General features: G+C 64.9%; 51 protein-coding genes and 1 riboswitch (2 of these 52 cut by a window edge). Of the genes, 29 read left to right on the top strand and 22 right to left on the bottom strand.

The annotated features are described in order from the left end of the window. Positions 1–922: the 5' portion of a ribosome biogenesis GTPase Der gene (gene der / locus DLM85_RS19615; RefSeq protein ID WP_111479913.1), read on the bottom strand. 401 nt of this gene lie to the left of the window's left edge; 922 of the gene's 1,323 nt are visible here — the first part of the coding sequence; the start codon lies at positions 920–922; the stop codon falls past the left edge of the window. Between the two features lie 188 nt (positions 923–1,110). Further along, entirely contained in the window at positions 1,111–2,010 is a 900-nt protein-coding gene (gene era, locus DLM85_RS19610) for a GTPase Era (RefSeq protein WP_243636054.1), read from the bottom strand. 445 nt (positions 2,011–2,455) lie between these two features. Here era and DLM85_RS19605 point away from each other — a divergent pair, with 445 nt between their 5' ends. Beyond that, entirely contained in the window at positions 2,456–3,169 is a 714-nt protein-coding gene (locus tag DLM85_RS19605) for an HAD family hydrolase (protein WP_111479867.1), read from the top strand. A 143-nt stretch (positions 3,170–3,312) separates the two neighbouring features. After that, positions 3,313–4,359, top strand: a complete 1,047-nt coding sequence (gene hemH / locus DLM85_RS19600; protein ID WP_111479866.1) for a ferrochelatase — start codon at positions 3,313–3,315, stop codon at positions 4,357–4,359. A 79-nt stretch (positions 4,360–4,438) separates the two neighbouring features. On the opposite strand, the gene DLM85_RS19595 is transcribed toward hemH, so the two are convergent. Continuing rightward, positions 4,439–5,185: a hypothetical protein gene (locus DLM85_RS19595; protein ID WP_111479865.1), complete on the bottom strand. Its 747-nt coding sequence runs from the start codon at positions 5,183–5,185 to the stop codon at positions 4,439–4,441. 243 nt (positions 5,186–5,428) lie between these two features. Then, a riboswitch (SAM riboswitch) is annotated at positions 5,429–5,518 on the top strand. 327 nt (positions 5,519–5,845) lie between these two features. On the opposite strand from DLM85_RS19595, the gene DLM85_RS19590 reads away from it, so the two are divergent. The 9 genes from DLM85_RS19590 (at position 5,846) to DLM85_RS26305 (ending at position 18,979) form a co-directional block, all read left to right on the top strand. Continuing rightward, on the top strand, positions 5,846–6,607 hold the full coding sequence (locus DLM85_RS19590) for a phosphoadenylyl-sulfate reductase (protein WP_111479864.1): 762 nt from the start codon (positions 5,846–5,848) through the stop codon (positions 6,605–6,607). Between the two features lie 245 nt (positions 6,608–6,852). Then, the gene (gene cysD / locus DLM85_RS19585) at positions 6,853–7,767 is read left to right on the top strand and encodes a sulfate adenylyltransferase subunit CysD (protein WP_111479863.1); all 915 of its coding nucleotides are present in this window, start codon (positions 6,853–6,855) and stop codon (positions 7,765–7,767) included. Between the two features lie 120 nt (positions 7,768–7,887). After that, positions 7,888–9,159: a sulfate adenylyltransferase subunit 1 gene (locus tag DLM85_RS19580; RefSeq protein WP_111479862.1), complete on the top strand. Its 1,272-nt coding sequence runs from the start codon at positions 7,888–7,890 to the stop codon at positions 9,157–9,159. 14 nt (positions 9,160–9,173) lie between these two features. Next, positions 9,174–9,953, top strand: a complete 780-nt coding sequence (cobA, locus tag DLM85_RS19575) for a uroporphyrinogen-III C-methyltransferase (RefSeq protein ID WP_207891065.1) — start codon at positions 9,174–9,176, stop codon at positions 9,951–9,953. Between the two features lie 53 nt (positions 9,954–10,006). Beyond that, positions 10,007–11,797: an assimilatory sulfite reductase (NADPH) flavoprotein subunit gene (locus tag DLM85_RS19570; protein WP_111479861.1), complete on the top strand. Its 1,791-nt coding sequence runs from the start codon at positions 10,007–10,009 to the stop codon at positions 11,795–11,797. A gap of 47 nt (positions 11,798–11,844) precedes the next feature. After that, positions 11,845–14,754 (top strand): TonB-dependent receptor, encoded by a 2,910-nt coding sequence (locus tag DLM85_RS19565; protein WP_111479860.1) that lies wholly within the window; start codon positions 11,845–11,847, stop codon positions 14,752–14,754. 170 nt (positions 14,755–14,924) lie between these two features. Beyond that, positions 14,925–15,701, top strand: a complete 777-nt coding sequence (locus DLM85_RS19560) for a DUF2490 domain-containing protein (RefSeq protein ID WP_111479859.1) — start codon at positions 14,925–14,927, stop codon at positions 15,699–15,701. 63 nt (positions 15,702–15,764) lie between these two features. Then, a complete protein-coding gene (locus DLM85_RS19555) occupies positions 15,765–17,471 on the top strand; it encodes an NADPH-dependent assimilatory sulfite reductase hemoprotein subunit (RefSeq protein WP_111479858.1) in 1,707 nt (568 codons plus the stop codon). Further along, on the top strand, positions 17,468–18,979 hold the full coding sequence (locus DLM85_RS26305) for a TSUP family transporter (protein WP_111479857.1): 1,512 nt from the start codon (positions 17,468–17,470) through the stop codon (positions 18,977–18,979). The genes DLM85_RS19555 and DLM85_RS26305 overlap by 4 nt, the downstream gene beginning before the upstream one ends. Positions 18,980–19,076: 97 nt before the next feature. On the opposite strand, the gene DLM85_RS19545 is transcribed toward DLM85_RS26305, so the two are convergent. From DLM85_RS19545 to DLM85_RS19535, 3 genes are all read right to left on the bottom strand, one after another. Beyond that, entirely contained in the window at positions 19,077–19,622 is a 546-nt protein-coding gene (locus DLM85_RS19545) for a PRC-barrel domain-containing protein (protein ID WP_111479856.1), read from the bottom strand. 33 nt (positions 19,623–19,655) lie between these two features. Continuing rightward, on the bottom strand, positions 19,656–20,327 hold the full coding sequence (locus DLM85_RS19540) for a hypothetical protein (protein ID WP_111479855.1): 672 nt from the start codon (positions 20,325–20,327) through the stop codon (positions 19,656–19,658). Positions 20,328–20,534: 207 nt separating this feature from the next. After that, the gene (locus DLM85_RS19535; protein WP_111479854.1) at positions 20,535–21,962 is read right to left on the bottom strand and encodes a B12-binding domain-containing radical SAM protein; all 1,428 of its coding nucleotides are present in this window, start codon (positions 21,960–21,962) and stop codon (positions 20,535–20,537) included. A gap of 181 nt (positions 21,963–22,143) precedes the next feature. Here DLM85_RS19535 and DLM85_RS19530 point away from each other — a divergent pair, with 181 nt between their 5' ends. Beyond that, entirely contained in the window at positions 22,144–23,139 is a 996-nt protein-coding gene (locus DLM85_RS19530) for a DUF2157 domain-containing protein (protein ID WP_111479853.1), read from the top strand. Continuing rightward, positions 23,136–24,332 (top strand): hypothetical protein, encoded by a 1,197-nt coding sequence (locus tag DLM85_RS19525; protein WP_111479852.1) that lies wholly within the window; start codon positions 23,136–23,138, stop codon positions 24,330–24,332. Before DLM85_RS19530 ends, DLM85_RS19525 begins: the two co-directional genes overlap by 4 nt. Before the next feature lie 107 nt (positions 24,333–24,439). Here the strand turns inward: DLM85_RS19525 and DLM85_RS19520 are convergent, their stop codons facing one another. Together DLM85_RS19520 and glmM are read right to left on the bottom strand one after the other, a co-directional pair. Beyond that, on the bottom strand, positions 24,440–25,603 hold the full coding sequence (locus tag DLM85_RS19520) for a cysteine desulfurase family protein (RefSeq protein ID WP_111479851.1): 1,164 nt from the start codon (positions 25,601–25,603) through the stop codon (positions 24,440–24,442). 215 nt (positions 25,604–25,818) lie between these two features. Beyond that, a complete protein-coding gene (gene glmM / locus DLM85_RS19515; protein ID WP_111479850.1) occupies positions 25,819–27,213 on the bottom strand; it encodes a phosphoglucosamine mutase in 1,395 nt (464 codons plus the stop codon). 108 nt (positions 27,214–27,321) lie between these two features. Between glmM and mazG the strand changes: the two genes are divergently transcribed. The 9 genes from mazG (at position 27,322) to DLM85_RS19470 (ending at position 35,499) form a co-directional block, all read left to right on the top strand. Further along, positions 27,322–28,155 (top strand): nucleoside triphosphate pyrophosphohydrolase, encoded by an 834-nt coding sequence (gene mazG / locus DLM85_RS19510; protein ID WP_111479849.1) that lies wholly within the window; start codon positions 27,322–27,324, stop codon positions 28,153–28,155. Positions 28,156–28,425: 270 nt separating this feature from the next. Continuing rightward, positions 28,426–29,319 carry a MotA/TolQ/ExbB proton channel family protein gene (locus DLM85_RS19505; protein ID WP_111479848.1) on the top strand — a complete coding sequence of 298 codons (894 nt, stop codon included), beginning with the start codon at positions 28,426–28,428 and terminating at the stop codon, positions 29,317–29,319. 57 nt (positions 29,320–29,376) lie between these two features. Continuing rightward, positions 29,377–30,000, top strand: coding sequence for an ExbD/TolR family protein (locus DLM85_RS19500; RefSeq protein WP_111479847.1), 624 nt, complete (start codon positions 29,377–29,379; stop codon positions 29,998–30,000). Between the two features lie 6 nt (positions 30,001–30,006). Further along, positions 30,007–30,525 carry an ExbD/TolR family protein gene (locus DLM85_RS19495; protein WP_111479846.1) on the top strand — a complete coding sequence of 173 codons (519 nt, stop codon included), beginning with the start codon at positions 30,007–30,009 and terminating at the stop codon, positions 30,523–30,525. Beyond that, positions 30,522–31,349: an energy transducer TonB gene (locus DLM85_RS26235; protein ID WP_279387751.1), complete on the top strand. Its 828-nt coding sequence runs from the start codon at positions 30,522–30,524 to the stop codon at positions 31,347–31,349. Before DLM85_RS19495 ends, DLM85_RS26235 begins: the two co-directional genes overlap by 4 nt. A gap of 234 nt (positions 31,350–31,583) precedes the next feature. Continuing rightward, the gene (locus tag DLM85_RS19485; protein ID WP_165822218.1) at positions 31,584–32,423 is read left to right on the top strand and encodes an energy transducer TonB; all 840 of its coding nucleotides are present in this window, start codon (positions 31,584–31,586) and stop codon (positions 32,421–32,423) included. A gap of 180 nt (positions 32,424–32,603) precedes the next feature. Then, positions 32,604–32,855: a hypothetical protein gene (locus DLM85_RS19480; RefSeq protein WP_111479843.1), complete on the top strand. Its 252-nt coding sequence runs from the start codon at positions 32,604–32,606 to the stop codon at positions 32,853–32,855. After that, positions 32,842–33,822: a PstS family phosphate ABC transporter substrate-binding protein gene (locus tag DLM85_RS19475; protein ID WP_111479842.1), complete on the top strand. Its 981-nt coding sequence runs from the start codon at positions 32,842–32,844 to the stop codon at positions 33,820–33,822. Before DLM85_RS19480 ends, DLM85_RS19475 begins: the two co-directional genes overlap by 14 nt. A gap of 57 nt (positions 33,823–33,879) precedes the next feature. Beyond that, positions 33,880–35,499, top strand: coding sequence for a tetratricopeptide repeat protein (locus tag DLM85_RS19470; protein ID WP_111479841.1), 1,620 nt, complete (start codon positions 33,880–33,882; stop codon positions 35,497–35,499). 73 nt (positions 35,500–35,572) lie between these two features. Here the strand turns inward: DLM85_RS19470 and DLM85_RS19465 are convergent, their stop codons facing one another. From DLM85_RS19465 to DLM85_RS19400, 14 genes are all read right to left on the bottom strand, one after another. Next, positions 35,573–36,634 carry an RluA family pseudouridine synthase gene (locus DLM85_RS19465; protein WP_111479840.1) on the bottom strand — a complete coding sequence of 354 codons (1,062 nt, stop codon included), beginning with the start codon at positions 36,632–36,634 and terminating at the stop codon, positions 35,573–35,575. A gap of 80 nt (positions 36,635–36,714) precedes the next feature. After that, on the bottom strand, positions 36,715–37,389 hold the full coding sequence (locus tag DLM85_RS19460) for an OmpH/Skp family outer membrane protein (protein ID WP_111479839.1): 675 nt from the start codon (positions 37,387–37,389) through the stop codon (positions 36,715–36,717). Positions 37,390–37,428: 39 nt separating this feature from the next. Further along, positions 37,429–38,106, bottom strand: coding sequence for an OmpH/Skp family outer membrane protein (locus DLM85_RS19455; RefSeq protein WP_111479838.1), 678 nt, complete (start codon positions 38,104–38,106; stop codon positions 37,429–37,431). A 36-nt stretch (positions 38,107–38,142) separates the two neighbouring features. Then, complete coding sequence (bamA, locus tag DLM85_RS19450; RefSeq protein ID WP_207891064.1) at positions 38,143–40,749, bottom strand: outer membrane protein assembly factor BamA; 2,607 nt, start codon at positions 40,747–40,749, stop codon at positions 38,143–38,145. A 14-nt stretch (positions 40,750–40,763) separates the two neighbouring features. Next, positions 40,764–41,510 carry an isoprenyl transferase gene (locus DLM85_RS19445; protein ID WP_111479836.1) on the bottom strand — a complete coding sequence of 249 codons (747 nt, stop codon included), beginning with the start codon at positions 41,508–41,510 and terminating at the stop codon, positions 40,764–40,766. A 67-nt stretch (positions 41,511–41,577) separates the two neighbouring features. Beyond that, positions 41,578–42,321: a type IX secretion system protein PorG gene (gene porG / locus DLM85_RS19440; protein ID WP_111479835.1), complete on the bottom strand. Its 744-nt coding sequence runs from the start codon at positions 42,319–42,321 to the stop codon at positions 41,578–41,580. Between the two features lie 36 nt (positions 42,322–42,357). Next, positions 42,358–43,284, bottom strand: a complete 927-nt coding sequence (locus tag DLM85_RS19435) for a DUF6089 family protein (RefSeq protein WP_111479834.1) — start codon at positions 43,282–43,284, stop codon at positions 42,358–42,360. Between the two features lie 129 nt (positions 43,285–43,413). Beyond that, on the bottom strand, positions 43,414–44,307 hold the full coding sequence (locus DLM85_RS19430) for an NAD kinase (RefSeq protein ID WP_111479833.1): 894 nt from the start codon (positions 44,305–44,307) through the stop codon (positions 43,414–43,416). A gap of 20 nt (positions 44,308–44,327) precedes the next feature. Beyond that, on the bottom strand, positions 44,328–45,809 hold the full coding sequence (locus DLM85_RS19425; RefSeq protein WP_111479832.1) for a POTRA domain-containing protein: 1,482 nt from the start codon (positions 45,807–45,809) through the stop codon (positions 44,328–44,330). A 1-nt stretch (position 45,810) separates the two neighbouring features. Next, positions 45,811–46,491, bottom strand: a complete 681-nt coding sequence (locus DLM85_RS19420) for a CBS domain-containing protein (RefSeq protein ID WP_111479831.1) — start codon at positions 46,489–46,491, stop codon at positions 45,811–45,813. A gap of 150 nt (positions 46,492–46,641) precedes the next feature. Continuing rightward, positions 46,642–47,424 carry an alpha/beta fold hydrolase gene (locus DLM85_RS19415; RefSeq protein ID WP_111479830.1) on the bottom strand — a complete coding sequence of 261 codons (783 nt, stop codon included), beginning with the start codon at positions 47,422–47,424 and terminating at the stop codon, positions 46,642–46,644. Continuing rightward, positions 47,408–48,064 (bottom strand): anthranilate synthase component II, encoded by a 657-nt coding sequence (locus DLM85_RS19410; protein WP_111479829.1) that lies wholly within the window; start codon positions 48,062–48,064, stop codon positions 47,408–47,410. The genes DLM85_RS19415 and DLM85_RS19410 overlap by 17 nt, the downstream gene beginning before the upstream one ends. 89 nt (positions 48,065–48,153) lie before the next feature. Beyond that, complete coding sequence (locus DLM85_RS19405) at positions 48,154–48,687, bottom strand: CvpA family protein (protein ID WP_243636052.1); 534 nt, start codon at positions 48,685–48,687, stop codon at positions 48,154–48,156. Positions 48,688–48,764: 77 nt separating this feature from the next. Next, a complete protein-coding gene (locus tag DLM85_RS19400) occupies positions 48,765–49,226 on the bottom strand; it encodes a GatB/YqeY domain-containing protein (protein WP_111479827.1) in 462 nt (153 codons plus the stop codon). Positions 49,227–49,416: 190 nt separating this feature from the next. Between DLM85_RS19400 and DLM85_RS19395 the strand changes: the two genes are divergently transcribed. The 7 genes from DLM85_RS19395 to DLM85_RS19365 form a co-directional block, all read left to right on the top strand. After that, positions 49,417–50,130, top strand: a complete 714-nt coding sequence (locus DLM85_RS19395) for a pyridoxine 5'-phosphate synthase (RefSeq protein WP_111479826.1) — start codon at positions 49,417–49,419, stop codon at positions 50,128–50,130. Between the two features lie 90 nt (positions 50,131–50,220). Beyond that, positions 50,221–51,261 (top strand): tRNA 2-selenouridine(34) synthase MnmH, encoded by a 1,041-nt coding sequence (gene mnmH / locus DLM85_RS19390; RefSeq protein ID WP_111479825.1) that lies wholly within the window; start codon positions 50,221–50,223, stop codon positions 51,259–51,261. An 11-nt stretch (positions 51,262–51,272) separates the two neighbouring features. Then, positions 51,273–51,665, top strand: coding sequence for a VOC family protein (locus tag DLM85_RS19385; protein ID WP_111479824.1), 393 nt, complete (start codon positions 51,273–51,275; stop codon positions 51,663–51,665). A gap of 39 nt (positions 51,666–51,704) precedes the next feature. Continuing rightward, entirely contained in the window at positions 51,705–52,775 is a 1,071-nt protein-coding gene (gene selD, locus DLM85_RS19380) for a selenide, water dikinase SelD (RefSeq protein ID WP_111479823.1), read from the top strand. Further along, positions 52,776–53,360 carry a PH domain-containing protein gene (locus tag DLM85_RS25580; RefSeq protein WP_165822217.1) on the top strand — a complete coding sequence of 195 codons (585 nt, stop codon included), beginning with the start codon at positions 52,776–52,778 and terminating at the stop codon, positions 53,358–53,360. Positions 53,361–53,460: 100 nt separating this feature from the next. Then, entirely contained in the window at positions 53,461–55,398 is a 1,938-nt protein-coding gene (locus DLM85_RS19370; RefSeq protein WP_133257158.1) for a sensor histidine kinase, read from the top strand. Positions 55,399–55,446: 48 nt separating this feature from the next. Continuing rightward, positions 55,447–57,265, top strand: partial view of an NHL repeat-containing protein gene (locus DLM85_RS19365; RefSeq protein WP_111479821.1) — the 5' portion only. 1,181 nt of this gene lie beyond the right edge of the window; the window shows 1,819 of its 3,000 coding nt (coding positions 1–1,819); its start codon is at positions 55,447–55,449; its stop codon lies beyond the right edge, outside the window.

Raw genomic sequence — 57,265 nt, 5'->3', positions numbered from 1 at the left:
ATTCCTTGTTCTCGATCAAATCCCACTTGTTGACCAGGATGACGATGCCCTTGCGGTTGCGGTCGGCCAGGCCGATGATGTTCACGTCCTGCGACTCGATGCCGCGGGTGGCGTCCAGCATCACGATAACCACGTCGGACTCCTCCATGGCCCGCAGGGAGCGAAGGTTGGAGTAGAACTCGATGTCTTCGTCGACGCGGGCTTTGCGGCGCAGGCCGGCGGTGTCGATGAGGATGAACTCGTTGCCAAAGGCGTTGTAGCGGGTGTGAATAGCGTCGCGAGTGGTGCCGGCAATGTCCGTCACGATGCTGCGCTCCTCGCCCAGCAGCACGTTTACCAGCGAGGACTTACCCACGTTCGGGCGGCCCATTACCGAGATGCGCGGAATGCCCGCGTCGGGGTCTTCCACGCCTTCCTCCGCGAAGTGGCTGATGACCGCGTCGAGCAGTTCGCCGGTGCCGGAGCCCGACTGCGAGCTGATGGGAAAAATGTCGCCGGTGCCGATGCCGAGGGCGTAAAACTCGCCGGCCGCCTGGAAGCGCTGCGTCGAGTCGGCCTTGTTGGCCACCAAGTAGATGGGCTTCTTGTCCTGGTAGCGGCGCAGCACGTTGGCAAATTCCTCGTCGAGCGGGTGCAGGCCGGCGTCTACGTCGACCATGAACAGGACCACGTCGGCCTCGTCGATGGCCAGCTTCACCTGCTTGCGGATGCCTTCTTCGAACACGTCGTCGGAACCCACCACGTAGCCGCCGGTGTCGATGACGGTGAAGTATTTGCCGGTCCAGTCGCCGTAGCCGTAGTGCCGGTCACGCGTGACGCCGGACTGGTTGTCCATGATGGCTTTCCGTTCGCCGACCAGGCGGTTGAACAGGGTGGACTTGCCCACGTTGGGGCGGCCCACAATTGCAATGGTATTCTGCATGGTGCTGACCCCAGCCGCCGCTCCGACCATGTGCGGCAGTGCCCGGGGTAGTTAAGTTGATGGTGGGTCGGAATTGGTAAGAAGTGCGACTATGAGACGGTGAGACATGAGACGGATATCAGCAACGCTCCCATCGAAAGGAGCCGTCCGTCTTACTTCTCATGTCTTACCGTCTCATAGCTCAAAAGCTACTCCGGCCGGTAGCCGAAGCGGTTGAGCATTTTCGGGTCGGCGCGCCAGTTTTCGTTGACTTTGACGTGCAGCTCCAGGAACACTTTTTTCTGGAAGAACTTCTCCATCTCCTCCCGCGCCCAGGTGCCGACTTTCTTCAAAGCGGCGCCACCCTGGCCGATGATAATGCCCTTTTGGGAGGCGCGCTCGGTGTAGATGATGCCGCGGATGCGGATGATGGCGTCGTCTTCCTTGAACTCCTCAATGACCACTTCGGTGCTGTAGGGCACCTCCTTCTTGTAGAGCTTGAAGATTTTCTCGCGGATCATCTCCGAGGCGAAGAAACGCTCCGGCTTGTCGGTCAGTTCGTCCTTCGGGTAAAAAGCTTCGTGAACGGGCAGGCGGTCGAGGATGTGGTTGAACACCTGCTCGGTGTTGAAGGCGTTCAGGGCCGAAATCGGGATGATTTCGGCGGCGTTGGGCATCTGCTCGCGCCAGTAGGCCATTTTGGCCTCCACCTCTTCCTGCGTGGCCTGGTCGATTTTGTTGATGAGCAGCAAAATGGGCACTTCGGAGCGGCGCAGGCGTTCCACCACGGGCTCTTCGTCGTGCTTCTCGTAGATGTCCGTCACGAACAAAATCACGTCGGCGTCTTCCAGCGAGGAGTACACGAACGACATCATGGCCGACTGCAGCTCGTACTTCGGCTGAATGATGCCGGGCGTATCGGAGTAGACGAGCTGGAAATCGGGGCCATTCAGAATGCCCAGGATGCGGTGGCGCGTGGTCTGGGCCTTGCTGGTGATGATGCTGAGCCGCTCACCGACCAGCACGTTCATCAGCGTGGACTTGCCCACGTTGGGCTTGCCGATGATGCTCACGAAGCCGGCGCGGTGCGGTTTGGGGTCGGTAGTCACGGGAGGTAATGCGTTAAGGGGCACAAAGGTACGGCTTTCGGGCCGCATCGGCAGCATGGGCTGAATAATAGGGGCTTACGCAGCTACCCAGGCGGTGGCTACGGATTGCCGCCATAGCCCGGGCCGTTAGCCCGAGTACCTTCGCCGGGTACCCGAGTGGGGGCCGACCCCACTCGGGTACCCGGCGAAGGTACTCGGGCTAACGCTGTGGCCACTCGGGTAGCTGGCTTGGCGGCTCAGGTAGCGGCGGCGGCTACCCGGGTCGTTTTGGTGGGCACTCCGACTGCCAACGAAGCCACCGCAGTGGCGGCGTTAGCTTTCTTGGTAGCCGCCGCCGCTACCCGAGTGGCTACGGTAGCCACCCGGGTAGCGGCGGCGGCTACCGGCGCCGCGCGGGCGCCGGCTGGGGTTCGGGCCAGAGCCCTCAGCTTACTTTTGCGGCGCTATGCCCCTGACCACCGTCCTCTTCGACCTCGACGACACGCTGTTCGACCATGCCGCCACGGCCCGGGCGGCCCTCACGGCCAGCACCGCGCCGTTTGCCTGGGCGGAATCAATCGAAATAAACGAGCTGTACCAGCGCTACAGCGCCATTCTGGAGGAAATGCACCCGCGGGTGCTGGCCGGGGAGTTCGGCTACGAGGAAGCCCGGCGCCTACGGTTTCAGCGGCTGCTGGCTCCCTATCAGGCCTTTGCCGACGACGCCGCGGCCGAGGCCTTTGCCGCGTTTCACTACGGGCACTACCGCCGCCTGCGCCAGCCGGTGGCCGGCGCCCAGGCCCTGCTGGAGGCGCTGAAACCGCAGTACCGCATCGGCATCGTGACCAACAACCGCACGGCGGAGCAGCAGGACAAGCTGCAGTTTCTGGGCCTGGCGCATCTGGTGGACGCGCTCATCACCTCCGAGGCCGTGGGCGTGACCAAGCCCGACCCGCGCATCTTCCAGGTGGCGCTGGCGCAGCTCGGCGCCCGGCCCGAGGAAGCAGTGCTCGTCGGGGACAACTGGACGGCCGACGTGCTGGGCGCCCGGGCCGCGGGCATCCGGCCGGTGTGGCTGAACCGGTTCGGCGCCGAGTGCCCGGATGCCCGCGTGACGACCATTACCAGCTTCGAGCCGCTGGCCGCGGTGCTCCGGCAGATTATCGGGGCCGGGGAGTAGCCGGCCGCGCAAAGCCTGACGAAAATCAGCTGGTGTCGCCAGCAAATGGGTGCCAGGCTCAAACTTTAGCGGGCCTACCTTTGTATCTGCAATCCAACGCGCCGGCCCGACTTCGTCCTATTCGACGCGCTGCTTTCCCGCTTATGCCCGCTTCTCCCACTTCCTCCAAAGGCCGCACCGGCGTGCTGCTCGTCAACCTCGGCACGCCCGATTCGCCGAGCACCTCCGACGTGCGCCGCTACCTCAACGAGTTTCTGACCGACGCCCGCGTCATCGACATGCCCGCGGCGCTGCGCTACCCGCTGTTTCAGGGCTTGGTGGTGCCGCTGCGCGCCCCCAAGTCGGCCAAGATCTACCAGCAGCTCTGGGATGAGCGCGGCTCCCCGCTGCTCTACCACGGCCTCGATCTGCAGAAGCTGGTGCAGGAAACGCTGGGCAAGGACTACCTCGTGGCCTTCGGGATGCGCTACCAGAACCCGAGCATCGAGGCGGCGCTGCAGCAGCTGCGCGACGCGGCCGTGGACCGCATCATCGTGCTGCCTTTGTTTCCGCAGTACGCGGCGGCCAGCACCGGCTCGGTGCAGGAAAAGGTGATGGATATCGTGAAGGACTGGTGGGTGGTGCCGAGCATCAGCTTTATCAGCACGTTCGTGGACGACCCGGGCTTTATCGGCACCTTCGCCACGCTGGGCAAGGCCGAAATGGCCAAGCGCGACTACGACCACGTGGTGTTCAGCTACCACGGCATTCCGGAGCGCCACGTGCTGAAGGGCAGCCACAAGGGCTACTGCAAGCTGGGCTCGTGCTGCAACAGCTACAACAAAAACAACCGCTACTGCTACCGGGCGCAGTGCTTCGAGACGTCGCGGCAGCTGGCCACGGCCCTGGGCCTCGGCCCCGAGCAGTACACCACCACCTTCCAGAGCCGCCTGCAAAGCCGCCTGCGCGACCCGTGGCTGCAGCCCTACACCGACGAGGTGCTCAAGACCCTGCCGGGCAAGGGCATCAAGAACGTGCTGGCCTTCAGCCCCGCCTTTGTGGCCGATTGCCTGGAAACCACCATCGAAGTGGGCGAGGAGTTCAAGGAAATGTTTGAGCAGGCCGGCGGCGCCCATTGGCAACTGGTGCCCTCGCTGAACTCGCACCCGCAGTGGGTGCAGGCCGTGGCCGACATGATCCGGCGCAACTAGCCGCACAGCCCTGCGTTGCCAGCAGTCTTTGCCGCTCCCCGGGCCTGCCGAGGCCCGGGGAGCGGCAATTCTTTTTCAGCTATTCGGCGGCTCCGCCGCCGAAATGGTACTGCAGGCCCACGCCGGTGGCGAAAATCAGCACCGAGGGAAAAGGCTTCTGCATAGGAATCAGGAAGCTCTGGCTGAGCTGCAGCCGCAGCCGGGGCGTGAGGCGCGTCAGGATGTTGTAGCCCGGCTGCAGCGTCAGCCCCCCGTAGCCGGGCCGGTCCAGCGTCGTGGGCTGTAGTATGCCGCCCGGCGGGTTGCCCGGGTCAGGCAGCGGTTCGTGGCGGGTGGTGCGCCAGCGCAGGAAGTCGTAGCCGGCCATTTTGACGCCCGCGCTGAGCGCAATGCTCTCGTCGGGCATCCAGAGGTAGGTGGGCTGCAGGTAGCCGTAGCCGTAGCGCACCCGGTACGACACGGGCAGGTCGCAGAGGTCGGGGCAGAAAGTCTCGTAGGCGTAGCCCGCCCCGTAGCCCAGGCCGCCGTACACCGTCCAGCGCTGCTTGTGCGGGCGGGCAAGGGTGTAGCCCGCGCCGGCTTCGCCGCTGTAGGCCCAGTGGCCGTGCCGGCCCCGGATGCGCTGGTGGCCGCTGCCGGTCAGGGTGAGGCGGTCGGAAAGGGCGTGGGCCACCTGCACGTCGGAGCCGTGCAGGCCGAGGTTGGCGCCCAGCTCCGTTTCGCCGCGGTGCTGCACCAGGGGCGTTTGCAGGGTATGGGGCACCACGGCGGCGCAGCTGCTGAGCAACGCGGCGCCGCTGGCGGCGGCAATAAGTTTCACGAGCACGGTGGGGAAGTTGATCGGTCTTTCAGAACAGAGCCCGGAAAAGTAAGAATAGTTGTCAGCGCGGGGGCCGCAGTCAGTAGGCGTGCGGCGCGGTTTCGGCCACGAATTTGGGCAAATCAGCGGGCTTATTTTCAGGCCAATTAAAAACCCCGGCCGGGTAATGGCGGTTCAGGCCCCGTAAAAGATTTGCAATTCCGAAAATTGTGTCATTACCTTTGCCGCAGCAATTCTGCTGAAGGATTGTTTTTATACAGAGGCGTGGAGAGACAGGCTCTACGAAGCGCCGGCAACCATCGGAGTCCCGAACGGTGCCAATTCCTGATCATATAAAAACACCGCTCGTCGTGAACTTCGATTTCACCCCCCGCGCAATGATGGCTGGTTCCGCTGCTTCGCAGCCGGGCCGCAATGGCTTCTACGGCATGCGTTGCTGTTGTATGCCCATGCGCCGCGCGTGTTGTTGAGGCTTTTTGCACGACCTCTTTTCCCTTGCTGGAAACGCCCGACAACTAAGCGCCAGGCTTTTGCGCGCCGCTTAGCCGTGTCCGGCCGCGCCGCCTGAGCCCGCCTTGCGGCCCCGGGCCGTCTGGCCCCCTCCCCTCTTTACCTTCCGACCGCCGTCGGCGCTGCCTGCGCCGACGGGTCTCAGAAATACTGCGCATGTCGACCCTTATCGATGCACAGGTGGCGCAGCTCCGGCAACAGCTTGCCGGCGCCGATCCGCTGGATATTCTTCGTGCCGTGGCCGCCGAATTTGCCGGCAAAGCGGCGTTTTCCACCTCTTTCGGGCTCGAAGATCAGGTAATTACCCACTTGATTTTTGCCCATAATCTGCCCATCGAAGTATTTACGCTCGACACCGGGCGGAATTTCCAGGAAACGTATTCGACCTGGAGCAAAACCGTGCTGAAATACGGCAAAACCATTCGCGCTTATTTCCCCGATCAGGACGAAATAGCCGCCCTGGTGGAGCGGCAGGGCCCGAACGGGTTTTACGAAAGCGTGGACGCGCGCAAAGCCTGCTGCAACGTGCGCAAGGTGGAGCCGCTGCACCGCGCCCTGGCCGGCAGGGCCGCCTGGATAACGGGCGTCCGCAGCGAGCAGTCGGCAAACCGCACCGGCATGCACGCGGTGGACTGGGACGCGGGCTACCAGCTGTTCAAGGTGAATCCGCTGCTGGACTGGAGCTGGGAGCAGACCTGGGCCTTCGTCCGCGAATACGGCATTCCGCACAACCCGCTGCATTTGCAGGGCTTCGTGAGCATCGGCTGCGCGCCGTGTACCCGGGCCGTAAAGCCCGGCGAAGACTTCCGCGCCGGCCGCTGGTGGTGGGAAGACCAATCGGCCAAGGAGTGCGGCCTGCACGCCACCGCCGACACCCCGGTCGAAGCGGCTTCGCCCGCCACTGTTGCCACTCCCTAGAACGTCCTGTCGAGCGCAGCCGAGACATCTGGCGGGCTGACTTCAGATAGTAAATGCTGTTCCACGAGCAGAATACTATCCAGCAAGATTGGCTACGCCCTCCTTCGGGTCCTCGGCTGCGCTCGGAATGACGTGCTGATTTAGCCGTTCTGACGGCCCACTCCGCCCCGCCTCCTACCGCATTCCCCGCTTTTCCTGACTTCCACAACCGGCCTAAAAAAGCCGGACAGGCACCCTATTGCCGTATGCCTACGCTCCCCCGCTTAGATTACCTCGACCGGCTCGAAGCCGAAGCCGTCCACATCCTGCGGGAAGTGGCCGGGCAGTTTCAGCGCCCCGCCCTGCTGTTTTCGGGCGGCAAAGACTCCATTGCGCTGGTGCGCCTGGCCCAGAAAGCCTTCCGCCCCGGCAAGTTTCCCTTTCCGCTGGTCCACATCGACACCGGCCACAACTTCCCGGAAGTGCTGGCGTTCCGCGACCGGCTGGCGGCCGAGCTGGGCGAGCAGCTGATTGTGCGCCGGGTGGAAGACACCATCCGGCAGCGCGGCCTGCGGGAGCCGGGCGGCAAGTTTCCCAGCCGCAACGCCCTGCAGACCTACACCTTGCTCGACACCGTGGAGGAGTTTGGCTTCGACGCCTGCATCGGCGGGGCGCGGCGCGACGAGGAAAAGGCCCGGGCCAAGGAGCGCATCTTCTCGGTGCGCGACGAGTTTGGGCAATGGGACCCGCGCCGGCAGCGGCCCGAGCTGTGGAACATCTACAACGGGCAGATTCAGCCGGGCGAGAACGTGCGGGTGTTCCCGATATCGAACTGGACGGAGCTGGACGTGTGGAACTACATCCAGCGCGAGAACATCCCGCTGCCCAGCATCTACTTCGCCCACGAGCGGCGCTGCGTGGTGCTGCCCTCGGGCCAGCTGCTGGCCGTGACCGAGCACCTCACCCTCGACGCCACCGACGAGCTGACCACCCGGCAGGTGCGCTTCCGCACCGTGGGCGACGCGACCTGCACCGCCGCCGTGGAAAGCGACGCCAGCACCCTCGCCGCCATCATCGACGACATCCTGCAGGCCAAAGTCAGCGAGCGGGGCGCCACCCGCCTCGACGACCGGATTTCGGAAACCGGCATGGAAGACCGGAAGCGCAACGGCTACTTCTAAGTGGTGAGATGGTGAAATCGTGAGTGTCGGCCACCAAGGCGCAAAGCCTGCCGACGCCAGCGCATTCATCACCTCTCAGAACATCAAACTCACCACTTCACCATCTCACCATCTCACCAAATGGACCTTCTCCGATTTATCACCTGCGGCAGCGTCGACGACGGCAAGAGCACGCTGATTGGGCGGTTGCTGTATGATTCCGATGCCGTGTCTTTGGACGTGCTGGCCGCGCTGGAAGAGCAGAACCGCACCTCGGCGGCCGGCACCGTGGATTTGGCTTTGCTCACAGACGGGCTGCGGGCCGAGCGCGAACAGGGCATCACCATCGACGTGGCGCACAAGTACTTCACCACGCCACGCCGCAAGTTTATCATCACCGACACGCCCGGCCACGTGCAGTACACCCGCAACATGGTGACGGGCGCCAGCAACGCCGACCTGGCCATCGTGCTGGTGGATGCGCGGCAGGGCGTGGTGGAGCAGACGCGGCGGCACACCATCGTGGCGGCGCTGCTGGGCATCCGGCGCTTCGTGCTGGCCGTCAACAAGATTGACCTGGTGGGCTACTCCGAGCAGGTGTTCCGCGACATCGTGGCCGACTACGCCGCCGTGGCCGCCCAGCTGGGCCTGCGGCAGGTGGTGAGCATCCCCCTCAGCGCCCTGAACGGCGACAACGTGGTGAAGCCCTCGGCCAATCTGCCCTGGTACCAGGGCCCCAATCTGCTGGAGCACCTCGAAACGGTGACGGTAGCCACCGAAGCCACCACCGACGCGGCCCGCTTCCAGGTGCAGTACGTCATCCGCCCGCAGACGGCGGAGCTGCCCGACTACCGCGGCTACGCCGGCCGCATCCAGAGCGGGGTGTACCGCCCCGGCGACCGGGTGCTGGTGCTGCCCGCCGGCATCGAAACCACGCTGGCGGCCATCGAAATCGACCAGCAGGCAGTGCCGGCAGCCGTGGCGCCGCAGGGCGTGGTGCTGCGCCTGGCCGACGACGTGGACGTGAGCCGCGGCGACACCATCGTGCCCTTGGCGCAGGCGCCGGTGCCCACCCGGGAGCTGGAAGCCACGCTGTGCTGGATGGCGGAGCAGCCCCTGCGCCCGGGCCGCAAGCTGCTGGTGCAGCACCACACGGCCAAAACCCGCGCCGTGGTGCAGGCCATCGTGGCCCGCACCAACATTCAGACGCTGGAGCAGCAGCCGGCCGCCGAGGCCCGCCTGAACGATATCGTGCGGGTGCGGCTGAAAACGGCCCGGCCGCTGGCCGCCGACACTTACCAGCAGAACCGCACCACCGGCGCCTTCATCCTGCTCGACGAGCAAACCGGTGCCACGCTGGCAGCCGGGCTCATCGAGCAGACGGCGCCGGCAGAACCCGAAGTTGAGCTTTAACCCCCGCTCTTGCCATGTCCACTTTCATTACGCCCCGCCTCACCGTGGTGGGCGCTGGCCCCGGCGACCCGGAGCTGATAACCGTGAAGGGCGCCCGCGTGCTGGCTGAGGCCGACGTGGTGCTCTACGACGCGCTGAGCAACGCGGCCCTGCTCGACTACGCCCGCCCCGGGGTGAAGAAAGTGTACGTGGGCAAGCGCAAAGGCATGCGGGCCCACCTGCAGCAGGAAATCAACGACCTGATTGTGCTCTACGCCCGCGTCCACGGCCACGTGGTGCGGCTGAAGGGCGGCGACCCGTTCGTGTTCGGGCGAGGGCGCGAGGAAATGCTTTTTGCCCAGCGCCACGGCCTGCAGACGGCCTACGTGCCGGGCATCAGCAGCGCCGTGGCCGTGCCCGGTAGCCTGGGCATCCCCGTCACGCACCGCGGCCTGAGCGAAGGGTTCCGGGTGATTACCGCCACCACCGCCAATGGCGAGCTGTCGGAGGAAGTCATCAAGGCGGCCCAGGCGCCCCGGGCCACGGCCGTCATCCTGATGGGGCTGAGCCAGGTTGAGGCCATTGCCGACGCCTACGTGCACTTCGGCCACGGGGCGCGGCCGGCGGCCGTGATTCAGGACGGCACCCTGCCCACCGCCCGGCTGCTGCAAACCACCGTGGCCGAGCTGCCCCGGCGCGTGGCCGAATCGGACCTGACGGCGCCGGCCATCATCGTCATCGGCGAAGTAGTCAACCTGGCCGCGGCCCCGGCCGACCTCGGCGCGCAGCTGGCGCCCCTGGCGGCCGTGGCCTGACGCCCGCCCGCCGCCCCTTTTTCACCGACCACCACCGATTTCCTCTTCCAGCCATGTCCTCGCTCCCCACCGACCAGCGCCTGCCCATCGGCTTCGACGACAACACCCTGCGCCAGCTCGTCGGCGACTTCAGCGAGCAGCAGCTGCTCTGGCTGAGCGGCTACTTCTACGGCCGCTACGCCGCCGGCCCGGGCCCGGCGGCGGCCCCGGAACCGGCCGCGCCGCCGGTTGCCACCGCCGCCCGGCCGCGCATTACGGTGCTGTACGGCTCCCAGACCGGCAACAGCAAAAAGGTGGCCCTGCAAGCCGTGGAAGCGGCCCGGCAGCGCGGCCTCGACGCCACGGCCCGCGACATGAACGACTACCAGGGCCGGGAGCTGGGCAAGGAGCAGGTGTTGCTGCTGGTTGTCAGCACCCAGGGCGAGGGCGAGCCGCCGGTGGCCGCCGAGGAGCTGCACCGCTTTCTGGGCAGCGCCCGGGCGCCCCAGCTGCCCGCGCTGCGCTACAGCGTGCTGGCCCTGGGCGACCGAAGCTACCTGCACTTCTGCCAGACCGGCCGCGACTTCGACGAGCGGTTGAGCAAGTTGGGCGCCACGGCCCTGGCCCCGCGCGTGGACTGCGACCTGGACTTTCAGGCTGATGCCCAGCAGTGGATGGCGGCGGCGCTGGATGCGCTAGGCCAGGCCACTCCGGCCGCGGCAAGCGTGAAAAGCCCGCCGGTGGAAGTGAAAGAATACGCGCGCCACCACCCGCTGACGGTGGAGGTACTGGAAAAGATTCAGCTGAACGGCCGCGGCTCGACCAAGGAAACCTACCACCTGGAGCTGTCCCTGGCCGGCGCGGGCCTGCAGTACGAGCCCGGCGACGCGCTGGCGGTAGTGCCGACCAACTCGGCGGCGCTGGTGGAGGAAGTGCTGCGCGCCACCCAGCTCGGGGCCGACGCACCGGTGCAGCTGCAGGGCGAAACCCTGCCGCTGGCCACGGTTCTGGCGGAACGGCTGGAGCTGAGCACCCTCTCGCGCGATGTGCTGGAACGCTACGCCCGGCACCACCCCGCGCCCCGGCTGCGGGAGCTGGCCGGGGCCACCGAGCAGCTCCAGCGCTACCTCTACGGCCGCGACGCCGCCGATTTGCTGGTGGATTACCCGGCCGAACTATCGGCACAGCAGCTGGTGGATACCCTGCGGCCGCTGCCGGCCCGGGCCTACTCCCTGGCCAGCAGCCTGCTGGCCCACCCGGACGAGGCGCACCTGACGGTGGGCGCCGTGCGCTACGACGCCCACGGCCGCCGGAAGCAGGGCGCGTGTTCGTGCTACCTGGCCGACCGCGTGCAGGTCGGCGACCAGCTGCGGGTGTTCGTGGAGCGCAACGAGTACTTCAAGCTGCCTCAGAACCCGGACGCCAACATCATCATGGTGGGCGCGGGCACCGGCGTGGCCCCGTTTCGCGGCTTCGTGGAGGAGCGCGCCGAGCGCGGGGCCGGCGGGCTGAACTGGCTGCTGTTCGGCAACCCGCACTTCACCACCGACTTTCTGTACCAGGCGGAGTGGCAGCAGCACTTCAAGCGCGGTACGCTGGCCAAGCTTCACGTCGCGTTTTCGCGCGACCAAGCGGCGAAAATCTACGTGCACAACCGCCTCCTGGAACACGCCCGCGAGGTGTACGACTGGCTGGAAAACGGCGCCTACTTCTACGTCTGCGGCGACCGGCAGCGCCTGGCCGCGACGGTGCACCGGGCCCTGGTGAGCGTGGTGCAGCAGGCGCAGGGCGTCTCGCCGGAAGCAGCCGAAGCCTACGTGCGCGGGCTGAAAAAGCAGCGCCGCTACCTGGAGGACGTGTACTAAGCCCACCCGCGCCGCCGCCCCTTCTTTCCTTATCCAACCCATTGATTATGAAGAAGCCCTACGCTTCATCCTGGCTGGCCATTGCCGCCATATTGGCCGCTGCCCCCGCCGCCGTAGCGCAGCAGCAGCTTATTGCCATCAAAGGCACCGTGCGCGAAGTCGGCACGCAGCAGCCGCTGCCGGGCGTGAGCGTGAGCATCAAGGGCGGCACGACGGGCTCCGTCAGCGACGCCAGCGGGCAGTTTCAACTGCGCGACCGGCTGCCGTTCCCCTTCGTGCTGGTATTCAACCTGATCGGCTACGAGCCCAAGGAAATAACTATTCTGGACGCGAAGACCCCGATTTCGGTGGGGCTGGAGTCGAAGGCGGTGCTGACCAACGAAGTTGTCGTGTCGGCGTCGCGGGTGGAGGAAAGCCGGCTGAAGTCGCCGGTGGCCATCGAAAAGCTCGACATCCGCGCCATCAAGGAAACGCCCGCGCCGAGCTTCTACGACGCGCTGGAAAACGTGAAGGGCGTGCAGATGACCACCTCCTCGCTGACCTTCAAAGTGCCCAACACCCGCGGCTTTAACATCCCGAACAATTTCCGCTTCATGCAGCTGGTCGACGGGGTGGACATGCAAGCCGCCACGCTGGGCGTGCCCCTGGGCAACGCCATCGGCCCGACGGAGCTGGACGTAGCCTCGGTGGAAATTACGCCCGGCGCGGCGTCGGCCCTGTACGGGATGAACGCCATCAACGGCATGGCCAACCTGACCACCCGCAGCCCCTTCACCTACCAGGGCCTGAGCGTGTACCAGAAAGTGGGCGTCAACCACGTCGACGGCCAGGACCGCGACCCGAGCGTGCTGACCGAAACGGCCGTGCGCTGGGCGCAGGCGGTGGGCGCTTCGCCGCGCTTTGCCTACAAGGTGAACCTGAGCTACCTGCGCGGCACCGACTGGCTGGCCAACACCCAGACCGACCAGAATCCGCAGAACCTCTCGTCGGCCAACCCGCGCTTTGCGGAGCTGAGCGGCCCGGCCAACCCCGCGGCCGACCTGTGGAACCGCTACGGCGACGACAACGCGGGCAACGTGAGCATCACCATCCCTTACAACGGCCGCAACGAAACCTTCAACGTGCGCCGCACCGGCTACTACGAGCGGGACCTGACGAACCCCATCGTGCGCAACATCAAGGCCGACGCCAGCCTGCACTACAAGCTGACGGACAAGCTGGAGCTGAGCTACGGCTACCGATTCGGGCTGATGGACGGGGTGTTTCAGCGCGGCAACAAGATTCAGCTCGACGGGGTGACGGTGCAGAACCACAAAGTGGAGCTGCGCGGCCAGGACTTCACCCTGCGCGGCTACGTGCTGGTCGAAAACACCGGCGACTCCTACAACCTGAACCCGCTGGCCCTGAACCTGGATCTGCAGAACGGCTCCAACGCGGTGTGGGGCGGCAAGTTCCGCACCGAGCTCCAGAATCAGCTGGCCGGCGGCGTGGGGCTGGCCGACGCCATGCGCCAGGCCCGCACCGTGGCCGACGCCGGCCGCGCCCAGCCCGGTACGCCGGAGTTTGAGGCGCTGAAAAAGCAGATTACCGGCACCAACAACTGGGACAGCGGCGTGAACGTGCCTGGCGCGCCCATTCCCGGTGGGGCGGCCCTCACCCAGCGCAGCCACACCTACCACGCCGACGCGCTCTGGAACCTGGGCAGCCGCGTGAAGTTCGTGGACGTGGTGCTCGGCGCCGATGCCCGCCTCTACTCGGTGCAGCCCGACGGCAACAACTTCGTGGACTTCGGCCGCCCGTTGGCCGAGCGTATCCAGCCCGGCGGCGCCAACCAGTACTACAAGAAAGTCGGCGGCTTTGCGCAGGCCACCAAGCTGCTGCTGCACGACCGGCTCAAGCTCACCGGCTCTTTGCGCCTCGACTACAACCCCGAGTTCAACCCCAAGCTGAACCCGCGGGTGGCGGCCGTGTACTCGGCGGGCGCCAACCAGAACCACAACTTCCGCGCCTCCTACCAGAACGGCTGGCGCTTCCCCTCGCTGTTTGAGGCCCTCTCGTTCGTCAACAACGGCAACGTGCGCCGGGTGGGCGGCCTGGCCCGCGTGAACGAAGGGCTGAACTACCTCGACAACTCCTACACGCTGGCCTCGATTACGCAATTCAACGCGGCCGTGAATGCCTACGTGGCGGCCAACGCCGGCACCACCGCCAGCCAGGCCGCCCTGCGCCCCGAAATCCGCCAGCTGCTGCAGGTCGGGAACCTGCCCACCGAGCAGCCCGAGCAGATCAACGCCTACGAGGTGGGCTACCGCAGCGTACTGCTGGATAACCGCCTGTCCGTCGACGTGGACGCGTACTACAACGTGTACTCCGGCTTCCTGGGCCAGGTGGAGGTGAGCGTGCCCAAAAATGCCACGGGCCAGCAGGTGCCGGTGGGCTCCGACGACGCCGTGCTGGCCGCGCTGAACGCCAACCGCGCCGCCCGGCAGGACCGCTACCGCGTCTACACCAACGCCCGCAACGACTACCGCAGCTACGGCTCGACCCTGGGCCTGACCTACAACTTCGTGCAGAAGTTTACCCTGGGCGGCAATCTGAGCTACAACGCGCTGTCGGACAACGAGCAGGCCGACATCTTCGTGACCGGCTTCAACACCCCGAAATGGGTGACCAACGTGACCTTCGGCAACCGCGAAGTCGTCCGCAACGTGGGCTTCAACGTGGTGTGGCGGCGCCAAAGCTCCTTCTACTGGGAAAGCCCGCTGGCCAATGGCCAGGTGCCCAGCTACCAGACCGTCGACGCGCAGGTGAACGTGCGGATTCCGAATCTGAAGTCGACCCTCAAAGTCGGCGGGGCGAACCTGCTCAACAACCGCTTCATCCAGTACGCCGCCGGCCCGACCATCGGCGGGCTCTACTACGTGGCCGTGACCTTCGACGGGACGGTGCTGCGGTAGCTTTTAGCCCTGGGGCATCCTGAGCGCCGCGCAAGACCTTAGCCCGCTTGAACGCCTGGCATCGGGTGGTTACCACCTGACCCGACAAGGTGCTTGACTGCGTCGCCCTCCGGTTCGCGCTGCCCAGAATAACAGACAATTATTCACCGCCCTTCCCTGATCAAGACGCCATGAAACGTTGCCCACTCTCCGTCGTCTTTCTGCTGCTCGCGGCCCCGGCCGTGCGGGCCCAGAAGCAGTTTGTGCGCGAGCAGCAAACCTGGCTGGGCGTGTTCAACCAGACGCGCTTCAGCCAGCATTGGGGCAGCTGGACCGACCTGCACCTGCGCCTGCACGACCGGTTCGTGCGGGAGAAATTTCAGGCGGTGACGCGCCTGGGCCTGACCTACTACTTCTCCGACGACGTGCGCCTGACCGGCGGCTACGCCTACGTGCACCACTTCCCCGACGGCGCCCGCCCCATCGGGCAGGCCGAGCACCGGCCCTGGCAGCAGGTGCAGTGGTTCACCAGGTTTCCGCAGGCCCGCCTGATGCAGTGGGTGCGGCTGGAAGAGCGGTTTCGGCGCCGCATCGTGCGCAACGAAGCCACCGACGAGTTCGACTTCAACTGGCGCGCCCGCTACAACCTGGCGCTGCTGCTGCCGCTGACCAGGCGCCGATTCGAGCCCGGCGGCTGGCAGCTGCTCCTGAACGACGAGCTGATGGTCAACTTCGGCAAGGAGGTGCGCTACAACTACTTCGACCAGAACCGAGCGTTTGCGGGCGTGGTGTACCAGCTCAATAAGCACGCCCAGTTGCAGGCCGGCTACATGCACCTGTTTCAGCAGCTGCCCGCCGGCAGCACCTACCGCAACCAGCACACCATCCGCGTCTTCTACTTCCACAACCTGGATTTGCGGCCGCCAGCAGCGCCCCCCGCCGTGCCGCCCGGCGCCCCGGGCTCCTAGCGCTGTCTTTTCCCTACCATCCACCGCCCGCGCGGAACGCTGCCGTCCGCCGCCCCCCCCGATATGACCAACCAGTCCCAGCTTTCCGAAGTCGAGCACGTCAAAGAGGCCAGCAACTACCTGCGCGGCACCCTGCGCGAGAGCGTGCAGAACCCGCTTACGGGCGCCCTCTACCCCGACGACACCCACCTGATCAAGTTCCACGGCTCCTACCAGCAAACCGACCGCGACCTGGACAGCGAGCGGAAACGCCAGAAGCTGGAGCCGCTCTACTCCTTCATGATTCGGGTGCGGGTGCCCGGCGGCGTGGCCACGCCGGCGCAATGGCTGCGCATGGACGACCTCGCCGATGAATACGCCAACGGCACGCTCAAGCTCACGACCCGCCAGACCTTTCAGCTGCACGGCGTGCTCAAGCGCGACCTGCAGCAAACCATCCAGGGCTTCAACGCGGCCCTGCTGGACAGCATTGCCGGCTGCGGCGACGTGAACCGCAACGTGATGTGCGGCGCCAACCCGCACGAGTCGGAGCTGCACGCCGCGGTGTACGAGGTGTCGAAGCAGATCAGCGCGCACCTCACGCCGCAGACCACGGCCTACTGGGAGCTGTGGCTCAACGGCGAGCCGCACCTGAGCACCGAGCCCGCCGAGGACACCGAGCCGATTTATGGCAAGACCTACCTGCCGCGCAAGTTCAAGATTGCCCTGGCCGTGCCGCCCTACAACGACACCGACATCTTCGCCAACGACATCGGCCTGATTGCGGTGGAGGAAAACGGTGCGCTGGCGGGCTTCAACGTGGCCATCGGCGGCGGCATGGGCATGACCTTCGGCATGCCCGATACCTACCCGCGCCTGGCCGACCTCATCGGCTTCGTGCCCACGGCGCAGGTGGTGGACGTGTGCGAAAAGGTCGTGACCATTCAGCGCGACTGGGGCAACCGCCAGAACCGCAAGTTCTCCCGCCTGAAGTACACCATCGACCGCGTGGGCCTCGACGGGTTCGTGGCCGAGCTGCAGCAGCGCCTGGGCTACGAAATCCAGCCCGCCCGGCCCTACCGTTTCGCTATGTCGAGCGACGCCTTCGGCTGGGCCCAAAGTGCTGACGGCCGGCTTCACCTGACCTTGTTCGTGGAGGGCGGCCGGGTGCAGGATACCGCGGCGGTGCAGCTCAAAACCGCCCTGCGTGAGGTGGCTGGCTTCCACACCGGTGAGTTCCGGCTGACCGGCAACCAGAACCTGGTCGTGGCCAACATCAGCCCGCAGCACCGCACCAGAATCGAGCAGGTGCTGGCCCGGCACGGCGTGCTGAACGCGACAACGGCGCGCACCGCCCTGCGCCTCGGGGCGCTGGCCTGCGTGGCCCTGAATACCTGCACGCTGGCATTTGCCGAGGCAGAACGTTATCTTCCCCAGCTCCTTGACCGCCTCGATGCCGTTATCCGGGCCCATGACCTGGCCAACGAAGGCATCCTGATTCGCATGACCGGCTGCCCCAACGGCTGCGCCCGGCCCTACCTGGGCGAAATCGGGCTGGTGGGCAAGGCCGTCGGGCGCTACAACCTCTACCTCGGCGCCAGCCACCGCGGCGAGCGGCTGAACAAGCTCTACCGGGAAATGTTGGACGAGGACGGCATCATCCGGGAGCTGACGCCCCTGCTGGCCGCCTACAGCCAGCACCGCCTGCCCGCCGAGCGTTTCGGCGACTTTGTCATTCGCCAGGGCTACGTCCGGGCTACCACCCACGGCCAAAACTTCCACGCTGCATGAGTTCGACTGCTTTGCCGCTTCACCTGGCTACCGGCCCACCGGCCGAGCGTCCTGCGCCCCAGGCCGGCAACACGCTGTTTCCGGTATTTCTGAAGCTGGAGCACCTGCGCGTGCTGCTGGTGGGCGGCGGCGCCGTGGGCCTCGAAAAGCTCACGGCCCTGCTGCGCAACAGCCCCGCCGCCGCCGTTACCGTCGTCAGCGAGGTTATTTCCCCCGAAATCCGCACGCTGGCGGCCCAGCACCCGGCCGTGCAGCTGCACGAGCGGCCCTACCAGCTCACCGACCTGCTCGGCCACGACCTGGTGCTCATCGCCACCAACGACCGGGCCCTGAACAGCCGCATCAAGCAGGAAGCCGCCGGCCACGGGCTGCTGGCCAACGTGGCCGACACGCCCGCGGAGTGCGACTTCTACCTCGGCTCCATTGTGCAGAAGGGCGACCTGAAAGTGGCCATCAGCACCAACGGCAAGTCGCCGACGGTGGCCAAGCGCCTGCGCGACGTGCTGGCCGACGTGCTGCCCGACGAGCTGAACTCGGTGTTGCAGCACATGGGCGTCATCCGCAGCCGCCTGGCCGGCGACTTCACCCAGAAAGTCCGGTCGCTGAACGAGGTGACGGCGGAGCTGGCCGAGTCGCCCGCCACGACGATGTGGCGGCGCATTGCTACGTTTTCGCTGTTCGCCTTTGCCCTGCTGCTGGGCATCAACGTGCTGTCGATTTATTACACCCTGCCGCAGGTGTGGGACGTGGTCAGCCACGCCCGTACCTTCTACATCTTCGTGGCCGTGGGCTTCGCCGCCCAGCTCGTCGACGGGCTGCTGGGCATGGGCTACGGCGTGGTTACGGCCATCAGCCTGATGTCCTTGGGACTGAACCCGGCGGCCGTCAGCGCCAGCATCCACACGGCCGAAATGTTTGCGGCCGGCGCCTCGGGCTACAACCACTACCGCTTCGGCAACGTGAACCGCCGCCTGTTCCGGGCCCTGCTGATTCCGGGCATCCTGGGCGCGGTGAGCGGGGCCTACCTGCTCTCCCGACTCGGCGAGGAGTACGCGGGCTACGTGAAGCCCGTACTGGCCGCGTACCTGCTGCTGCTGGGCGTGCGCATCATCAGCAAGGCCTTTCGCAAGACCGACCTGCGCAAGCGCAAGGTGAAGCACGTGGGCTGGCTGGCCGGCGCCGGCGGCTTTCTCGACTCGTTCGGCGGTGGCGGCTGGGGGCCCTTGGTCACCAGCACGCTCATCTCGCAGGGCCGCACCCCGCAGTACGTCATCGGCTCGGTGAGCCTGACGGAGTTCTTCGTCACCTTTGCCAGCGCCCTCACGTTTTTCGCCACCATCGGCATTTCGCACTGGCAGGTGGTGCTGGGCCTGATCGTGGGCGGCGTGGCCGCCGCGCCCTTCGCCGCCCGCCTGGCCGGCCGCATCTCCACCCGCTTCATGTTCCTGGGCGTGGGCCTGATGGTCATCATCTGGAGCCTCTGGGCCCTGCGGAAGCTGTTTTTCTGATTCAACCACAGAAGCCAAACAAGAACGTCATTCCTCGGCTGCGCTCGGAATGACGTTCTTGTTTTACAGCGCCATTTTGCTGCCGCGCTGCCGCGCGTTAGTTCAGCTCGCCGCGCGGCGGCACATCCCCGTCGGGGCGGCGGCGGAAGCTGCTGGGCAGCTCGGCGGGGCGGCGGTTGTGGTAGAAGTGCTGCTCGTCGTAGCCGGGCTGCTCGTAGAAGGGTGAGTGACTGTCGCGGCTGGGCACGGGCAAACTTAGGGCGCGCAGCATGGCTTCCTCGTAGTCCCGGCTGATACTGATTTCCTGGTAGGGCGGGTAGTTCAGCACCGAGTCGGCGGTGAGGGCCGGCACGAACACGTTGTCGCCGTCGTCGTCGAGGGCGGCGGCACCGATGGGCACCAGGATGTGCCGCTCGTGCTGGTTGATGTTGAGTGCGGCGTCCAGCTCCACGTCGAGGTAGCGGACTTTCAGCGCGTCGCACTCCACGATCAGCTCGTACACGTCGCCGAACCGCTTGCCGTCGGCGCCGCGCACGGCCCAGCCGCGCACGTCGGGGCTGCCATCGGCTACTTCAAAATCGTGCAGGTCGCGCAGGCGGGTCAGGTGCATGCCCTCGGCGCTGGGGACGGGAGTAGTTTCCATACGGGGTGCGGGGTCAGAGGTGGCGGCGAGCAGTTAGGCGGCAGGCTTTTCCAGCACGCGCAGCACGTTGGCGGCCTGCTGAAAAAACGCCTGCGTGGCCTGCTGTTCGGCCGCGGTGGCGGTCCGGCCGCTAAGCTGGGCCGCCTGATCGGTGAGGGTTTTCACGTCGCGCTCCAGGCTGGCGTAGCCGCGGCGCTGCATTTCCTGCATCAGCTCGGCCGCCGCCACGAAGCCGGGGCGCAGCGAGCCGCCATCGGCCACGCGGCTGGTGGCGCTGGTCAGGTCGTTGCGCTTTTCTTCCACGGCCGGGTTGCGCAGGTCGGTGCGGTCGGCCAGGTTCACCAGCACGTTGCTGAGCAGGCTCAGGCCGCGCCGGGCGTAGGTGGTGCTGCTCGGGTCGTCGGCCACGAAGGCGTAGAAGTCGGCCGGCACGGCGTTGTCAGCCTCAACTTCGCCCGCCATAGCCCCCACCGACGGGTCGCCGGTGGGGGCGGCCGGGTCGGGAGCGGCGGCGGCGTCGCCGCTGGGCACGCTCACCGTATCGGCCGGCGTGGCGGCGGGCGCGGCGGGGGCCGCGGCCGGCGGGGCATCCTGGTCGCGGCTCACCAGGTACCACCCGCCCAGCGCCAGCACCACCAATACCGCAATCAGCAGCGGCCACGGACTCAGCCTCTTTTTCTTTCGTTGAATGTTGATTTCAGCCATAGAATCAGGTTGCGAAAAGGCGTCGGGGTACTCCATACGCGGCACCGCGAAAATAGGTGACGCCCGGGCTTTGCGCTGGTTGCTTGGCTGACGCGTCATGTAGAGACGCGTAGTTGCGTCTCGTCGTTGAACAACCCAGCCCGGCAACGCGGCTAATGGGCCTGACGATTAGCCGCGTCGGCAACGACAAGACCCAGGTATGCGGCTCTACGACACCACCGGCAGCGGAATGAAATCGGCCGGGGCCAGCGGCGCGGACTGGCGCGGCGCCCCCGATACCTTCGCCAGAATGGCCTCCAGCAGCGGGCGCATGCCGTGGAGCTGCCGGGTCTTGATGACGAAGTTCCACAGCGGCTCGAAGCGTTTCCAGCCGCCGGCGTAGGCCAGGTGCTTGAGCTGGTGCTTGAGCGTGGCGTGGGCCCGGCTGCCGGCCCAGATGTTTGGCCAGGAGTAGAATTCCCGGTAGGCCCAGTCGTAGCCGGCCTGCAGCTGCGCGGCCGAGAGGCGCGGGCCGGTTTTGTAGACCACCGTGCGCGTGTCGTACTCGTTCCAGCGGCGGTGCAGCAGCCGGCCTTCGGCCGCCATACGCTGGTAGAGCGCGGTGCCCGGGTAGGGCGTGAGAATGTGAAAAGTGGCCGTGGTGATGCCGTGCTGCACGGCCCAGTCGACGGTGCGGCGAAACACGTCGGGGTCGTCGTCGTCGAGGCCGAACACGAAGCTGCCGTTGATCATAATGTCCAGCTCGTCGAGGCGCCGGATGGCCTGGGCGTAGTCGCGGCCCAGGTTCTGGCGCTTGTTGCTGGCGCGCAGGTTGGCGGGGCTCAGCGTTTCGAAGCCCACGAACAGGCTGCGCAGCCCGGCCGCGGCGGCTTTTTCCAGCAGCCCGGTGTCGCGCAGGATGCTGTCGACGGTGGCCGCGCCCTGAAACAGCCGTCCCATGCCGCGCATTCCGTCGAATAAGCTGGTGGCGAAGCGCTGGTGCCCGAGCAGGTGGTCGTCGAGAAAGTACAGGTGCCGCCCCGGCAGCCGCTCGATTTCGGCCAGCGCATCGTCGACGGGCTGGGTGTAAAACGACTTGCCGCCCTCGAAAAACGCGTCCTTGTAGCAGAAGTCGCAGTGGTGCGGGCAGCCGCGCGTGACCACGATGGAGTTGGGCACCAGGTACAGCTCGCGCCGGATCAGGTCGCGGCGAATGGGCGGCGCCCCCACCAGCGTACGCACCTGCGAGGCGTAGCGCGGCTGGGCCCGGCCCCGCTGCCAGTCCTGCAGAAACTGCGGGAAGATGTCTTCGCCCGGCCCCAGGAAGATGCTGTGCGCGTGGGCCGCCGCTTCGTCGGGCAGGCTGGTGACGTGCAGCCCGCCCAGGCACACGTAGCAGCCGCGGGCGCGGTACATATCGGCCAGGGCGTAGGCGCGGAAGGCGTTGGTGATGTAAACCTGAATGATGACCAGATCGGGCACGTCGTCGAGGCGCAGCTCCTCCACGTGCTCGTCCTGCAGCTCGGCTTCCCAGTCGGCGGGCAGGTAGGCGGCCAGCGTAGCCAGGCCCAGCGGCGGAAACAGGGAGTACTTAATGGGCCGCCAGTAGGGGTTCTTGGCTTCGGTGAGAGCGGGCAGAATGAACTTGACGTGCATGACGATAGAGGCTTAAGGTTGGGCCCGCCAAGGAAACGCTTTTACTTTGAATTGCAAAGTTCTTTTAAAAACGAGGTGCATCAAACCCGCAATCCGCCGCGTCGGCCGGGGCCGTTCGGCGTGTGCACCGCCGGATTGTGGCGCCGAACGCCTTACTTACCGCCTCAACCTGCGCCGCACTATGTCGCCCGAATCCGTTTTACAGGAACTACTGGCCCGCGACCTGCTGCCGCCCGCGCAGGCCGCGCTCATCCGCGCCGACGAGGCCCGCCGCCCCTTTTCTCTGCACCGCGAGCTGCGCCTGCTGCTGTACCTGGGCATCGTGCTGCTCAGCGGCGGCCTGGGCGTGCTCATTTACCAGCACATCGACGACATCGGCCACGGTGTGGTGGTGGCCGCCATTGCCGGGCTGCTGCTGGCCTGCCTGGGCTACGCGGCCCGGCACCGGCAGCCCTTCACCTGGGCCGAGGCCGCCAAGGCCGGCTTTCTGCCCGACTACGCCCTGCTGCTCGGCTGCCTGCTCTTCGTCACCCTCGAAACCTACCTGCAGGTGCAGTACGGCCTGTTTGGCACCCGCTACGGGCTGGCCACGCTGCTGCCGGCGCTGGTGTTTCTGCCGCTGGCCTACCGGTTCGACCACCGCGGGGTGCTGGCCATGGGCATCACGGCGCTGGCGGCCTGGGTGGGCGTCACTATTCAGCCCCTGTCGGCCTTCACCACCAACGACTTCTGGCACTCCCGCCTGAGCACGGCCGCCATGCTGCTGGGCCTGGGGCTGATGGCGGCGGGTTTGCTGTCGGAGCGCTACGGCCGCAAGGCGCACTTCGCCTTCACCTACCTTTCGCTGGGCAGCAACCTGCTGCTGATTGCCGCCACCGCCACCCTGCTGGACTTCACGCCCGGCGCCGGCAGCCTCCCGCCCGTGGTACTCGTGCCGCTGATCCTGCTGGTATGCGCCGCGCTGGTGTGGTACGCCCGCCGCACGCACTCCTACCTGCTGCTGCTGCTGGGCGTGGGCTACGCCTACGTGGCCGTGACCTACGTCCTGGCACGGCTGATTTTCGCCGGCTACGACGATGGCGGGGCCGTCACCCTGCTGCTGTTCTACGTGCCGCTGTCGGCCGCCGGCGTGGTGTGGCTGCTGCTGAACATCAAGAAAATTCTGCGCCTGAAATGAGCCTGCACGCCTACCACCCCGACTGGGCCCGCCACGAAGCCATCCACGCGCAGGCCACGCGCTGGCATAAGCGCCGCCTGCTGACGGCCGAGCAGCTGACGGCCGTGCAAACGGCTTTTCCGCTCGACTTCTACCGCCCGCAGTTGTTTCTGCGCATTGGCCTGTTTCTGTTCACCGTGCTCGGCGCCCTGGCCGGAGCGGGCCTGCTGGGTATGGTAGTGCAGTTCAACTTTTTAGGCACGCTTATTACCACGCTGATCATCGGCGCTGTGGTGCTGGAAAGGGCCATCCGCGGCAAGCGGCTCTACCACTCCGGTGCCGACAACGCCCTGCTGTACCTGGAGCTGCTGGGCCTCGGTGCGCTGATTTTCTACTTCGTCTACGAAACGCTGAGCGGCTCCAACTCCCCCGACCCCACGCCCGGCACCGCCCGCCTGAGCGTAGCCCTGCTGCTGACCCTGGCGGTGCTGCTGCTGGCCACCCTGCGCTACGCCGACCGCCTCGTGGCCACCGCCGCTTACCTGAATGCCCTGCTGCTGCTCGGGAACCTGCTGCTGCTGCTCCCCCGCGGCACGCTGCTGCTGCCCTTCGTGCTGGGCGCCGCCGCGGCCGCGGCCTACGTCTGGTTTACCCGACAGCTCCGGCGGCCCGAGCGACTGTACTACCACCGCTGCCTGGGCCTGCTGCGCGGCGTGGCGCTGGGCACGGCCTACCTGGCCGTCAACTACTGGGCCGTGCGCGAGGGCAATGCGGCGCTGCTGTCCGGCTACCAACCCGCGTCGCCGCAGATTCCGCTGGCGCTGCTGTTCGGCGCCCTCACGGCGGCCGTTCCGCTCTTCTACCTCGCCCAGGGCCTGCGCCGCCCCGATCGTACCTGGCTGTGGCTCGGCCTGCTCACGGCCGCTTTTTCCGTGTTCACCCTGCGCTACTACCGCAGCCTGCTGCCCGCCGAAACCGCCGCCACCCTGGCCGGCGCCTTCCTCGCGGCCCTGGCCGTGTGGGCCACGCGCTACCTGCAGCCGGCCCGCCACGGCCTGACATCGGCCCCCGACGACGCCGACGACCCGCAGCTCAACCTGGAGTCGTTGGTAGTGGCCCAAACCGCCCACAGCGCCCCGAGCGCCGACGCGGCGGCCGGCGTGCAGTTCGGCGGCGGCCACTCCGGCGGCGGCGGGGCCACGGGCGCCTATTGAGGTGTTATTCCATTGCCACCTTCCCAGAAAAAGCAACGGCCCGCCGCGCAATTGCGCGGCGGGCCGTTATGCGTCCGGCAGCCTTGGTCTGCCTACTATCTACCACTCTACGCCGGCACCTTGCGGTACATCTTGGCCAGTTGCTCCACGGCGTAGTCCACTTCGTCGGCCGTGTTGTACTTGCTCATCGAGAAGCGGATGGCGCCGCGCTGCGGGTCGCAGCCCAGGGCCGTGAGCACGTGCGAGCCGATGTTGGAGCCGCTGGTGCAGGCCGAGCCGCCCGAGGCCGACACGTGGTTGATGTCGAGGTTGAAGAGCAGCATTTCATTCAGCTCCGAGGGCGGCAAGCTCACGTTGAGTACCGTGTACAGGCTTTGGTCGGCGTCGGCCGAGAGGCCATTGAACTGCACGTCGTCGATTTCGGCCCGCAGCTTTTCGATAAACCGGTCCTTCAGCCCCTGGATGTGGCGGTGGTGCTGGTCCATGTCGCGGTAGGCAATTTCCAGCGCCTTGGCCAAGCCCACGATGCCGTACACGTTTTCGGTGCCGGCGCGCACGTTGCGCTCCTGCGCCCCGCCGTGAATCAGCGGCTGCACCTGCAGGCCCGACTGCGTGTAGAGGAAGCCCGAGCCCTTCGGCCCGTGAAACTTGTGCGCCGAGCCCACCAGGAAGTGGTTCTGCAGCTGCTGCACGTTGTGGCGGTAGTGGCCCATCGTCTGCACCGTGTCGGTGTGGAAGATGGCCCCGTGCGCCCGACAAAGCCGCCCGATGGCCTCGATGTCGTTCAGGTTCCCGATTTCGTTGTTGGCGTGCATCAGGCTCACGAAGGAGCGCGTGTGCGTGCCCAGCAACTCGTCGAGGTGCTCCAGATCCAGCTTGCCCTGCTCGTCGAAACGCACGAAGCTCAGCTCAATCTCGCCCGCCTTCTGCAGCGCTTCCAGGGTGTGCAGCACCGCGTGGTGCTCCAGCTTGGAAGTAACGGCGTGCTTCAGCCCCAGCGTCCGGATCGAGCCGAAGGCGGCGTAGTTGTCGGCTTCGGTGCCGCCCGAGGTAAAGCTGATTTCGGCCGGCGCGGCGCCAATCAGGTGGGCAATGGTCTTGCGGGCGTTTTCGATGGCGGCGCGCACCTTCCGGCCGTGGCCGTGGATGCTGCTGGGGTTGCCGAAATGCTCCGTCAGAAACGGCATCATGGCGTCCAGCACCTCCGGGTCGAGGGGCGTGGTGGCGGCGTTGTCGAAGTAAACCGAAGGCGTAGCGTGGGTGGACGTCATGCGCAGGCACGTTCAGGGGTGGATTGCAAAAATAACGGATTGCATATTGTCCCGCGTACTCCCCGCCGAGCGGCCGCTCCGGCAGCACCGGCGCCGGCCTTCATGAAACGATAATATTGGCTAAAAACAAGCAGCGCCTCGGCCAAATGACCGAGGCGCTGCGCAACAATTAGGGCTATCAACTACGAAACCGACCAATCAGCGGAACCGATGATTTAGCCCTTGGCCGAAATGATTTCCTTGATGTCCCCGATGATTTTCTGGGCCAGGTGGTCGGCCGTGGCGTTGGAATCCGACTCGGCGTAGATGCGGATAATCGGCTCGGTGTTCGACTTGCGCAGGTGCACCCACTCCTTGTCGAACTCGATTTTCACTCCGTCGATGGTATTCACCGGCTGCTTGGCGTAGCGCTTTTCCATCTGCGCCAGCACCAGGTCGGTATCGATGTCCGGCGTCAACTCGATCTTGTTTTTCGAGATGAAATAGCTCGGGTACGAGGCCCGCAGGCGCGTCATCGTCTTGCCCGATTTGGCCAGGTGCGTCAGAAACAGCGCAATACCGACCAAGGCGTCGCGGCCGTAGTGCAGCTCGGGGTAGATGATGCCGCCGTTGCCCTCGCCACCGATAACGGTGTTGGTTTCCTTCATCTTGGTCACCACGTTCACCTCGCCCACCGCGGCCGCGGCGTACGAGCCGCCGTGCTTCTCGGTCACGTCGCGCAGGGCGCGGGTGCTGCTCAGGTTGCTCACGGTGTTGCCGCCGCCCAGCTGCCCGAGCACGTAGTCGGCCACCGCCACCAGGGTGTATTCCTCGCCGAACATGGTGCCGTCCTCGTTGATAAGGGCCAGGCGGTCCACGTCCGGGTCGACCACAATACCGAGGTCAAACGAGCCTTTTTCCAGCACCTTGGCAATGTCGCGCAGGTTTTCGGGCAGCGGCTCGGGGTTGTGGGCAAAGTCGCCGGTCGGCTCGCAGTACAGCTTCTCGATGGTCGTCACGCCCAGGGCCTCCAGCAGCTGCGGCACGGCAAAGCCGCCCGACGAGTTGACGGCGTCAACTACCACCCGGAAATTCTTGGCCTTGATGGCTTCCACGTCCACCAGCGGCAGCGCCAGAATGGCCTTGATGTGCTTTTTCAGCGCCGCGTTATCGGTCGTTACCTGCCCCAGCTTGGTTACCTGCGCGAAATCGAAGGCTTCCTGCTCGGCCAGCTCCAGCACGTGCTTGCCGTCGGCGTCGGAAATGAATTCACCCTTCTCATTGAGCAGCTTCAGCGCGTTCCACTGCTTGGGGTTGTGCGAGGCCGTCAGGATGATACCGCCCGCCGCTTTGCGCGCCGGCACGGCCATTTCCACGGTCGGCGTGGTCGACAGGCCCAGGTCGATAACATCGATGCCCAGCCCCTGCAGCGTGCCGATAACCAGCTTGTTAACCATGTCACCGGACAGGCGCGCGTCGCGGCCGACTACGATGGTGCGGTGTTGGGAATGGGCCAGCGCCCAGGTGCCGAAGGCAGCCGTGAACTTGACCACGTCGATGGGGGTGAGAGCGTCGCCCGCCCGGCCGCCGATGGTGCCCCGGATGCCCGAGATGGATTTGATCAGTGCCACAAGAAATGTCGGTTTTTCAGGCGGCAAAAGTAGCGAATCCCCCCCGCCCCGCCTACTACGTGACTACTCACTCCATTCGTTTTTAGCTTGCGCCGTATATTTGAGACAATGGAGTACAACACCCCCGACCGCCGCCCCGCCCAACTCGCGGCCTTCGGCCGTCTGCTCGACGTACTGGACCGCCTGCGGGCCGAGTGTCCCTGGGACCGGAAGCAGACCATACAGAGCCTGCGCCACCTCACCATCGAGGAAACCTACGAGCTGGCCGACGCCATCCTGCGCGAGGACCTTGCCGACGTGCAAAAGGAGCTCGGCGACGTGATGCTGCACCTCACGTTCTACGCCAAAATTGCCAGCGAGCAGGGCCGCTTCGACGTTGCCGACGTGCTCAACGCCCAGTGCGACAAGCTCATTCACCGCCACCCGCACATTTACGGCGACGTGCAGGTGGCCGACGAAGAAGACGTGAAGCGCAACTGGGAGCAGTTGAAACTCAAAGAGAAGGGCAACGATTCCGTGCTGGGCGGCGTACCAGTTTCGCTGCCGGCTCTGGTGAAAGCCATGCGTATTCAGGAAAAAGCGCGCGGGGCCGGCTTCGATTGGGAGGAAAAGGCGCAAGTGTGGGCGAAAGTGCAGGAGGAGCTGGCCGAATTCGGGGCCGAGTTCCGCGACGGCGACGTGGTAGACCCCGCCCGGGCCGCCGCCGAGTTTGGCGACCTGCTGTTTTCGCTCGTCAATTTTGCCCGCTTCGCCGGCATCAACCCCGAAGAAGCCTTGGAGCAAACTAACCGGAAGTTTATCCACCGCTTCCGCTATCTGGAAACCGAAGTAACCCGCTCCGGCCGGCGCCTTGCCGACCTGACGCTGGCCGAGATGGATCAATACTGGAACGCCGCCAAACACTTGCCCGTAACTGGTCCTGAATCAAACTCCACGAAATAGCCTTTTTTCGGGGCTAATGCCGTTTTAAACGCTTTAGGCCTCCTTTTAATTTGGCGGCGCCAAGCCTTTTGTTTAGGTTTGCCAAGGATAGACCTACTACGGACGAAGGCCCCGCACACGAGCAGACCCACAGATTTGGCTTCTTTTCCCTGGCCAATTTGTGAGGGTGAGCGGGGCTCCGCCGTCTTAGGCCTTTCGGTTTTTATAAACCACTTTCCAACCACAAGTCAACCTTTTTCACCAACCAACCCTTTCTTAATCTCCGGAACAATGGAACAAAAGAATGTCCCGAACAAGCCGGCTACGGCTCCCCGGCCTGCCGCTCCCGCAGCGCCGAAGACTGGCGAAGCCAAAGGCGGTTCGGCACTGGCCGCTATCGTGATTCCGCTGGCTCTCGTCGTTAGCTACGTGGTGTGGAAATTCGTCATGGGTGACGGTAGCCACTTCCAAGGCGGCAACAACCACAACAACCCCATGCCCGGTGATTACCTCGGCATCGTGTACAAGGGCGGTGTTATCGTGCCGATCCTGATGTCGATGTTCCTGATTGTGATTACGTTCTCGATTGAGCGCTACCTCACCATCAGCCGCGCCAAAGGTTCGAAGAGCATCGAGAGCTTCGTACGTACCGTGCGCCAGAAGCTGAACGTGAACGACATCACCGGCGCCATTGCCACCTGCGACCAGCAGAAGGGCTCGGTAGCCAACGTGGTGAAGTCGGGCCTGCTGAAGTACCAGGAAATGGCCCGCGAGCGGGGCATGGACAAAGACCAGAAGATCCTGGCTATCCAGAAGGAAATCGAGGAATCGACCGCCCTGGAACTGCCGATGCTGGAAAAGAACCTGGTTATCATCTCGACCCTGGCTTCGGTTGCTACGCTGGTTGGTCTGCTCGGTACCGTATTCGGTATGATCAACGCCTTCGCCGCTCTGGCTAACGCCGGTGCTCCGGACGCTGTGGGTCTGGCCAACGGTATCTCGGAAGCTCTGATCAACACGGCTCTGGGTATCTTGACCTCGGCCATTGCCATCATCGCCTACAACTTCTTCACCAGCAAAATCGACGAGCTGACCTACAGCATCGACGAGGCCGGGTTCTCCATCATTCAGACCTTCGCCGCTCAGCACGGCGACAACGGCGTACAAAACGGTGCGGTAGCGTAAACTAAACGCTGCACCTCGTACGTTACTGAATCAAAGAACCTTCTGAACTAGCCAGAAATGCCGAAAGTAAAACCTCACCGAGTGTCACCATCGTTGGACATGACTCCGATGGTAGACTTGGCCTTCTTGCTGGTGACCTTCTTCATGCTCACCGCTACGCCCACGGAAGACACGGCCGTGGTGGTGGACACTCCGTCCTCGATTTCGGAAAAGTCGCTGCCCGATAAGGGCGTACTGACCATTACCATCGACAAGGACAAGCGCGTATTCTTCAGCTCGGACTCGCAGCCGGTAAAGCTGAAGGCGCTTGAAACCGTCGGGGCTAAATATGGCCAGAGCTTCTCCGACAAAGAGAAGAAGCAGTTTTCGCTGCTGCCCGATTTTGGTCTTGAAGCCCAGCAGATCAAGGGTTTCGTGAACCTGCCGGCCGAGCAGCGCAAAGCCTTCAAACAGCCGGGCATCCCGACCGACTCGCTGAATAATCAGCTGGCTGAGTGGGTAATGGCGGCGCGGAGTGCCAACATTAGCGTCCTGAACACCGCCCCCTACATTGCCATCAAAGGCGACGGGCTGGCTGATGTTCCGACGGTGAAGAAAGTCATCAAGATTCTGCAGGAGAAGAACCTCAACCGTTTCTATCTCGTCACCGACCTGGAGACCAAGCCGGTTGCCAGCAACTAAGTAGCCATGGCCGAAATACAACAGAAAGACTCCGGCGGAGGCAAAGGTGGTAAGAAGCGGGCCAAGAAAATGTCGACCAAAATCGACATGACCCCGATGGTGGACTTGGCCTTCCTCCTGCTCACCTTCTTCATGCTGACCACGACGTTTGCAAAGCCCAAGGTGATGCAGATTTCGATGCCGGTGAAGCCGAAGCCGGAAGACGAACAACAGGAACTGAAAGCCTCCGACGCTTTCACGGTGCTGCTGGGCGAAAACAACAAGCTCTACTACTACGAGGGCTTGGTTAGTGAAAAGCCGCAGCTGCAGCTGAGCACTTACTCAGCCGATGGTATCCGCCAGGTTCTGGTGAACCGCCGCGCCCGGCGCCCCTCTACGGTGGTGCTGATCAAGGCCGACGACAAAGCCAACTACAAGAACATGGTGGATATTCTGGACGAGATGACCATTACCGGGCAGCAGAAATACGCCCTGGTGGACATCACGAAGGATGATGAGAACCTTATAACCACCTCTGGCCTATGATGGACAATGCTCAATTGGCCCGGGCTTCCTTCAACGACATCATCTTTGAAGGCCGCAACAAAGCCTACGGTGCCTATGTACTGCGCAAGCTGTACGGCAAGCACATCACGCGCGCTTTTCTGGTTGCCATCATCTTCTTCACGCTGCTGATCTTCGGGCCGGTTATCGCCAGTATGCTCACGCCGAAGAAGGACGCGACCAAAGACAAGATCGAGGTTGATGTGACCCTGGAGGCGCCGCCCCTGGAAAACCAGCCGCCGCCCCCGCCGCCGCCCCCCACGGCCCCGCCGCCCCCTCCTCCCAAGCTTTCGACGGTGCGCTTTACCCCGCCCGTGGTGAAGAAGGACGAAGAGGTTCGCAAAGTCGAGGAGATTCCCGATCAGAAGGAACTCGAAGACAAAGTAGTGGCTACCAAAACGGTTGAAGGCAACACCAACAACCTGGCAGCTGTTGACCTGAGCGGCCTCGACGAAGGCAAAGGCGAAGCCGTAGCGGAGGTAGTAGAACAGAAGGTCTACACCTACGTGGAGCAGATGCCGACCCCTCCCGGTGGCATGGAAGGCCTGATGCAGTACTTGGGTAAAAACATCAAGTACCCGGCTCTGGCCCTGCGCAACCAAGTGGAAGGCAAGGTGTTCGTAAACTTCGTGGTAGGCCCGGATGGGCAAATCTCGAACGTGACGGTAACCAAAGGCATCGGTGCCGGCTGCGACGAAGAAGCAGTTCGCGTTATCAGCAAGATGCCGGCCTGGGCGCCGGGTAAGCAGAACGGCCGTGCCGTGAGCGTATCGTACACCGTTCCGGTGACGTTCACCATCAAGTAAGCCGCTTACCTGACGACCGCGTCAGGCCCCTTTAAAACCCCGAATCAGGCTCCGGCCTGGTTCGGGGTTTTGCTTTGTCCGGCTAGCTGTAATTTTTCCGATTAGCGGATATACCAACCGCGCCGTGCACGCCGTTTTCTGGCTGAAGGTCAGACTGGAGGAGTAGCTAGAGCGGTGTTGAGGTCAGACCAAATGCCTGGTAGTTCTATCATTCACTTCACCTCATTCACCGCCATGACTCCCTTACAGCTTCGCCCCAGCACGCTGGACGAAATCGTCTTCGAAGGCCGCAACAAGGCCTACGGCGCCTTTGACCTGCGCCAGTCTTATCCCACGCACGTACGCCGGGCCGTTGGGCTGGCCTTGCTGCTGTTTGCGCTGCTGGCTGCCGTGCCCGGCATTACCCGTTTGTTTAGCAAGCCCGCGGTGCAGATGCCACCCGTGGTATCCGAAGTCGAGCTGACCGACCCGGGCACTATTTTCAAGCCCATAGAGGAGGCAAAGCCGATTGCCCCGCCGGCCCCGGCGCCGGCCGCGAAAGTGCCAATGGAAGCCCTGGCCACGCGCGTGGTGCCGGACGAGCAAGCCAAGCCGCAGGTGCACACGACTACGCCGCCGGCCGATGCCCTGCTGGGCCCGGTTACCACCACGGGCACGGGCGACATTTCCCCCGACGGCTTGGCTGATCCGAACGCGGGCTCCGGCAACGGCCCGGGCACGCTGGACCTGAGTACTCCGGCTGCCCCGGCTTCTTCCGACGTGTTTCTGACGGCCCAGTTTATGCCCAAGTTTGCGGGCGGGGACGCGGCCATGCTGGACTTTCTGCGGCGCAACATGCGCTATCCGGCGCAGGCGCTGCGGGAGCAGATTGAGGGAAAGGTGTTTGTGTCCTTCACCGTCAGCGCCACGGGCGAAATCGTGGACGTGCAGGTGCTGAAAGGGCTGGGCTTCGGCACTGATGAAGAGGCGCTGCGCGTGGTGCGGAAGATGCCGGCCTGGGAGCCGGGCATTCAGAATGGTCATCCGGTGGCCGTGCGCTACACGCTGCCCATCACCTTCCGGATTGGCAATTAGGCAGATCGGCTTTAGTTGCACTCTGCACACTAGAAAGCCCGTTTGAGCGTTGCGCTCAAACGGGCTTTTAGCTTTTTTCCTTACCCGAAAACATTGTCGCTCCGTAATACAGCGAACAAACCTTCTACTTTTACGCGTTAGGAAATAGCAGCCCGTGTTGCTGCCTTAACACTGACAGCCATGCTCAATACCAACGCTGACGAGCGTATCAACAACCGCCGCGGCCAACAGTCCACTTCGCGTTACTTCACCATGCTGATGGCCGTGGTGTACGTGGGGCTGGGCACCTTTCTGATTGCGGCGCCGCCCGGCGTGTTTCACCTCACGCCGACCACGCGGCGCATTGTAGGTGGCCTCTTCATCCTGTACGGATTAATTAGATTTGTCCGCGCGTTCCGCCAGCATTTCCGCAAAAGACATGACGCTTTCTAAAGTCACTCCGCGCGCCCTGGGGGCCGCCCTGGCCCTGAGCATAGCCCTGTTGGCTGGTTGCAACGGCAACAAATCCACCACGCCCGACGCGGACAATGACACGCCCACCAGCGGCACCATCAAGGTCAGCATCGACAACACGTTTGAGCCGATTCTGAAGTCGCACATCGACACGTTTCAGAAACTCTACCAGTACGCGCACGTGCAGCCGGCCTACAAGCCCGAGCGCGAAGCCATGCGCGACCTGCTGGAGGATAAGGTGCGGGCCGTCATCGTGGCCCGCGGGCTGAAGCCGGAGGAGCAGGCGGAGTTTGACCGCCAGACCATTGTGCCGCACCTCACGCACGTGGCCACCGACGGCGTGGCCATCATCCTGCACCCCTCCAATCCCGACTCCCTGCTCACGCTAGCGCAGCTGAAAGCCATTTTCACCGGGCAGGTGGCGCAGTGGAAGCAGGTCAGCGGCAAGGCCTCGTCGCTGGGCAAGATCAGCCCGGTGTTCGACCAGAACAACTCCAGCACCACCCGCTACGTGCAGGACTCCGTCACGCGCGGGGCGGCCCTGGCCAAGGAGGTGTTTGCCAGCGAATCGAACCCAAAGCTGATTGATTACGTTGCAACGCATCCGAACGCAATCGGCGTAATCGGTGTTAATTGGATCAGCGACCAGGACGACGCCAAGGTGCAGAGCTTTCTGCGCAAGATTCAGGTGGCGGCCATCGGCAAGAGCAAAGTCACGGCGCCCGGCAAGCCCGACGACTACGTGAAGCCCTACCAAGCGTATCTGGCGACGCAGGAATACCCGTTGCGCCGCAAGCTCTACGTCATCAGCCGCGAGGCGCGCACCGGACTTGGCACCGGGTTTGCATCCTTCGTAGCCGGTAATCAGGGTCAGCTGATTTTCCTGAAATCCGGACTGATGCCGGCCGTTGGGCAGGTTCGTCTGGTGCAGGCCAACAAGGAGTAAGTCTTTGCTCACCTGCTGCAAACTGTCTCTCACCATTTTCTCATTTACCCTTTTCTCATGACCAATAAGCCCTGGAAGCTCACGCTCCTCGCTGCTTTTTCGCTCGCCGGCCCGGCCGTGTTTGCTCAGAACATGCCGGCTGCTCGTCAATCCATCGAGCTGGAACGCTTCAGCGAAGCCAAGCGTCAGCTGCTGCCCAACCAGTCGAACCCGGAAGCGGCGTACGAGCTGGGTCGTTTGTACTTGAAGCAAGAAAAGGCTGACTCGGCCGCTTACTTCTTCAACATGGCTTCGCGCGACACCAAGTTCCCGCTGGCCATGGTTTCGTCGGGCCGTGCGCTGCTGGCCCAAGGCAAGAAGATGGAAGCCGATGCGCAGTTTGACGCGGCCATCAAAGCCACCAAGAGCAAGGACGCCAACATCTACGCGGCCGTCGGTCAGGCCTACGCCGAGTCTGATGTAAAGGATAACCAGAAGGGTATCGACGCCATCAACCAGGCCATCAAGCTCAACAAGAAGGATGACGCGGCCTGGCTGGTGAACCTGGGCGACATCTACGCCAAGCGCGACAACGGCGGCGGCGACGCCATGAACGCCTACGACCGCGCCCTGCGCGCCGACGGCGGCTACGTGCGGGCCTACTACCGCAAGGGGGAGCTCAGCTTCCGCTCGCGCAACGGCGGCGAGGCGCTGACCAACTTCAACAAGGTGACCAGCATCAACTCGAACTACGCCCCGGTGTACCGCGAGCTGGCCAACATGTACTACTACGCCGACAAGCCCGAGCTGGCCGTGGAGAACATGAAGAAGTACACGGACATGGCGGAGAAGACGACGTCGACCCAGGCCACGTACGCTGCCTTCCTCTACACCAGCAAGAAGTACCCGGAAGCCATTGCCCAGATTCAGGAAGTGTTGGCCAAAGACCCCAACAATGTAACCATGAATCGTCTGCTGGCCTACTCGCTGTACGAGAGCAACCAGAACGACCAGGCCCTGGCCGCCGTGGAGAAATACAACACGCTGGTGCCTGCCGACAAGCGCATCACCGACGACTACGTGTACCAGGGCAAGATCTTGGCTAAAGCCGGCCGTGCCGACGAAGGCATCACCCTGATCGAGAAGGCCATTGCGGCCAACCCCGACAAGGCAGCGGATCTGCAGAACGACCTGGTGCAAGCCTACATCCTGAAGAAGGACTACAACAACGCGGCCAAGGTGCTGCGGCAGAAAATGTCGAAAGGCACCCCGGCCCTGACCGACCAGGTGCGCCTAGCCAACGTGTACACCATCGACAAGAAGTACGCCCAGGCCGACAGCCTCCTGAACCTCGTTATTACGGCTCGCCCGACGTACACCGCCGGCTACCTAATGCGCGCTCAGGCCAATTCCAACCTGGACCCCGAGCTGAAACAGGCGCTGGCCAAGCCGCACTACGAGAAGTACATCGAAGTAGCCAAGGCTGATCCGGCCAAAAACCAAGCCGGCTTGGCCGAAGCGTACCGCTATCTGGGTGCCTACTACTACAACGCGGGCAACAAGGCCCAGGCCCTGAGCAGCTACCAGCAGGCCGTAGCCGTGAAGCCCGACGACGCGCAGGCGGCTGACGCCATCAAGCAGCTCAGCGCCCCCACCAAGGCGCCGGCTAAAGCTCCCGCTAAAGGCACGAAGAAGTAAGAGACTTCCGCTGTATAGAAAAGCCCGCTGCATTGCTGCAGCGGGCTTTTTTGTGCGTTTTAGCAAAGGGTTGTCAATCAGGCTGCGTGGCGTACCGCTCCCAGCGCGCCAGGCCGGCCTGAAAATCCTCGGGCAACTCCACTTCCAGTTGCAGCTGCGCGCCCGTTGTGGGGTGCACGAAGCCCAGCGACTTGGCATGCAGGGCCTGCCGGTTGAGCACCTCAAACGTGTTTTCGACGAAGCTCTTGTAGGAGCCGGTGCGCTGCCCGTAGAGGATTTTGTCGCCGCCGTAGGCTGCGTCGGCGAAGAGCGGGTGGCCGATGTGCTTCAGGTGCGCCCGGATCTGGTGAGTGCGGCCGGTTTCGAGGTTGCACTGCAGCAGCGCCACCGGGCCGAAGCTCTGCAGCACTTTGTAGTGCGTGACGGCGTGCTTGCCCTCGGCGCTGCCTTCCGGAAATACGGTCATCAGCTTCCGGTCCTTGGGGTGGCGGCCGATATTGCCGCGCACGGTGCCGCTGGCCTCCTTGGGCGTGCCCCACACCAGCGCCAGGTACGTCCGCTCGATGGTATGGTAGAAGAACTGGTTGGAGAGGTGCGTCATGGCCCACTCCGTCTTGCCCACCACCAGCAGCCCGGAAGTGTCCTTGTCGATGCGGTGCACCAGGCCGGGCCGGATGTCGCCGTTGCGGCCGGTGGGCAGGTTGTGCAGGTGCCAGGCCAGGCCATTGACCAGGGTGCCCGTCCAGTTGCCGTAGGCGGGGTGCACCACCATGCCGGCGGGCTTGTTCACCACCAGCAGCTGGTCGTCCTCGTAGCGGATGTCCAGCGCCATCTGCTCGGGCACCACCTTGTCCTCACGCGGCGGCTCGGGCAGCACCACGGTCACCACGTCGCCGGCCTTCACTTTGTAGCTGGATTTGGCGGGCTTGCCGTTCACCTGCACCGCCTCGGCCTCGATGCCGGCCTGCACCTTGGTGCGCGACACGTTGGGCAGGCGGTTGAGCAGGAATTTATCCAGCCGCATGGGTTCCTGCCGGGCGTCGGCCTGAATGCGGTGGTGCTCAAACAGCTCGTCTTCCTCGGCGAGGCCGGACGCGCCGTCGGGCAGCAGATCGGGGTCTAGGTCGTGTAACATGGCTCGGGCACCGGCGCGCAAACATACGAAAGCCGGGGCCTGCTGGCAGGCCCCGGCTTTCGGGTTATCGGCGCGAAGGATTACTTCTTCTTCACTTTGGTTTTGCTTGCACCACCGGCCGGCGCGGTGGCCGGCGTCGTGGCGGGAGCGGCTTTCGGCGCAGCCGAGGGGGCCGGGGCGGCGTTCTGGCCGGGCGTTACGCCCATTTCCTTCAGCACGATGTCGGAGATGTCGCCGTCTTTCGGGCCGTGCAGCAGGATGGGCGTCGTGCCGAAGCCGGCATCCGAGTTGAACACGTAGGTGTAGCCGTTCTTTTCCGACACCACGTCGATGGTCTTCTGCAGCTTGTCGTACACCGGCTTCAGCAGGGTCTGCTGGCGCTGCTGCACCGACTGCTCGGCGCTCTGCTGAAACTCCTGAATGGACTGCTGCATGGTCTGCAGCTCCTTTTCCTTGTCGGCGCGGATGGCGTCGGGGGTGGTCTGGGGCAGGGCCTGGTAAGCGTCCACCTTCTTGCGGTAGTCGGCTACTTTGGCGTCCAGCTGGTTTTTGAGCTGCGTGCTGTAGTCTTTCAGCTGCGACTCAATTTGCTTGCTCTCGGGCATCTGGCTAATCACGTAGTCCACGTTGGTGTAGCCGATTTTGAGGGGACCAGCGTTGGTAGCCGGAGCAGTTTGGGCCAGGGCGGCGGGAGCGGCGGTCAGCGTCAGGGCCGCGGCGGCCAGCACGAGGCGAAACTTGCGGGTCAGGGTCATTGAGCGAGAGGGGTCAGGGGGTTAGATGCACAAAGGTAGTTAGTTCCGCGTACCGGGCTTGGCCGTCGAGCGGCCCTTGGTAGTTGGGGCCGGCTTGGTAGCGGCGGGGGTTTCGTCGCCAAACTCCGAGTCAGCGGGCGTCTGGGGCGTGGCAACCGTTTTCACGGCCCCTTTCGGGCCGGGCTGGTTGCGGTCTTCAGAAGCTAAACCCAATTCTTCCAAGACAAATTCCGTGTAGTCGTGCGCCGGGTTGGTGTAGAGCATGGTCAGGTCGCCGGCCTTGTCGAATACAATGGCCAGCTGCTTTTTCTTGGCCACTTTCTCCACCGCCTCGAATACCTTGTCCTGAATCGGCTTGGTCAGTTCCTGGCGCTTTTTGAACAGCAGGCCTTCGTAGCCGAACACCTTGTTCTGGTAGGCTTTGGCGTCCTGTTCTTTTTTCAGAATCTCGTCCTGGCGCTTTTTCTTCATGGTTTCGGTCAGCAGCACCTCCTCGGCCTGGTAGGTGCGGTGCAGCCGGTCGAGGTCTTTTTTCTGGGCCTCCACTTCCTTCTGCCAGTTCTGCGACGCGGTGTTCAGCTCCTGCTGGGCCTGCCCGTAGGCCGGCATCTTGCTCATGATGAACTCCGTGTCGACGTAGCCGAACTTCTGGGCCCGGGCCCGGCCCGGCAGCAGCGCCAGCCACAGCAGGGGCAGCGCAAACAATAGTCGTCTCATATGCTACTGAACGCCGGCCACCGGCTGTTTGGTGCCTTAGCGGATCTGCTGACCGATGATGAAGTGGAACTTGCTGTGGTCCTGGCGCTGGGTGCTGCCCAGCGGCACCGGCACGTTGTCGAAGCCGTAGCCGTAGTCGAAGCCCAGCAGGCCGAACGCCGACATAAACACGCGCGCCCCGATGCCCGCCGAGCGGTACACCTTGAAGGGATTGTACTGGTTGTAGTTGTCGAAGGCGTTGCCGGCTTCGGCGAAGCTCAGCACGTACACCGTAGCCGCCGGGTTCAGCGACACCGGGTAGCGCAGCTCCATCACGTACTTGTTGTACACGATGCCGCCGCTTTCCTGCTGCCGGGCCGTCGGAATGGCAAACACGTCCTGCGGGTCGTCGTAGCCGCGCAGACCGATGTATTCGGTGCCCACGATGAAGTTGGAGGCGCCGCCGAAGCCCAGGCCCGAACCGCCGAGCTTGAAGCGCTCAAACGGGCCGTACGCCCGGCTCTTGTTGTAGCGGCCGATAAAGCCGAAGTGCGCACGCGTGTTCAGCACCAGCTTGCTGCCCATGGGCGTAAACCACGAGGCGTCGAACATCCACTTGTGGAATTCCACCCACTCGTTCACGTTCGGGTGCGCGCCCTTAAACACCGAATAAGGCGGCGTCAGGTTCAGCGACAGGGTCAGGGCCGAGCCACGGCGGGTAAAGGTCGGGTTGTCGGTGCTGTTGCGGGCCAGCGTGGTGTTGAAGGTGATGTTGTTGGCCTGCCCCGTGTTGAAGCCCCCGATGTAGGGGTAGTCCTTCAGGTCGTAGCGGCTCACCGAGAGGCTGTTGCTCAGGGTGAAGTAGTCATCGGGCCAGCGCAGGCGGCGGCCCAGGCCCACCGAGGCGCTGTTCACCTTGATGTAGCTGCCCGAGCGCAGCGAAGCCGCGTCCAGCGTGCCGCTCGACGAGTAGCGCTGAATGCTGCGGTTCAGACTTACCGTCAGCGAGTTGGGCTTGCGCCCGCCCAGCCACGGTTCCGTAAACGACAGCGAGTACGACTGGTACTGCAGCCCGTTGGCCTGCACGTTCAGCGCGAGGCGCTGCCCGTCGCCGCCCGGCACCGGTTTCCAGTTGCGCAGGTCGCCGGCTTTGCGCAGCGAGAAGTTGTTGAACACCAGGCCCACCGTGCCGATAAAGCCGGCGTAGCCGCCCCAGCCGCCCGACAGCGTAATCTGGTCCGAGGGCTTTTCCGACACCGTGTAGTTGATGTCCACCGTACCGTCGGCCGGGTTGGGCACCGGATTCAGGCCCACTTTCTCCGGGTCGAAGTAGCCCAACGAGGAAATTTCACGCTGGGAGCGGATCAGCAGCTCGCGGTTGAACTTGTCGCCCGGCAGGGTGCGCAGCTCGCGCCGCACCACGTGGTCCGAGGTCTTGGTGTTGCCGGCGATGTTGACCTCCTTGATGCGCGCCTGCACCCCTTCGGTGATGCGCATCTCGATGTCGATGGAGTCGCCCTCCACGCGGGTTTCCACCGGATCGATCTGGAAGAACAGGTAACCGTCGTTCATGTAGAGCGACGTCACATCCTGGCCCGTGGGGTTGTAGTTCAGGCGCTTGTCCAGCGACTCCTTGCTGTACACGTCGCCCTTCTTGATGCCCAGCACCGAGGCCAGCGTCCGGTCGTCGTAGAGGTAGTTGCCGGCCCAGCGCACGTTGCGGAAGTAGTACTTGGGCCCTTCGTCCACGTAGATGCGCAGCGCCAGCTTGTCGGCCTCGCGCTCGGTGCGCTTGTGGATGCCGAATTTGCCGTTCTCCTTGCCGATCCAGCGGTAGGTATGCTCGCTCTGCACGGTAATGAGCGAGTCGCTGGTGATGATAGCGTCGCGGTAGCCGTGGGCGTTGTAGTAGTCGATGACCTTCTGTTTGTCGGCCTCGAACTCGGTCTTGTTGTACTTGCCGGCGTTGAGAAACTTGTAGGACTTCTTCTCCTTGGTTTTCTTCATCTGCCCCTTCAGCTTGCCGTCCTTGACGGCCACGTTGCCGATGAAGTCGATGTCGGCGATGCGCACCTTGTCGCCCTTCTTCACGTCGATAACCAGCTCCACGCTATTGGGCAGCGTGGAGTCGGGCTCCTGCGTGATGTTGATTTTGGCGTTCATGAACCCCTTATCGGTGTAGTACTTGCGTACTGCCTGCCGGGTGTTGTTCAGGAGGGCATCGGTCACCACCTTGCCGCGCACAATCTTGATCTTGTTGCGCAGCTCGTCCGCCTGGTTTTTGCCGATGTTGGTGAAGTAGATTTTGGAGAGGCGCGGCCGTTCCTTAAGCTGGAAGTCCAGGAACACGCGGTTGCCCTCGATGCGGTCCACGACCACATTCACGTCGCCTAGAATGCCCTGGTCCCAGAGCCGGCGAATGGCGCGGCCGATTTCTTCCCCCGGCAACGACACCGGGTCGCCCACTTTAAGGCCGGTCAGCCCGATCATGGTGTTGGGGTCGAGGTAACGGATGCCGCTAATGGTGATGCCACCGATTTCGTAACGCGGCTCCTGGCCAGGGGCGGCAGCCGGCGTGGTTTGGGCTCGGAGCGAACCGGCCGTCAGCCCCAGCAGCAGCCCCGTCAGCATGGTGCCGCGGAGCCGTGGGAAGAAAGAACTCATCGAAGAAAAAAAGCTTACGAAACGGTCAGTTGCTCACTGGTTTTGCCGAAACGCCGTTCCCGGCGCTGGTAGGCCAGTACAGCTTCGTAGAAATGCTCGCGCCGGAAGTCCGGCCACAGCAACTCGGTGATATATAGTTCGGTGTAAGCCAGCTGCCACAGCAAAAAGTTGCTGATGCGCTGCTCTCCACTGGTGCGAATCAGCAGTTCCGGGTCGGGCATGCCCGCCGTTGCCAGGTAGCGCGCCAACAGGTCCTCCCCCACTTCCGCGGGTTGCACGTTGCCAGCGGCCACCTCCTCGGCCAGCCGCCGCGCCGCCTGGGCCAGATCCCACCGCCCGCTGTAGCTCAGCGCCAGCACCAGCGTGGTGCCGCTGCCGGCAGCCGTTAGCTCCATGGCTTCGGCCAACTCACGCTGGCAGGCGTCCGGTAGCTGACTGGTGTCGCCGATGGCCTGCAGGCGGATGTTGTTCTTGAGCAGCGTCGGCGTTTCCTGGCGGATGGTGTGCACCAGCAGTTGCATCAGCGCCATCACCTCGTGCTTGGGCCGGCCCCAGTTTTCGGTAGAAAAGGCGTAAAGCGTGAGGTATTGCACCCCCAGCTCGGCCGCCGCCTCCACCGTGTCCCGAACGGCCGTAATGGCACTTTGGTGCCCGAAAATGCGCAGTCCTCCACGTTTCTTGGCCCAGCGTCCGTTGCCGTCCATGATGACGGCCACGTGGGCAGGAATGCGAGCGGAGTCAATGGCGGAGCGGGCAGACATGCGAACTATTTGCGTAAAAGAGGCCGCAAGTTACGCAAATGGTTGCACACGCCCGGGACTGAGTGCGTTAGCGCAGCAGTTTTGGATCCGCTTTGTAGGGGTCCGGGCAGTTGATTTTATAGAACGTGTACGACACGCTAATCCCGGTGTAGTAGTACCAATCCTGGTCGTAGCGGTTGGCAAATGCCGGGCTCTGCTCCTTCACGTGGTCTATCAGGTCGGTAATAGCCTTACGGGCCCCGGTTTCCAGCCCCAGGTTCCAGTGGCGCGACAGGGCCAGCTTAGCTCCAATGCCGACGGGTATGGCAATGCCCAGGGTATTTTCGGATTGCTCGAAGCCTGCCTGCGCCCCGGTGGTGCGGGTGAAGGCCATAAAGCCCGCTGCCCCGACGAACACGTAGGGCGTGAAGTGCAGCTTGTCGCGCCGGTTGTGGTAATCGAAAAAGTTGTATTCGAGCGTACCGGCCAGATCCAGCATCGAGCCCTTCATGCTGGCTTGCCGCAGGGCCGCCAGCGGGAGCTGGTTGCCGTTTTCGCCTTTCACGTCGGCGTCGTTGGCGCGCAGCAAGCCGTAGGTTACGGTTCCGCGCAGCGTTACCGGCGCCGAAATATCCTTGCGGTAAAAGGCCGATACCGCCGGCCGGTTGTTCAGCAGGCGGTATTCGGGGGCCAGGTCGCCCTTGAAGTTCAGCCCGCCGAGGCCAAGGCCGATTTCACTGGTGTTCTGCGCGGCGGCACTGGCGGCAAAAAAAACGCTCCCAGCCGGCGCGAGGCCAACCAGGAGCGTTTTAAAGAGAAGTTGCTTGGTCATCAGGTGAAGGCTGCGTTGGCAGCAGCCAACGTCTGATTAACGGAATTTGGGGCTCTTGATGCGCGGAGCGAGGATGTAGTTCAGCGTAAGACCCGTAACGATGTACCAGTCCTTTTCATTGCTCTTGCCGCGCATGCTGCCGGGAGCATTGAAGTTGTTGTACTCGCCCCGGTCGCTGCGAACGTTGCCGCCGCCGAAGTAACGGGCTGCACCGGCGTCGAGGTTCGACGTGCCGTAGTAGTTGCCGCTTACGTCATCCAGGTAGTCGGTGAAGGTCTTGCGCCAGCCGATTTCCAGGCCAAGGTCGAAACTTTTGTTGAGTTTGTAGCGCACACCGCCGCCGAAAGGAATCGAAAACTGCCACAGCGTGTACGTGCCTTCGCCGTTGGTGCGCTGACCTTCGGTGCCCAGCGGCTGCAGGGCAATCCAGTCACCGTCGTTCAGGCCGAAGTTGGCACCGCTAACACCGTTGGCGCCTACCAGGCCCTTGGGGTTGTGGTGGTATACGGCGAAGCCGGCGAATACGTACGGAACGAAGTCGGGGCGCTTCAGGTAGTTGTTACGGTTTTCGATCAGGTCGAAGATACCAACCGCCGAGAATTCCACGATGTCGTTGCGGAAGCTCATGTTGCGGTTGTAGCGGTACTTGGCGTCCGGATCGGTGTCGTCAGCGGCTTTAAAGTCGTCGCCGGTGATACGGCCGTACGAGAGGGCGGCACGGGCCGAAATCCGCGGGGCGAAGCGACGGGTGAAGCTCAGGCCAATGTTCGGCCGCGTAGCGGCGAAACGCAGGCTGGTGATGCTGGGCTTGGGTACAACGTCGCCAAAGTAGTTCATGGCGTTCAGGGACAGCCCAACGGAGTTATACTGCTTCCGCTTGCTGAACTGCTGGGCACTCGCCTGGTTGGCAACTAGCACCAGCGCCAGCACCAGCGTCAGGGTGAGGGTCAAGAGTTTCTTCATACTGTGAGCAAAGTTATGATATCAAAGTTCAGGAAAGCGGGGTTTGCGCCTGGACGCAAGTTGCAGTTACCAGCAAAAGTAGTAGGACCTCGGAATTATAAAAACAAATCATAGAAAAAATCCGATGCTTTATACCGAAAATCCAGCAGGGTTGCGCCGATCCAACCCCCAGTTAAGCTTGCTGCGCAAGGTGCTCAGAAAATTTACATGGTTCAACTTAATTAATTTGGCATCAAACGCCTCGCGCCGCACGGCGACCTGAATGCCCGCGTCCACCGTTACGGAGCGAGAATCGAGCGACAACAGGAAGTTGTTGCTACGGCCCTCAATCTCGAAGGAGATGACGCTGCGGTCGGGTACGATGAGCGGCCGCACGTTGAGATTGTGGGGGCATACGGGTGCGATGATGAAATTGTTCGTCTGCGGCAGCATCACGGGGCCGCCACAGCTGAGCGAGTACCCGGTCGAACCCGTTGGCGTTGAGACGACTAGCCCATCGGCCCAGTAGGAGTTCAAATATTCGCCGTCGATGTAGGTGTGCACCACAATCATCGACGAGGAGTCGCGCTTCAGGATGGAAAACTCGTTGAGGCCGAAGTCGAGTCCCTCGAACACGTCGGGGTCGGTGTCGGCGTGGATCAGGCTGCGGCTTTCCAGCGTGAAGTGCCCGCGGAAGAGGGCATCGAGGGCCGGCGGAATCTGGTCGGGCGAGACGGTGGAGAGAAACCCCAGCCGGCCGGTATTGATGCCGAGGATGGGAATCTGCAGGCGGCCGACGTAGGTGACGGTATCGAGCAGGGTGCCGTCGCCGCCGATGCTGAGCACGTAATCGGTGCCGCGCAGGTCGTCGCCGCGGTCGAACAGGCGCAGGTTGTCGGGCAGCGTCAGCTGCTGGCTCAGGGCCGCGTGAAACGACCTGGCCACGGATACCTGGACTTGCCGGGCCGCGAGGTCATCGAACAGGCGCTGCAGGTGCGGCGCCATGTCCGCTTCGAAGGGTTTTCCCAGGATGGCAATGCGCATACGCCGGAGGCCAGAAGAAATTAGAAGGGAAACTCGGTGCGGGCAAAGAAACCACCGAATCCGTGAATAGTGCGGGTGTACTCCAGCGTGAAGACCCGGTCGTAGTACGTAACCAGGTGCAGACCGATACCCGCGCTGGCTAACAGTTCGTTGGGCAAACGGTTTGAAGCCGGCACGGTGCGCTCGGCCACGAAGCCCGCATCGGCGAAAACGTTGGCGTAGAGCACCAGCGGAATCCGGTCGAGGCGCGGGTCGTTGAGCATGGGAAGGTTGAGGCGGCCGGCGTCGAACACCCGCCGGGTGAGGCCCTGCCGCAGCACGCCGTAGTGGCGCCCGTCGACGACGTAGGCGTCGTAGCCGCGCACCAGGGCCTGGCGGTAGCCCAGGGCCCGGCTGTCGGCGTAGGCGAGGCGCTGGGTGAGCCGCAGCCGGCCCTCGGCCCCGGCGGTGTAGTAGAAGCCCCGGCCAAGGTCGAAGTAGCGGGCGTAGGTGAGCAGCGCGGTGGTGATGGGCGGGCTCGGCGACGACAGAAACACCCGCTGGCTGAGGCTGGCCTGCAAAAACGAGCCGGTCAGCGGGTAGGCGAAGGTGTTGCGCTGGTTGAGCGTGCGGGTCAGCACCAGGTCGACGTAGGTTCGGCGGGTGGCGCCGAGGAAATACTCCGGATTGATCAGGCGCACCGAATCGGTGATGCGCTCCTGGTAGTAGTACGCCTCCAGCGTGGTGAGCCGCTGCACGGTGCGGCGCCAGCGCAGGCCGCCGGTCACGTACCAGCGCTGAATGGGGAAGCTGTTATCGGCCCGAAACGCCTGCAGCACGTCGCCGCGGGTGGTGTAGTCGACGGCGCGGGCCTGGTAGAGCGAGGCGCCGGCCGAGAGGCCGAGGCGGTGCCGGCCGAGCATGGGCCGGATGTAGAACAGCTCGTACTTGCGGTTGAAGCCCAGCTGCAGGTTGCCGTAGAGCTGCTCGTTGCGGCCGCGGAAGTTGGCGCGCGACACGTGCACGCCGTAGTCGAGGCGGCGCCACCGGTCGGGGCGGCCCAGCCAGGAGCGGAAGTTGCGGTCGGCCAGGGAGAAGATGGGCACCGGGAAGGTATACCACCGCTCCTGCACGCTGTAGAGCACAATTACTTCTCCGTTGCGGCAGGTGAGCTGCAGATTTACCTGGTTGAACAGCTGCAGGTTGAACAACCGGCGGCGGTTGCGCTCCAGGCGCTTGGCCACGTCGGGGGCCGGCAGCGTGTCGCCTTCGTGGATGTCCAGCTCGGCCCGCAGCACGCGCTCCTTGGTGACTTCGTTGCCAACGAAGAGGATCTGGTGAATCCGCACCCGGGCGTAGCCGGCGCACTGGCTTTGCAGCAGGCTGTCCAGATTGGCCCGCCGCAGCGTATCGGGCGGGGCTGATAAAGCAATTTTATTCCGCGCCCAGCCTTCGGCCGGCCGTCCCCACCCTACCGAAACCGCCGTCAGCCATAGGCCCACGACGAGCAAGCCCAGGCGCACCTTAGAGGCTCAGGTAGCGCAGCAGCGCGTCGAGGCGGTCCTGGTCGGACTCGGAAATTTCGCCGGTGCCGCTGAACTGGGCCGTGATGACGTAGCCGAAGCGCTCCAGCGTGGCCACGATGCGGTTGAGGTTGCTGGTGTTGATTTTCAGCGTGAGCCGGATGCGGCGCGCGTCGTCGGGGTCTTCCGACACGTGGGCGCTGAGGATTTTGGCGTTGTTTTCCTCCACGTAGCGGCTAATCTGGCTCAGCGAGTAGTCGCGCTCCTCCAGGGCCAGCACGATGATGCCGTTGCCGGTAGCGCCGCCGGGCGTCTGGCCGAAGGCGGCCAGGGTGTCGCCCACCGTCACTACGCCCAGGTACTCGCGCTGGTCGTCGAGCACGGGCACCAGCTGCACCTTGTTGCGGATGGCCAGCTCCATGACGGTGTAGAAGTGCTGGTCGCGCTGCACGTGCACCTCGGAGAAGCCGAAGGGCACGGACGAGAGCAGTTGCTCGGGGTCGGCGGCCACGTCGATCAGGTCGGCTTCGGTAATCATGCCGCGGTACTGCCGGTTTTGGACCACCGGCAGTTGATCCACGTGGAATTCTTCCAGCCAGCGGGCGGCCTTGCCGGCGGAGTCGGACACCTTCAGCGGCGGAATCATCTGGTTGAGCAAGTCTTCGGCGAGCATCGAATGCATGGCGGCTCGGAGTAAGCGGTGAGGGAACGACCCGAGTCGGCTTCCTAATAGAAGCGCCAAGGGGCGGGTTGGGTTGCATGCCGCGCCACAGGAAGTGGCGCCGCAACAACTCAATCGTCGGGGTAAACTACGGGGTGACGGGCAGAAATGCTACGCCGGGGTGGCAGCCGGGCCCGCGGCGGGCACCAGAAACTGCTGCAGCAGGCGGTTGAAGGCCTGCGGGCGCTCCATCATGGGCGCGTGGCCGCAGTGGTCGAGGAAGTGCAGCTCGGAGTGGGGCAGCAGGCGGCGAAACTCGTGGGCGACGACCGGCGGGGTGATGGTGTCGTTCAGGCCCCAGATCAGCAGCGTGGGGGCTTTGATCCGGCCGAGGTCCTTGGCCATGTTGTGCCGCTGGGCCGAGCGCGCAATAGCAATGATGCGCAGGCACTTGGCGTTGGAGTTGGTGACGTCGAACACCTCGTCGACCAGCTCCTTGGTGGCTACCTTCGGGTCGTAGAAGGTGTAGGCCACGCGCTCCTGCACGTACTGGTAGTCGCCGCGGCGGGGGAAGGAGCCGCCCATGCCGTCCTCGAACAGGCCGCTGCTGCCGGTCAGCACCATCTGCTTCACCCGCTGGGGGTTGCGCAGGGCATAGACCAGGGCCACGTGGCCGCCGAGGGAGTTGCCGAGCACCACGGCGGGCTGAGTCAGCTGCATGGCCTGGGTGAAGTCCTCCACGAAGTCGACCAAGCCGGAAATGCCTGCCCGGGTGAGCGGCATGTCGTACACCGGGAGCATGGGAATGACCACGCGGTGGGTGCGGGCAAACTCTTCGACCACGCCCTGCCAGTTGCTCAGCGCGCCGAACAGGCCGTGCAACAGCAGCAGGGTTTCGCCCTGGCCCTCGTCGACGTACTTGAATCCGTTGTGCTGCTTAATCTGCAATTCCATCGTGGTCTGTCTGCGCCGCGGGCGGGGCCGGCGGCGCGGTCGTATTCGTGCAATGATACGCAATCCGGACCCAATTGCGCAGCAACGCCAGCCCGTGGGGGGTGAGCAAGGCTTCGGGGTGAAACTGCACGCCGTAGAGCGGCAGGGTACGGTGGCGCAGGGCCATCAGCTCGGCTGCAGGGTCGGTGGTGCGGGCCAGCGGCAGCAGCGCGGCGGGCAGCTGGCTGAGCACCAACGAATGATAGCGCGTAACCGGTATGCGCGCCGGCAGTCCTTCAAACAGCGCTTCGCTGGTTTGGTTCGACTCGGTGTTCAGCTCGATTTCCGACACCTTGCCGTGCATGGGCCGGGCGCCGCGCCGCAGCTCGGCCCCGAAAAACTCGCCCAGGGCCTGGTGCCCGAGGCAGACGCCGAGCACCGGCACCCGTTCGTGCACGGCCGCCAGCAGCTCCATCATCACCCCGGCGGCCCGCGGCGTGCCCGGCCCCGGCGACAACACCACGGCGTCGAACTCCAGGGCCAGCAGCTCGGGCAGCGGGGTGTCGTTGCGGCGCACCACGACTTCGGCCCCCAGCTGCTGCAGGTAGTCCAGCAGGTTGTAGGTAAACGAATCGAAGTTGTCGAGCAGCAGCAGGCGCATGGCGGTGAGACGGTGAAATAGCGAAGTGGTGAGTGACGTCCGGGAGGCCAGAACAGCACTCCCTGTTTCACCATCTCACCAGTTCACCGCTAGAAAACGTTCCGCAGCGTGCTCAGCAGCTCGGAGGCGAAGGGCATGACGAGGCCGACCACGTTCAGCGCGACGGGCGTGGCATCCTGCACCAGCGGCAGCACCATGGAGCCGTGGGTCAGCTCGCGGCCGAGGGGCAGGCCGGCCAGGCCGGTGGCGTAGAGCAGCAAGCTCAGGCCCAGCACCCACTTGAGCACGCCCGCGGCGCCGCCCAGCAGGTTGTCGAGCATGCCGAAGGGCGTGAGGTGAATCATGCTCTTGAGCAGGCCGCCCGCCATGTGTACGCCCCAGGCAATGAGGGCAAACACCAGCACGAACGACACCAGCGGCAGCATGCCAAAGGCCTCGCCCACGTAGTGCCGCACCAGCGGAATGGCCGTGCCCAGCAGCTTCAGTCCGCCGACCACGCCGAGCACGAAGGCCAGCAGGGAAACCACCTCCAGCACGATACCGCGCCGGAAGCCTTTCACCGCCCCCACCGCGAGGGGCATCAACAAGAGCAGGTCGAAGCCGGACATTTTTTTGAGTGACACGTGGCAAGTGAGAGGTAACACGTGACAGGTCAGCACGACTAACCTGTCACGTGTTACCTGTCACTTGTCACCTCAAATTAAAAATTGGTGTTGTTCAGCAGGTGGCTCACGGTCTGCGAAATGGCTTTGCCGTCGGCCTGGCCCGACAGCTCGCGGGCGGCCACGCCCATCACCTTGCCCAGGTCGGAGGGGCCGGTGGCGCCCACCCGGCGGATGATTTCGACGAGGCGCTCCACCAAATCGGCTTCGGAGAGCTGGGCGGGCAGGTACTCTTCGATGATGGCCAGCTCGGCCAGCTCCACTTCTTCCAGGTCGGAGCGAAACTGCTGCTGGTAGGTTTCGGCGGCTTCGCGGCGCTGCTTGGCGGCTTTGTTGAGCAGCTTCAGCTCGGCGTCGGCGCTGATGGTGCCGTGGGCGCCCTCGGCGGTTTCGGCCAGCATGATTTGCGACTTGATGCTGCGCAGCGCGGTCAGGCGCACTTTGTCTTTGGCCAGCATGGCCTTCTTGATATCGGCGTCGATGCGTTCTTTCAGGGACATAAGCGGTGAAATGGTGAATTTGTGAAATGGTGAGTTGACGGCCCGGCGGCGCGGGGATGCACCTCGGACCGCTACCCAAAGCGTAGAACAGGAAATTATGGGCTAATGAACGGCACTCACCAGTTCACCACCTCACCAGTTCACCATTCCCCATCTTTGGGGCGGCAAAAATCCGCTAATTCCGGGATTCATGACGAAGCTAAGCGTAAACATCAACAAAATTGCCACCCTGCGGAACGCCCGCGGCCACAACCGCCCCGACCTGCTGCTGGTCGCCCGCGACTGTGAGCGGTTCGGGGCCGAGGGCATCACGGTGCACCCGCGCCCCGACGAGCGGCACATTCGCTACCAAGACGTGCGCGACCTGAAGCCGCTGGTCACCACCGAGTTCAACATCGAAGGCAACCCCACGCCCGACTTCATCGCGCTGGTGCGCGAAGTGCGCCCCGAGCAGGTGACCCTAGTGCCCGACGCGCCCGACGCCATTACTTCCAACGCCGGCTGGGACACCATCCGCCACCAGGACTACCTGCGCGGCATCGTGCAGGATTTCAAGCAGATGGGCTGCCGCGTGAGCATCTTTCTCGACCCGGTGGCGGAGCTGGTGCGCGCCGCCGCCACCACCGGCACCGACCGCATCGAGCTGTATACCGAAGCCTACGCCACCGGCTACCACCAGGACCGCGAAGCCGCCGTGGCCCCCTACCGCGACGCCGCCGCACTGGCCCGGCAGCTTGGCCTGGGCGTGAATGCCGGCCACGACCTGGACCTCGACAACCTCGCTTTCCTGCACCAGCAGCTGCCCGGCCTGGCCGAAGTCAGCATCGGCCACGCCCTCGTCTGCGACGCGCTCTACCTGGGTTTGGAAAACACCATTCAGCAGTACCTGCGGCAGCTGCAGTGAGGTGGTGAGCCGGTGAAATGGTGAGTTGCCCGGCAGCTTGCTTCACCAGAACATCAACTTATCATTTCACCACCTCACTAGTTCACCGCCTTGCCCCGCCTTCCCCTCCCCGACTTTCTTTCCGGCCCGGCCGACGCGCCGATTTTCGACGCGCGGGCGCCGCTGGAGTACGCCCAGGGGCACATTCCCGGGGCCGTGAGCTTCCCCATCTTCTCCGACGAGGAGCGGGCCCAGATTGGCACCACCTACAAGCGCGTGAGCCCGGACAAGGCGGTGCTGCTGGGGCTGGACTTCTTCGGGCCGCGCATGAGCCAGGTGGTGAAGGCGGCGCAGAAGCTGGCGCCCCACCGGGAAGTGCGGCTGCACTGCTGGCGCGGGGGCATGCGCTCCGGGGCCATGCAGTGGCTGCTGGAGCTGGCCGGCTTCAAAGTGCACCTGCTCGACAAGGGCTACAAGGATTACCGCCGCTGGGCGCTGGCCTCGTTTGAGCAGCCCCAGCCGCTGGTGGTGCTCGGCGGCCTTACCGGCTCGGGCAAAACCGACGTGCTGCACGCGCTGGCCCGCCGCCACGAGGCCATCCTCGACCTGGAAGGCCTGGCGCACCACAAGGGCTCCGCGTTCGGGGCCATCGGGCAGGGGCCGCAGCCGACCACCGAGCAGTTTGAAAACGACCTGGCCTGGCAGCTGTACCGCACCTCGCCCGAGGCGGCGCGGCTGTGGGTGGAGGACGAAAGCCGCACCATCGGCTCGGTGGCCGTGCCGGGGCCCTTCTACGCCCGGCTGCGCGAAGCCCCGCTGGTGGTGCTGGACGTACCGCGCGCCGCCCGGGTGCACAAGCTGGCCGACGAATACGGCCGCCACGACCCGGCCGCGCTGGCCGCCGCCATTTTGCGCCTGCGCAAGCGCCTCGGCGGCCTCGTCACCAAGGAAGCCATGGGCGCCATCGGCGAGGGCGACATGGAGAAGATGGTGACGCTGGTGCTCGACTACTACGACCGGACCTACACCCACGGCCTCGAAGGACGGCCACACGTGCTGCGGGTGCCCGCCGACAGCTGCGACGCGGAAGCCAACGCCGACCGGGTGCTGGCGGCCGTGCAGCAGTGGCACCCGGCCCCTCAGTCAGCCTAAACCGCGCGCCGATGTCGGTTCCCGTGCTGCGCGTGGCGCGCCCCACCAACAACCCGGCGGCCCTGCTGCCCTTCTACCGCGACGGGTTGGGCTTCGCGGTTATCGGGCAGTTCACCGACCACGCCGGCTTCGACGGGCTGATGCTGGGCCACGCGCGGGCCCCGTATCACCTGGAATTCACCCGGGAGCACGGCCACGCGGCCGGCGGGGCGCCTTCGCCCGAGCACCTGCTGGTGTTTTACCTGCCCGACGCCGATGCGTGGCTGGCGGCCGTGGACCGGATGCGCCGGGCGGGCTTTGCGCCGGTGCCCGCCCACAACCCGTACTGGGACCAGCACGGCCTGACGTTCCAGGACCCCGACGGCTACCGCGTGGTGCTGCAGCGGGCGGCCTGGGAGCGGTAAGGCCTTTGGGCACGTATCCCCTTGTAACTTCGCCTTCCTATGAACGCTGCTACCCCCGCCCCCACCGCCGCCGAGGCCATTCGCCTGACCCAGTACAGCCACGGCGCCGGCTGCGGCTGCAAAATCGCGCCCTCGGTGCTCGACCAGATTCTGCACACCACCGTGCCCCAGGCGCCGGATGCGCGCCTGCTCGTGGGCAACGCTTCCCGCGACGACGCGGCCGTGTACGACCTGGGCAGCGGGCAGGCGCTGATCAGCACCACCGACTTCTTTATGCCCATCGTCGACGACGCGTACGACTTCGGGCGCATTGCGGCGGCCAATGCCATCAGCGACGTGTACGCCATGGGCGGGCGGCCGGTGCTGGCCATTGCCATCCTGGGCTGGCCCATCGACAAGCTGGCGCCCGAGGTGGCCCGGCGCGTCATCGAGGGCGGGCGCAGCGTGTGCCAGGAGGCCGGCATTGCCCTGGCCGGCGGCCACAGCATCGATTCGCCCGAGCCCATTTTCGGCCTGGCCGTCAACGGCCTGGTGGACATCCAGAACCTGAAGCGCAACGACACGGCCACCGCGGGCTGCCTGCTGTACCTGACCAAGCCTCTGGGCGTGGGCATGCTCACCACGGCCCAGAAGAAAGGCCTGCTGCGCGCCGAGGACGCCCAGCTGGCCCCGCGGCAGATGATGCAGCTCAACAAGCTGGGCGAGCCGCTGGGCCGCCTGGCCGAGGTGCAGGCCATGACCGACGTGACGGGCTTCGGCCTGCTGGGCCACCTGGCCGAAGTAGCCGAGGGCAGCGGCCTCACCGCCGAAATCGACTTTGCGCGGGTGCCGCGCATCGAAGCCGCCGAAAGCTACCGGCAACAGAAAGCCATTCCGGGCGGCACCCAGCGCAACTGGGCGTCCTACGGCCACAAGGTCGGGGTCATCACGGAGGAGCAGCGCCACTGGCTCTGCGACCCGCAAACCTCGGGCGGCCTGCTGGTGTGCGTGACGCCCGCCGGGCGCGCGGCCGTGGAAGCCCTGCTGCGCGAGGCGGGCGTACCGGCCGAGCCGTTCGGGCAATTGCGGGCCCGCCAGTCGGCCGACGAGCCGGCCATCATCGTCGGGTAAGTGCGGCGCCTGCTCTGGCCGGTGGTGCAGCTGGCCCTGGCGCTGGGCGCGGCCAGCCTGCTGCTACAGTGGGGGCTGCGCCTGCTGGGGCGGCGGCGCACGGTGTTTCAGGTCACGTACTGGCGCGGAGTGCAGCTGCTGATCTGGCCGCTGGCCAGCCTGTGCGTGGCCCTGCCGCTGTTTCGCCCCCTGCTGGTGGGCCCGCGCAGCTGGTGGGAAATCGGCTTGCTGGGCCTGCTGGGCGCGGTGGTGCTCGGCTTTGCGGTGCCCAGCCTGCTGCTGCACGCGCAGTACTACCGCCGCAACCGCCACACCACCCTGCTCTTCGATGCCCGCCTGAATACCCTGGAAGTGTACGAAGGCCCGGTACCCGTGTCGTTTGCGCGCCACGACATCGAGCGGGTAGAATACTGCCGCTGCCGGGCGCGGCGCGCGTTCTGGAGCAATTACGAGTACCTGCGCCTGCACCTGCGCGACGGCCGCACCGTGGAGCTGACCTCGCTGCTGGCGGATCTGGGGCCGCTGGCCGAATTTTTGCGCAACACCCGCCTGCAGCCGGTGCGCCGCTGGTTCTGCTGGCTGTAGCGCCGGCGCACCGAAACAGAGCACGACCTGTTATCTTCCGGGCGGCTTCCGTCTTCGGGCGCTGCCGTTGCCCCGCTTACCCACACACCTGTTGCCCTTCATGCGGTGGATTCCGCTCTGGTTGCTTCTGCTTGGGAGCGTGCTGCCCGCGCGCGCCCAGGACACGCTGGCCCTGCCCGGGCTACGGCAGCGCCTGCGCGTGCTTCCCGCAGACACCAGCCGCGTGCGGGCCCTCAACCAGCTCTGCTACGGCCTGCACGACGTGGCGCCCACGCGCGCGCTGCCCTTCGGCGAGCAGGCCGTGACCCTGGCCCGCCGCCTGAACGACCAGCCCGGGCTGCTCTACGCCCTGCTCTACCTCAGCAGCTGCTACGCCAACCTCTCCGACGGCCCGCACGCGCTGCAGTTGCAGCAGCAGGCCCTGACCCTGGCCCAGCGCCTGCGCCATGCCGACGGCATCGTGCGCAGCTACGCCGGCATGGGGGGCATTCACCACGAGCGCGGCGACACCACCAGTGCCCTGCGCAACTACCGCCTCGGCCTGGCGCACCTGCACGAGCCAGGCGTGAGCGTGCGCACCCAGCTGATGCTGCTCGGCAACCTCGGCGGCCTCTCCTTCTACATGGGCCGCACCGCCGATGGGCTGCTCTACACCCGCCGCGCCATGCAGCTGGCCCACCGCTACGGCGACCTGAGCGGCGAGTCGGTGTACGTGGGGCACCTGGGCACCTACTACCTGCGCCAGGAACGCCTCGACGTGGCCGAAGGCCTGCTGCGCAAGGCGCTGGCCCTGAGCGAAGCCGCCCGTAATCCGCGCGTGGAGGCCAGCCAGCTGACTATGCTCGCCACCATCCTGCTGCTGCGCGACCAGCCCGACGAGGCCGAGGAGCTGGCCCGCCGTGCCCTGGCTCTGGCCCGGCGCATCAGCTTTCCCGAGCGCGTGCTCGATGCCTACGACATCCTGGCCGGCATCAACGAAGTGCGCCAGGACTACGAGCAGGCCTACGGCTGGCGGCAGCTGTACGTGACCCTGAACGATACGCTCAACAGCAAGGCCCGCCTGAGCACCCTCTCGGCCCTGCAGACGCGCTACGAAACCCGCGCCAAGGAACACCAGATCCGGCTGCTGACCCAGCGTGCCCAGCTCCAGCAGCTGCGCAACCGCGTGCTCTGGGCCGTGGTGGCCACGCTGCTGCTGGGCCTGGCCGGCGTGGGCGCCCTCAGCTGGAAGCTGCGCCGCAGCCGCCAGGCCCTGGCCCGCCACCACGCGGCCCTGGAGCAAGCCAACGCCGACACCCGCCGCCTGGCCGCCAGCAAGGACCGTCTCTACTCCATCGTGGCCCACGACCTGCGCGGGCCGGTTACGTCCTTCGTGGGCGTGACGGAGCTGATTGACTTCTACCTGCGCCGCGGCGACGAGGAGGGCCTGCGCCGCCTACCGGAGCAGGTGCGGCAGTCGGCCCAGCACCTCAACGGCCTGCTCGACAACCTGCTGAACTGGGCCGTGACGGAAACCGGCGAGCTGGCCTTCGAGCCGGCCGTGCTGACGCTGGACGCGCTGCTGCGGGAGGCCGTGGAGCTGCACCAAAGCGCCGCCGAAGCCCGCCAGATTACCCTCACCAGCGCGGCGCCCGAGGGCCTGGCCGCCTGGGCCGACGCCCACATGACCCGCACCGTGCTCCGCAACCTGCTCGGCAACGCGCTGCGCTTCACGCCCCGGGGGGGCAGCATCCGCCTCAGCGCCGTGCGCGCCACCACCCCGGGCGAAGTACTGGTGCAGGTGACCGATACGGGCAGCGGCATGAGCCCGGAGCAGGTAACGGCCCTGCTGAACCCGGACCACGCGCCGGCCCGCCACGGCCACGCCCGCTCCGGCACCGGGCTGGGCTGGCCGTTGTGCCAGGCCTTCGTGCAGCGGCAGGGCGGGCAGCTGCAGCTGCGGAGCAAGCCCGGCCTGGGCACCACCGTCACGTTTTCGCTGCCGCTGGCCCAGGAACCGGCGCCGGTGCCCGAACAACATATTGTAACCTCGGCGTAGCTTTGGCATCGGGGCGTATTGCCTCGTTTTACCTGCCTTGATGCGCTTATGATTACAACACTACTTCGCCCCCGGCGCGGCCCCGGTTTCTGGCTGCTGGCCATCCTTTTCTTCTGCCGGGCTGCCGGCGTCCAGGCGCAGGTCTGGGAACGGGCCCAGGCCGTCGGCACCTCGCCGTACCAGGGTACGGCCAGCGCCACCAAGACCGTTACCGATGCAGCCGGCAACACCTACGTGGCCGGCTCGTTCAGCGGCACCGTAGCGTTTGGCAGCACCATACTTACTGGCGGCTACAACGACGTCTTCGTGGCCAAGCTCAACGCTTCCGGCACTTACCAGTGGGTGGTGCGCGGGGGCGGGGGCAGCGAAGAAAGCAAGCTAGCACGGAGCCTAGCGGTGGACGCCGCCGGCAACGTGTACGTAGCCGGCACGTTCGGCGCTAACCTGGCTACGTTCGGCACTACCGTACTCAGCAGCGCCGTCCAATACACGCTCACCGGGTACGTGGCCAAGCTCAACGGCAGCGGGCAGTGGCAATGGGCCATCCAGACCCAAGGCGGCAGATACGCCGAACTGACGGCGCTGGCGGCCGATGCGACCGGCACGGTGTACGTAGCGGGTAACTGTACCGGCACGGCCAGCCTGGGCGCCCAAACGCTGCCGGCCAACAGCAGCTTTGTGGCGCAGGTGAGCAGCACCGGCCAGTGCCAATGGGTCAGCGCCATCGGTGCCGGGGCCAAGAGCATGGTGGCGGACGCCGCCGGCAACGTGTACCTAACGGGCTCCTACCGTGGCACCTCCCTGAGTTTCGGCAGCCTCACGCTGACCGGCGGGCAAGCTTACAGCTCCAACACCTACGTGGCCAAGCTCAGCGCCAGCGGGCAGTGGCAATGGGTGAGCGGCAGTAGCAGCACCGGCAGCGGCTGCAGCGCGGAAGTCGCGGCTGTCGCCCTGGACGCCACCGGCAATGTGTACGTGGCGGGCCAACTTAACAACGGCTACAACCCTACCTTCGGTACTATCACCCTGGCTGGCATAGGCTACGGCTCGGGTTCGGCCCTGTTTGTGGCCCAGCTTAACGCGGCCGGCCAGTGGCAGTGGGCGCAGCAGAACCTGGGCGGCGTCGGCGCCTACATTATCGCCGAGGCCTTGGCCGTGGATGTCGCCGGCGCGGTGTACGTGAGCGGGCAGGCTCAGGGCCCGGGCATCACCTTCGGCAGCACCACGCTCACCACCTCCTTGTCAGACGCTTTCGTGGCCAAGCTGGGCACCAACCGGCAGTGGGCATGGGCTACGCAGGCTACCGGCCCCGGCTCTGACTACGCCTACGGACTGGCCCTGGGCACCAACGGCAACCTCAGCGTGGTCGGCGCCTACCGGCAGGCGAGCCTGACCCTGGGCGCCACGGTACTCGAATCGGGCGGCCAGACGGACGCCTTCATCGCGCAGCTGAATGCCACGGGCCAGTGGCAGTGGGCCAAAGGCTCGGCGACGGGCGGTCTGCGGAAGGTGACGGCCCTGATGACCGACGCGGCCGGCAATACCTACCTGGCGGGCTTTTTCAGCGGCACTCAGACGTTTGGCAGCACCACGCTCAGCGCCGCCGGCAGCGACGCCTTCGTGGGCAAGCTCAACAGCGCCGGCCAGTGGCAGTGGGTGGTGCGCGGCGGCGGCAGCGCGGCCGACCAAATCAACGCCCTGGCCCTCGACGCGGCCGGCAACGTGTACGTAGTCGGCGAATTTGCCAGCCGCGACGCCCTATTCGGCACCACTCCGCTCAGCAGCAACGGCGGCACCAGCTACGGCATGGACCTGTTCGTGGCCAAGCTCAACGGCAGCGGCCAGTGGCTCTGGGCCCAAGCGGCCG

Source organism: Hymenobacter edaphi, assembly GCF_003258365.1.
In the GTDB taxonomy this organism is placed as follows: Bacteria; Bacteroidota; Bacteroidia; order Cytophagales; family Hymenobacteraceae; genus Solirubrum; species Solirubrum edaphi.
This window is presented reverse-complemented; position numbering and strand designations above follow the sequence as displayed.

Excerpts from the sequence above, each read along its gene's own strand:
- DLM85_RS19455 (WP_111479838.1), bottom strand. The coding sequence starts at position 38,106 with ATGAGACGACTATTGTTTGCGCTGCCCCTGCTGTGGCTGGCGCTGCTG.
- DLM85_RS19485 (WP_165822218.1), top strand. The coding sequence starts at position 31,584 with ATGACTCCCTTACAGCTTCGCCCCAGCACGCTGGACGAAATCGTCTTC.
- DLM85_RS19520 (WP_111479851.1), bottom strand. The coding sequence starts at position 25,603 with ATGACGTCCACCCACGCTACGCCTTCGGTTTACTTCGACAACGCCGCC.
- cysD (WP_111479863.1), top strand. The coding sequence starts at position 6,853 with ATGCCTACGCTCCCCCGCTTAGATTACCTCGACCGGCTCGAAGCCGAA.
- DLM85_RS19395 (WP_111479826.1), top strand. The coding sequence starts at position 49,417 with ATGACGAAGCTAAGCGTAAACATCAACAAAATTGCCACCCTGCGGAAC.
- DLM85_RS19400 (WP_111479827.1), bottom strand. The coding sequence starts at position 49,226 with ATGTCCCTGAAAGAACGCATCGACGCCGATATCAAGAAGGCCATGCTG.
- DLM85_RS19580 (WP_111479862.1), top strand. The coding sequence starts at position 7,888 with ATGGACCTTCTCCGATTTATCACCTGCGGCAGCGTCGACGACGGCAAG.
- DLM85_RS19435 (WP_111479834.1), bottom strand. The coding sequence starts at position 43,284 with ATGAAGAAACTCTTGACCCTCACCCTGACGCTGGTGCTGGCGCTGGTG.
- DLM85_RS19475 (WP_111479842.1), top strand. The coding sequence starts at position 32,842 with ATGACGCTTTCTAAAGTCACTCCGCGCGCCCTGGGGGCCGCCCTGGCC.
- DLM85_RS19410 (WP_111479829.1), bottom strand. The coding sequence starts at position 48,064 with ATGCGCCTGCTGCTGCTCGACAACTTCGATTCGTTTACCTACAACCTG.
- DLM85_RS26235 (WP_279387751.1), top strand. The coding sequence starts at position 30,522 with ATGATGGACAATGCTCAATTGGCCCGGGCTTCCTTCAACGACATCATC.
- DLM85_RS19545 (WP_111479856.1), bottom strand. The coding sequence starts at position 19,622 with ATGGAAACTACTCCCGTCCCCAGCGCCGAGGGCATGCACCTGACCCGC.
- cobA (WP_207891065.1), top strand. The coding sequence starts at position 9,174 with ATGTCCACTTTCATTACGCCCCGCCTCACCGTGGTGGGCGCTGGCCCC.
- DLM85_RS19535 (WP_111479854.1), bottom strand. The coding sequence starts at position 21,962 with ATGCACGTCAAGTTCATTCTGCCCGCTCTCACCGAAGCCAAGAACCCC.
- bamA (WP_207891064.1), bottom strand. The coding sequence starts at position 40,749 with ATGAGTTCTTTCTTCCCACGGCTCCGCGGCACCATGCTGACGGGGCTG.
- DLM85_RS19420 (WP_111479831.1), bottom strand. The coding sequence starts at position 46,491 with ATGCATTCGATGCTCGCCGAAGACTTGCTCAACCAGATGATTCCGCCG.
- DLM85_RS19385 (WP_111479824.1), top strand. The coding sequence starts at position 51,273 with ATGTCGGTTCCCGTGCTGCGCGTGGCGCGCCCCACCAACAACCCGGCG.
- DLM85_RS19445 (WP_111479836.1), bottom strand. The coding sequence starts at position 41,510 with ATGTCTGCCCGCTCCGCCATTGACTCCGCTCGCATTCCTGCCCACGTG.
- DLM85_RS19370 (WP_133257158.1), top strand. The coding sequence starts at position 53,461 with ATGCGGTGGATTCCGCTCTGGTTGCTTCTGCTTGGGAGCGTGCTGCCC.
- DLM85_RS19540 (WP_111479855.1), bottom strand. The coding sequence starts at position 20,327 with ATGGCTGAAATCAACATTCAACGAAAGAAAAAGAGGCTGAGTCCGTGG.
- DLM85_RS19480 (WP_111479843.1), top strand. The coding sequence starts at position 32,604 with ATGCTCAATACCAACGCTGACGAGCGTATCAACAACCGCCGCGGCCAA.
- hemH (WP_111479866.1), top strand. The coding sequence starts at position 3,313 with ATGCCCGCTTCTCCCACTTCCTCCAAAGGCCGCACCGGCGTGCTGCTC.
- DLM85_RS26305 (WP_111479857.1), top strand. The coding sequence starts at position 17,468 with ATGAGTTCGACTGCTTTGCCGCTTCACCTGGCTACCGGCCCACCGGCC.
- mazG (WP_111479849.1), top strand. The coding sequence starts at position 27,322 with ATGGAGTACAACACCCCCGACCGCCGCCCCGCCCAACTCGCGGCCTTC.
- DLM85_RS19460 (WP_111479839.1), bottom strand. The coding sequence starts at position 37,389 with ATGACCCTGACCCGCAAGTTTCGCCTCGTGCTGGCCGCCGCGGCCCTG.
- DLM85_RS19415 (WP_111479830.1), bottom strand. The coding sequence starts at position 47,424 with ATGGAATTGCAGATTAAGCAGCACAACGGATTCAAGTACGTCGACGAG.
- DLM85_RS19565 (WP_111479860.1), top strand. The coding sequence starts at position 11,845 with ATGAAGAAGCCCTACGCTTCATCCTGGCTGGCCATTGCCGCCATATTG.
- DLM85_RS19525 (WP_111479852.1), top strand. The coding sequence starts at position 23,136 with ATGAGCCTGCACGCCTACCACCCCGACTGGGCCCGCCACGAAGCCATC.
- DLM85_RS19500 (WP_111479847.1), top strand. The coding sequence starts at position 29,377 with ATGCCGAAAGTAAAACCTCACCGAGTGTCACCATCGTTGGACATGACT.
- selD (WP_111479823.1), top strand. The coding sequence starts at position 51,705 with ATGAACGCTGCTACCCCCGCCCCCACCGCCGCCGAGGCCATTCGCCTG.
- DLM85_RS19590 (WP_111479864.1), top strand. The coding sequence starts at position 5,846 with ATGTCGACCCTTATCGATGCACAGGTGGCGCAGCTCCGGCAACAGCTT.
- DLM85_RS19605 (WP_111479867.1), top strand. The coding sequence starts at position 2,456 with ATGCCCCTGACCACCGTCCTCTTCGACCTCGACGACACGCTGTTCGAC.
- DLM85_RS19495 (WP_111479846.1), top strand. The coding sequence starts at position 30,007 with ATGGCCGAAATACAACAGAAAGACTCCGGCGGAGGCAAAGGTGGTAAG.
- DLM85_RS19430 (WP_111479833.1), bottom strand. The coding sequence starts at position 44,307 with ATGCGCATTGCCATCCTGGGAAAACCCTTCGAAGCGGACATGGCGCCG.
- DLM85_RS19505 (WP_111479848.1), top strand. The coding sequence starts at position 28,426 with ATGGAACAAAAGAATGTCCCGAACAAGCCGGCTACGGCTCCCCGGCCT.
- DLM85_RS19465 (WP_111479840.1), bottom strand. The coding sequence starts at position 36,634 with ATGTTACACGACCTAGACCCCGATCTGCTGCCCGACGGCGCGTCCGGC.
- DLM85_RS19570 (WP_111479861.1), top strand. The coding sequence starts at position 10,007 with ATGTCCTCGCTCCCCACCGACCAGCGCCTGCCCATCGGCTTCGACGAC.
- DLM85_RS19530 (WP_111479853.1), top strand. The coding sequence starts at position 22,144 with ATGTCGCCCGAATCCGTTTTACAGGAACTACTGGCCCGCGACCTGCTG.
- porG (WP_111479835.1), bottom strand. The coding sequence starts at position 42,321 with ATGACCAAGCAACTTCTCTTTAAAACGCTCCTGGTTGGCCTCGCGCCG.
- DLM85_RS19555 (WP_111479858.1), top strand. The coding sequence starts at position 15,765 with ATGACCAACCAGTCCCAGCTTTCCGAAGTCGAGCACGTCAAAGAGGCC.
- DLM85_RS19560 (WP_111479859.1), top strand. The coding sequence starts at position 14,925 with ATGAAACGTTGCCCACTCTCCGTCGTCTTTCTGCTGCTCGCGGCCCCG.
- DLM85_RS19470 (WP_111479841.1), top strand. The coding sequence starts at position 33,880 with ATGACCAATAAGCCCTGGAAGCTCACGCTCCTCGCTGCTTTTTCGCTC.